Annotated in this window: 52 protein-coding genes and 1 tRNA gene (1 of these 53 running past the window's edge); 32 read left to right on the forward strand and 21 right to left on the reverse strand. The window is 60.7% G+C overall.

Annotated features, from left to right (window positions below):
- The coding region (locus CQ019_RS18650) for a hypothetical protein (protein ID WP_219844268.1) at positions 1–636 on the reverse strand (636 nt) is incomplete at its 3' end.
- Positions 637–642: 6 nt separating this feature from the next.
- On the opposite strand from CQ019_RS18650, the gene CQ019_RS18655 reads away from it, so the two are divergent.
- From CQ019_RS18655 to CQ019_RS15595, 10 genes are all read left to right on the forward strand, one after another.
- On the forward strand, positions 643–1461 hold the full coding sequence (locus CQ019_RS18655) for a hypothetical protein (RefSeq protein ID WP_105719018.1): 819 nt from the start codon (positions 643–645) through the stop codon (positions 1459–1461).
- A 13-nt stretch (positions 1462–1474) separates the two neighbouring features.
- Positions 1475–2482, forward strand: coding sequence for an HAD-IIA family hydrolase (locus CQ019_RS15560; RefSeq protein ID WP_105570081.1), 1008 nt, complete (start codon positions 1475–1477; stop codon positions 2480–2482).
- 5 nt (positions 2483–2487) lie between these two features.
- Positions 2488–2658, forward strand: a complete 171-nt coding sequence (locus CQ019_RS18595) for a hypothetical protein (RefSeq protein ID WP_181148552.1) — start codon at positions 2488–2490, stop codon at positions 2656–2658.
- Positions 2655–3449, forward strand: a complete 795-nt coding sequence (locus CQ019_RS15565; RefSeq protein WP_105570082.1) for a TlyA family RNA methyltransferase — start codon at positions 2655–2657, stop codon at positions 3447–3449. The genes CQ019_RS18595 and CQ019_RS15565 overlap by 4 nt, the downstream gene beginning before the upstream one ends.
- A gap of 71 nt (positions 3450–3520) precedes the next feature.
- Positions 3521–4546, forward strand: a complete 1026-nt coding sequence (locus CQ019_RS15570; protein ID WP_105554348.1) for an NAD kinase — start codon at positions 3521–3523, stop codon at positions 4544–4546.
- 103 nt (positions 4547–4649) lie between these two features.
- Positions 4650–6398: a DNA repair protein RecN gene (recN, locus tag CQ019_RS15575; protein WP_105570083.1), complete on the forward strand. Its 1749-nt coding sequence runs from the start codon at positions 4650–4652 to the stop codon at positions 6396–6398.
- A gap of 101 nt (positions 6399–6499) precedes the next feature.
- The gene (locus CQ019_RS15580; protein WP_105570084.1) at positions 6500–8182 is read left to right on the forward strand and encodes a CTP synthase; all 1683 of its coding nucleotides are present in this window, start codon (positions 6500–6502) and stop codon (positions 8180–8182) included.
- A gap of 68 nt (positions 8183–8250) precedes the next feature.
- Entirely contained in the window at positions 8251–8904 is a 654-nt protein-coding gene (locus CQ019_RS15585) for an NUDIX hydrolase (RefSeq protein ID WP_105570085.1), read from the forward strand.
- Between the two features lie 2 nt (positions 8905–8906).
- The gene (gene xerD, locus CQ019_RS15590) at positions 8907–9866 is read left to right on the forward strand and encodes a site-specific tyrosine recombinase XerD (protein ID WP_105570086.1); all 960 of its coding nucleotides are present in this window, start codon (positions 8907–8909) and stop codon (positions 9864–9866) included.
- Between the two features lie 4 nt (positions 9867–9870).
- The gene (locus tag CQ019_RS15595; RefSeq protein ID WP_258134047.1) at positions 9871–10377 is read left to right on the forward strand and encodes an 8-oxo-dGTP diphosphatase; all 507 of its coding nucleotides are present in this window, start codon (positions 9871–9873) and stop codon (positions 10375–10377) included.
- Here CQ019_RS15595 and CQ019_RS15600 read toward each other — a convergent pair.
- From CQ019_RS15600 to CQ019_RS15625, 6 genes are all read right to left on the reverse strand, one after another.
- Positions 10374–10652: a helix-turn-helix transcriptional regulator gene (locus tag CQ019_RS15600; RefSeq protein ID WP_258133720.1), complete on the reverse strand. Its 279-nt coding sequence runs from the start codon at positions 10650–10652 to the stop codon at positions 10374–10376. The two genes, CQ019_RS15595 and CQ019_RS15600, sit on opposite strands and share 4 nt — an antisense overlap.
- Positions 10652–11149: a DUF2975 domain-containing protein gene (locus CQ019_RS15605; RefSeq protein ID WP_105554342.1), complete on the reverse strand. Its 498-nt coding sequence runs from the start codon at positions 11147–11149 to the stop codon at positions 10652–10654. The genes CQ019_RS15600 and CQ019_RS15605 overlap by 1 nt, the downstream gene beginning before the upstream one ends.
- Positions 11150–11282: 133 nt before the next feature.
- Positions 11283–12422, reverse strand: a complete 1140-nt coding sequence (locus CQ019_RS15610) for a bifunctional 2-methylcitrate synthase/citrate synthase (protein WP_105554341.1) — start codon at positions 12420–12422, stop codon at positions 11283–11285.
- Positions 12423–12454: 32 nt separating this feature from the next.
- Positions 12455–13384, reverse strand: a complete 930-nt coding sequence (prpB, locus tag CQ019_RS15615; RefSeq protein ID WP_105554340.1) for a methylisocitrate lyase — start codon at positions 13382–13384, stop codon at positions 12455–12457.
- Between the two features lies 1 nt (position 13385).
- Positions 13386–14903, reverse strand: a complete 1518-nt coding sequence (locus CQ019_RS15620) for an MmgE/PrpD family protein (RefSeq protein WP_105570088.1) — start codon at positions 14901–14903, stop codon at positions 13386–13388.
- Complete coding sequence (locus tag CQ019_RS15625; RefSeq protein ID WP_105554338.1) at positions 14900–15550, reverse strand: GntR family transcriptional regulator; 651 nt, start codon at positions 15548–15550, stop codon at positions 14900–14902. The genes CQ019_RS15620 and CQ019_RS15625 overlap by 4 nt, the downstream gene beginning before the upstream one ends.
- 172 nt (positions 15551–15722) lie before the next feature.
- Here CQ019_RS15625 and CQ019_RS15630 point away from each other — a divergent pair, with 172 nt between their 5' ends.
- A complete protein-coding gene (locus tag CQ019_RS15630) occupies positions 15723–17627 on the forward strand; it encodes an AMP-binding protein (protein ID WP_105570089.1) in 1905 nt (634 codons plus the stop codon).
- Between the two features lie 220 nt (positions 17628–17847).
- Here the strand turns inward: CQ019_RS15630 and CQ019_RS15635 are convergent, their stop codons facing one another.
- Entirely contained in the window at positions 17848–18570 is a 723-nt protein-coding gene (locus CQ019_RS15635) for a response regulator (protein WP_105554336.1), read from the reverse strand.
- Entirely contained in the window at positions 18567–20258 is a 1692-nt protein-coding gene (locus CQ019_RS15640; protein WP_105570090.1) for an ATP-binding protein, read from the reverse strand. Before CQ019_RS15640 ends, CQ019_RS15635 begins: the two co-directional genes overlap by 4 nt.
- Positions 20259–20426: 168 nt before the next feature.
- On the opposite strand from CQ019_RS15640, the gene CQ019_RS15645 reads away from it, so the two are divergent.
- On the forward strand, positions 20427–21728 hold the full coding sequence (locus CQ019_RS15645) for a cation:dicarboxylate symporter family transporter (protein ID WP_105570091.1): 1302 nt from the start codon (positions 20427–20429) through the stop codon (positions 21726–21728).
- Positions 21729–21942: 214 nt separating this feature from the next.
- Here CQ019_RS15645 and CQ019_RS15650 read toward each other — a convergent pair whose 3' ends face one another.
- From CQ019_RS15650 to CQ019_RS15660, 3 genes are all read right to left on the reverse strand, one after another.
- Positions 21943–22398 carry a hypothetical protein gene (locus CQ019_RS15650; protein WP_105554333.1) on the reverse strand — a complete coding sequence of 152 codons (456 nt, stop codon included), beginning with the start codon at positions 22396–22398 and terminating at the stop codon, positions 21943–21945.
- Between the two features lie 152 nt (positions 22399–22550).
- On the reverse strand, positions 22551–22901 hold the full coding sequence (locus tag CQ019_RS15655; RefSeq protein WP_105570092.1) for a VOC family protein: 351 nt from the start codon (positions 22899–22901) through the stop codon (positions 22551–22553).
- 96 nt (positions 22902–22997) lie between these two features.
- A complete protein-coding gene (locus CQ019_RS15660) occupies positions 22998–23582 on the reverse strand; it encodes a TIGR03086 family metal-binding protein (protein WP_105570093.1) in 585 nt (194 codons plus the stop codon).
- A gap of 477 nt (positions 23583–24059) precedes the next feature.
- Between CQ019_RS15660 and CQ019_RS15665 the strand changes: the two genes are divergently transcribed.
- The 11 genes from CQ019_RS15665 to CQ019_RS15715 all read left to right on the forward strand — a co-directional run bounded on the left by CQ019_RS15665 (position 24060) and on the right by CQ019_RS15715 (position 36422).
- On the forward strand, positions 24060–24917 hold the full coding sequence (locus CQ019_RS15665) for a ParA family protein (RefSeq protein ID WP_176484102.1): 858 nt from the start codon (positions 24060–24062) through the stop codon (positions 24915–24917).
- Positions 24917–25792 (forward strand): ScpA family protein, encoded by an 876-nt coding sequence (locus tag CQ019_RS15670; RefSeq protein ID WP_105570094.1) that lies wholly within the window; start codon positions 24917–24919, stop codon positions 25790–25792. Before CQ019_RS15665 ends, CQ019_RS15670 begins: the two co-directional genes overlap by 1 nt.
- Positions 25785–26375 carry an SMC-Scp complex subunit ScpB gene (gene scpB / locus CQ019_RS15675; RefSeq protein WP_105570132.1) on the forward strand — a complete coding sequence of 197 codons (591 nt, stop codon included), beginning with the start codon at positions 25785–25787 and terminating at the stop codon, positions 26373–26375. Before CQ019_RS15670 ends, scpB begins: the two co-directional genes overlap by 8 nt.
- Before the next feature lie 99 nt (positions 26376–26474).
- Entirely contained in the window at positions 26475–27743 is a 1269-nt protein-coding gene (locus CQ019_RS15680; RefSeq protein ID WP_105554329.1) for a pseudouridine synthase, read from the forward strand.
- A gap of 3 nt (positions 27744–27746) precedes the next feature.
- Positions 27747–28850 carry a prephenate dehydrogenase gene (locus tag CQ019_RS15685; protein WP_105554328.1) on the forward strand — a complete coding sequence of 368 codons (1104 nt, stop codon included), beginning with the start codon at positions 27747–27749 and terminating at the stop codon, positions 28848–28850.
- A complete protein-coding gene (cmk, locus tag CQ019_RS15690) occupies positions 28832–29530 on the forward strand; it encodes a (d)CMP kinase (RefSeq protein ID WP_105554327.1) in 699 nt (232 codons plus the stop codon). Before CQ019_RS15685 ends, cmk begins: the two co-directional genes overlap by 19 nt.
- Before the next feature lie 103 nt (positions 29531–29633).
- Positions 29634–31166 (forward strand): ribosome biogenesis GTPase Der, encoded by a 1533-nt coding sequence (der, locus tag CQ019_RS15695; RefSeq protein ID WP_105554326.1) that lies wholly within the window; start codon positions 29634–29636, stop codon positions 31164–31166.
- A gap of 101 nt (positions 31167–31267) precedes the next feature.
- Positions 31268–31344, forward strand: a tRNA-Pro gene (locus CQ019_RS15700).
- 111 nt (positions 31345–31455) lie between these two features.
- Positions 31456–32307: a PhzF family phenazine biosynthesis protein gene (locus tag CQ019_RS15705; protein ID WP_105570095.1), complete on the forward strand. Its 852-nt coding sequence runs from the start codon at positions 31456–31458 to the stop codon at positions 32305–32307.
- A gap of 265 nt (positions 32308–32572) precedes the next feature.
- Complete coding sequence (locus tag CQ019_RS15710; RefSeq protein WP_105570096.1) at positions 32573–34285, forward strand: ABC-F family ATP-binding cassette domain-containing protein; 1713 nt, start codon at positions 32573–32575, stop codon at positions 34283–34285.
- Positions 34286–34532: 247 nt separating this feature from the next.
- A complete protein-coding gene (locus CQ019_RS15715; protein ID WP_105570097.1) occupies positions 34533–36422 on the forward strand; it encodes an FAD-binding monooxygenase in 1890 nt (629 codons plus the stop codon).
- A gap of 244 nt (positions 36423–36666) precedes the next feature.
- Here CQ019_RS15715 and CQ019_RS15720 read toward each other — a convergent pair whose 3' ends face one another.
- Positions 36667–37026, reverse strand: coding sequence for a DUF488 domain-containing protein (locus tag CQ019_RS15720; protein WP_105554357.1), 360 nt, complete (start codon positions 37024–37026; stop codon positions 36667–36669).
- Positions 37027–37037: 11 nt separating this feature from the next.
- Complete coding sequence (locus tag CQ019_RS18345; protein WP_146112498.1) at positions 37038–37340, reverse strand: hypothetical protein; 303 nt, start codon at positions 37338–37340, stop codon at positions 37038–37040.
- A gap of 460 nt (positions 37341–37800) precedes the next feature.
- Between CQ019_RS18345 and CQ019_RS15730 the strand changes: the two genes are divergently transcribed.
- The 4 genes from CQ019_RS15730 to CQ019_RS15745 all read left to right on the forward strand — a co-directional run bounded on the left by CQ019_RS15730 (position 37801) and on the right by CQ019_RS15745 (position 40398).
- Entirely contained in the window at positions 37801–38253 is a 453-nt protein-coding gene (locus CQ019_RS15730; protein WP_105554321.1) for an FHA domain-containing protein, read from the forward strand.
- A gap of 75 nt (positions 38254–38328) precedes the next feature.
- Positions 38329–39084 (forward strand): MerR family transcriptional regulator, encoded by a 756-nt coding sequence (locus CQ019_RS15735; RefSeq protein ID WP_105570098.1) that lies wholly within the window; start codon positions 38329–38331, stop codon positions 39082–39084.
- A 40-nt stretch (positions 39085–39124) separates the two neighbouring features.
- A complete protein-coding gene (locus tag CQ019_RS15740; RefSeq protein ID WP_105570099.1) occupies positions 39125–39607 on the forward strand; it encodes a bifunctional nuclease family protein in 483 nt (160 codons plus the stop codon).
- Positions 39608–39807: 200 nt separating this feature from the next.
- The gene (locus CQ019_RS15745) at positions 39808–40398 is read left to right on the forward strand and encodes a MerR family transcriptional regulator (RefSeq protein ID WP_096284180.1); all 591 of its coding nucleotides are present in this window, start codon (positions 39808–39810) and stop codon (positions 40396–40398) included.
- 82 nt (positions 40399–40480) lie between these two features.
- On the opposite strand, the gene CQ019_RS15750 is transcribed toward CQ019_RS15745, so the two are convergent.
- Positions 40481–41302, reverse strand: coding sequence for a ParA family protein (locus tag CQ019_RS15750; protein WP_105554356.1), 822 nt, complete (start codon positions 41300–41302; stop codon positions 40481–40483).
- Positions 41303–41651: 349 nt separating this feature from the next.
- On the opposite strand from CQ019_RS15750, the gene CQ019_RS15755 reads away from it, so the two are divergent.
- Together CQ019_RS15755 and CQ019_RS15760 are read left to right on the forward strand one after the other, a co-directional pair.
- Complete coding sequence (locus tag CQ019_RS15755; protein WP_105570100.1) at positions 41652–45104, forward strand: pyruvate carboxylase; 3453 nt, start codon at positions 41652–41654, stop codon at positions 45102–45104.
- Positions 45105–45318: 214 nt separating this feature from the next.
- On the forward strand, positions 45319–45864 hold the full coding sequence (locus tag CQ019_RS15760; RefSeq protein ID WP_105554317.1) for a hypothetical protein: 546 nt from the start codon (positions 45319–45321) through the stop codon (positions 45862–45864).
- Here the strand turns inward: CQ019_RS15760 and CQ019_RS15765 are convergent.
- The 3 genes from CQ019_RS15765 to CQ019_RS15775 form a co-directional block, all read right to left on the reverse strand.
- Positions 45837–47648 (reverse strand): long-chain fatty acid--CoA ligase, encoded by a 1812-nt coding sequence (locus CQ019_RS15765; RefSeq protein WP_105554316.1) that lies wholly within the window; start codon positions 47646–47648, stop codon positions 45837–45839. The genes CQ019_RS15760 and CQ019_RS15765 overlap by 28 nt on opposite strands.
- Before the next feature lie 107 nt (positions 47649–47755).
- Entirely contained in the window at positions 47756–48130 is a 375-nt protein-coding gene (locus CQ019_RS15770) for a hypothetical protein (protein ID WP_146113384.1), read from the reverse strand.
- A gap of 53 nt (positions 48131–48183) precedes the next feature.
- Complete coding sequence (locus CQ019_RS15775; protein WP_105554315.1) at positions 48184–48942, reverse strand: carboxylesterase; 759 nt, start codon at positions 48940–48942, stop codon at positions 48184–48186.
- 127 nt (positions 48943–49069) lie between these two features.
- On the opposite strand from CQ019_RS15775, the gene CQ019_RS15780 reads away from it, so the two are divergent.
- A complete protein-coding gene (locus tag CQ019_RS15780; RefSeq protein ID WP_105554314.1) occupies positions 49070–49741 on the forward strand; it encodes a 1-acyl-sn-glycerol-3-phosphate acyltransferase in 672 nt (223 codons plus the stop codon).
- 99 nt (positions 49742–49840) lie between these two features.
- Positions 49841–51232: a class II 3-deoxy-7-phosphoheptulonate synthase gene (locus CQ019_RS15785; RefSeq protein ID WP_374954806.1), complete on the forward strand. Its 1392-nt coding sequence runs from the start codon at positions 49841–49843 to the stop codon at positions 51230–51232.
- 78 nt (positions 51233–51310) lie between these two features.
- On the opposite strand, the gene CQ019_RS15790 is transcribed toward CQ019_RS15785, so the two are convergent.
- Together CQ019_RS15790 and CQ019_RS15795 are read right to left on the reverse strand one after the other, a co-directional pair.
- Complete coding sequence (locus CQ019_RS15790; RefSeq protein ID WP_258134046.1) at positions 51311–53563, reverse strand: Stk1 family PASTA domain-containing Ser/Thr kinase; 2253 nt, start codon at positions 53561–53563, stop codon at positions 51311–51313.
- 202 nt (positions 53564–53765) lie between these two features.
- Positions 53766–54014 (reverse strand): WhiB family transcriptional regulator, encoded by a 249-nt coding sequence (locus CQ019_RS15795; RefSeq protein ID WP_096256388.1) that lies wholly within the window; start codon positions 54012–54014, stop codon positions 53766–53768.
- 356 nt (positions 54015–54370) lie between these two features.
- On the opposite strand from CQ019_RS15795, the gene CQ019_RS15800 reads away from it, so the two are divergent.
- Positions 54371–54775 carry a hypothetical protein gene (locus CQ019_RS15800; RefSeq protein WP_146113385.1) on the forward strand — a complete coding sequence of 135 codons (405 nt, stop codon included), beginning with the start codon at positions 54371–54373 and terminating at the stop codon, positions 54773–54775.
- Here CQ019_RS15800 and CQ019_RS15805 read toward each other — a convergent pair.
- On the reverse strand, positions 54772–57671 hold the 3' portion of the coding sequence (locus CQ019_RS15805) for an FtsK/SpoIIIE domain-containing protein (RefSeq protein WP_105570103.1). It continues 763 nt past the right edge of the window; only the last 2900 of its 3663 coding nucleotides appear in the window; its start codon lies beyond the right edge, outside the window — the gene reads right to left on this strand; it ends in the stop codon at positions 54772–54774. The two genes, CQ019_RS15800 and CQ019_RS15805, sit on opposite strands and share 4 nt — an antisense overlap.

Below are 57671 nucleotides of genomic sequence, written 5' to 3' on the forward strand. Positions count from 1 at the left end.
CGTGACGACAACCGCGAAGGTGGATTCCGTGGCAGCCGTGACGACAGCCGTGGTGGTTTCAAGCGTGACGATAACCGTGGCGGCGGCTTCAAGCGTGACGACAACCGCGAAGGCGGATTCCGTGGCGCCCGTGACGATAACCGCGGTGGCTTCAAGCGTGACGATAACCGTGGCGGCGGCTTCAAGCGTGACGACAACCGCGAAGGCGGATTCCGTGGCGCCCGCGATGATAACCGCGGTGGCTTCAAGCGTGACGATAACCGTGGTGGTTTCAAGCGCGATGACAACCGCGAAGGCGGATTCCGTGGTGCCCGTGACGATAACCGCGGTGGCTTCAAGCGTGATGACAGCCGTGGTGGCACCCGTGACGATAACCGCGGTGGCTTCAAGCGTGATGACAACCGCGGTGACTTCCGAAGCAAGGGCGACCGCCCCGATCGCGGAAGCCGTTTTGACGACCGGGGACCAGAGGCACCTCGCGCTCACAACCCGGGCGACCTGCGCATCTCGAACCGTCCCGACCGTGAGCAGTCGCCAGAAATCGACGAGGACGTTACCGGTAAGGAGCTGGATCGCGTCGCACGCGCCCAGCTTCGCTATCTCGAAGAGCGTTCGGCAAGCTGGGTTGCTAAGCACCTTGTAATGGCAGGGCGTCTACTTGAAGAAGATCCAGAGCTGGCCTACGAGCACACACTGGCAGCTTCCCGTCGTGGTGGCCGTGTTGCGGTCGTCCGAGAAGCAGTTGGCATCGCTGCCTACCACGCAGGCAAATATGCTGATTCGTTGCGTGAACTGCGCACTCACCGCCGGATCTCCGGTTCGGACTACAACCTGCCGTTGATTGCCGACTCGTTGCGTGGCCTGGGCCGTGCCGAAAAGGCTATCGAACTGGCGCACTCCGAGGAATGCGCGAACCTGGAAACCGCAGTGAAGGTCGAAATGCATATGGTTGCGGCCGGCTGCTTCGGCGACTTGGGACAACTTGATAAGGCCCTGTCGGAACTGGAGTCCTTGGAGCAGCTAGACTTCAACCGTGCCTATTCGTTCAGCCCGCGTTTGTTCACCGCCTACGCTGATCTGCTTTCCGCAGCTGGACGTGGCGAAGAGTCAAAGCGCTGGTTTGCTCAGGTCGCTACTGCCGAGCGGGCCCTAGGCATCGAGGAAGAAACCGAATCCTTCATCGTGGATCTGGCTCCAGAGATGGACGAAGAGGATGAGCGTCCACGGGCCAAGGACGTGGTTGATGAAAACATCGTCGTCGTAGCTGATGAGCACGATGCTGTCGCAGAGGCCGACTCGGACGAAGCCGAGGAAGACGAAGTTGATACCAAACTAGACGGCATCGACGAAGACGACTCAGTTGCCGAGCAGACCGGCATCGATGAAGAAGACGCACTGGTCGAGGTTCAAGCCGAAGAGGCCGAGGCTGAGATCGAGACCGAAACCGACTCCCAGAAGTAGGAACTAGTACCGAATGCTGATCTCCGGATTTGATTCTGTGCTTTCCGACCTCGATGGCGTCGTCTATGCGGGTCCCAATGGGATCCCCGACGCCGTCGAGTCGTTGAATGCACTAGCCGAAGTAAACGTCGCTCTGGCGTTCATCACCAATAATGCGGGGCGATCGCCGATGTCGGTCGCGGCCCACCTGCGTCAGCTTGGTGTGAAAACCGGTGCTGAGCAGGTTTTCGGTTCTGCCGATGCCGGCGCCGAAATGCTGGCACGCGAATTGAATCCGGGCAGCAAGGTCCTAGTGGTCGGGTCCCCGTATCTGCGTGAATGCATCGCGGTGCGGGGACTGGAAGTCGTCGAATCGCACAAAGACGAGCCGGTGGCGGTGATCCAAGGCTTCGATCCTAACGTCGCATGGAACGATCTAGCCGAGGCAAGCTATGCCATCAACAACGGCGCCCAGTGGGTTGCCACAAACACGGATCTCACGATCCCACGCGCCGAGGGCATCGCCCCGGGCAACGGTTCGTTGGTCCACGCGGTAAAACTGGCCACCGGTGTGACCCCACGTGTGGCCGGCAAGCCTGAATCCTATCTTTTCTCCCGCGCCGCGGACCGACTCGATTCTCGGCGCCCATTGGTAGTCGGTGATCGTCTTGACACCGATATTCTCGGTGGCTATCGGGCGGGGTTCTCAACCGCGCTGGTGCTGACCGGTGTAGATTCCCCGCGCACTGCGCTAGGGGCCCCGGTTGCCGAACGTCCAAACTACTTGATTTCAAGTCTCGCGGACCTCTACCGGCCGTACCCGACGATCAAGGTCCTCGGATATGGGGTTCAAGTCGGCGAGTCTGTAGCGAAGGTGGAAGGTGACTCCATTGAGGTCAACGGGAACGAATCGGACCTGAATGCCTGGCGGGCCGCGTGTCACGCATGGTGGCTGGCTCATTCGCGTCAGCAAGAACATGTCAGCCCAGTAATCCGGTTCACCTCCCGCGGATTGGATACCCTGCGACGAGCACAGAGGTGAATGACGTGAACATGGAACCCCCTCGCCCCAAGCCAGTAGCCCCCATGGACGACCAGCGGGTAGACGCAACGTTGTCCTCGCTAGGGCAGCAGGATGTGATCGCGCACGCCGCAGTATATGAGCAGCTGCTCGATTCCCTCCAAGCCGAACTCAATTCCACGGAGCTCCACGGATGAACCGACTCGATCAGGAACTTGTTTCTCGATCTCTGGCCCGTTCGCGCACCGAGGCCGCCAAGCTCATCGAGGCTCACCGGGTGTTGCTCGATGGAGTGTGCGTCACCAAGGCCGCCAAAAAAATTCCGACCACGGCCAGGCTCGAAGTGCTGGCCAGTATCGGCGAAGAATACGTTTCCCGAGCCGGGCACAAGCTTGCCGGAGCACTAGATGTGTTTACGACCGTCGACCCAATGTCTATGCGCTGTCTCGATGCAGGAGCGTCGACCGGCGGATTCACCGATGTGCTATTGCGCCGCGGGGCTAAGCATGTAGTGGCAGCCGATGTTGGGCATGGACAGCTCGTCGATCAGATCCGCCAAGACCGACGGGTTTCGGTTTTTGAAGGGCTTAACGTTCGTTATCTGAAACCCGAAGATATTGGAGGAGAAGTCGACCTTGTAGTGGCCGACTTGTCCTTCATCTCCTTGCGCTTGGTGATCGATGCGCTCGCGGGAGCAACACGCCTAGGCGGTTCCTTGATGTTGATGGTCAAGCCGCAGTTTGAAGTTGGCCGCGACCACTTGAACCGCACCGGTGTGGTTTCATCTCCCGAGCTACGCCGCAGCTCCATTGAAGGCGTCGTGAAAGCCGCGCGGGAAGCCGGGCTGGAGCTTTGCGGAGTAGCCCGCAGCCCGCTGCCCGGACAAGACGGCAACGTTGAATTCTTCCTTTGGCTCGGAAAAGTTCCAACCGGTCATCAACAATCGGTCAGTGAAACCGAAATGTGGGACGCGGTTGACTACTCTTAGAAGTGACTTGCTTGTGCGGTGACATACTCAGCGCCAAGCACATACCTCGAACCAGAGAGGGGCAGCCTGCCTTGCGACGCATTCTAGTTTTCACCCACACCGGGCGCCAAGAAGCGATCGCCGCGGCCATCGAAACCTGTGGGTTGCTCGATGCGGCAGGTGTGATGCCGGTAATGCGTCAAAAGGATCACGAAGCAGTGCTGGAGGCCAGCCACGGGCTGCAGGTTCCCATGGAGATCTTGGACCAGGACTGCACCATCGATGAGGTGGATCTGGGCGTAGTCCTTGGCGGCGACGGGTCGGTGCTGCGCGCCGCGGAACTGGTCCGCCAAGCGCCGCTGCCATTGGTCGGCGTGAATCTAGGGCATGTCGGTTTCCTTGCGGAGGCCGAGCGCTCCGAGCTGGCGAGCACCGTACGGGATCTCGTCTCCGGTGCATATTCCGTCGAAGAGCGGATGACCATCGAGGTTAAGGTGTGGTTGGACAATGTCTGCCTGGCCGAAACTTGGGCTCTGAATGAAGCCGCCGTTGAAAAAGCCAACCGTGAACGCATGATCGAAGTGGTAATCGAGGTAGACGGTCGACCAATCTCCACATTCGGCTGCGATGGCGTCGTGATGGCTACCCCCACCGGATCTACCGCATATGCATTCTCGGCTGGAGGCCCGGTAGTTTGGCCAGAGGTTGCCGCGCTGATTATGGTTCCGATTAGTGCGCATGCGCTGTTTGCCAAACCGCTGGTGGTTTCCCCGGACTCGGTTATGGCTGTGGAGACGCTCACTCGCTCAGAGGCCGGTGCGGTGCTGTGGTGCGATGGGCGCCGTACCATCGACCTGCCTCCGGGTGCACGCATCGAGGTTACGCGCAGTGAAATACCGGTACGCATGGCTCGCTTGAACACCACTCCTTTCTCCGAACGTCTGGTGAAGAAGTTTGAATTGCCCATCCAGGGTTGGCGCGGACCTGCCGACGAGGACGATCGTCGTCCGGCGACCACCGCGCTGCAGGTGACCGGCCCGGGCTTTCAAAGCATTGAGCCGCACCACAAAGACGAACCAAGCATCCCCTTGGTAGCCCGTGACGAAACTAAGCAGTAGGAAACACGACCCGCAGTAACGATATTCGAACAAACTTACGATTGAGCAAGTACTATTAGGACGAGAACTGGAACGCATGAACTAGAACGACCGGGAGCGGGCTATGATTCAGGAAATTTCGATCTCCAACCTTGGCGTGATCACTAAGGCAACTCTGCCACTGGGGCCGGGGTTGACGGTAGTCACCGGTGAAACGGGCGCGGGTAAGACCATGGTCATCACCGCCTTGTCACTATTGCTTGGGCGGCGGGCCGATGCAGGTGCCGTGCGAAACGGCGCCAAGCATGCGCTGGCCGAAGCGGTCGTGCATCTGGAGCCCGACAATCACGTACTTGAATCCGCCACCCATGCCGGCGCGTTCGTGGACGAGGTGGGGGAGAAGAGCGAACTGATCCTCACCCGGTCGCTGTCCGCGCAGGGGCGCTCGAAGGCGACTGTCGGAGGACGAAGCGCTCCGGTAGGTTTGCTGGCCGAATTGGGCCAAGAGCTTGTCGCGGTGCATGGCCAGTCCGATCAGATCCGTCTGAAGGAAGCCAGCGCGCAGCGCGACGCGCTGGACCGTTTCGCTGGCTCGGCCCTTGCCCGCACGTTAAGCAGCTATCAGCGCACCTATCGGCAGTGGCGCACCGCCAGCAAGGAACTCTCGGCGCTGAAGCAAGACTCGCGAGATCGGGTGCGCGAAGCCGAAAATCTACGACTGGCTCTCGACGAGATCGATTCGCTGGAGCCAATGCCAGGCGAAGACGAACAACTGCGCGAAACCGCAATCAAGCTGGGCAATGTCGAATCGCTGCGCAACGCCAGCCAGCAGGCTCGCGCGATCGTCGACAGCGAAGATTTTGAGACCCCCGGGATCACCACCCTGGCCGAATCCGCTCGCGGTGTGCTCGCGCAGTCAAGCGGCGATGATCCAGCATTGGCGGCATTTGCCGAGCGCGCCGCAGAATTGGGCATTCTCGCCTCCGAACTTTCTAGTGATATGGCCAGCTATGTTTCGGACCTCGATGAAGAGGGGCCGGAGCGGCTGGCGCTGATCGAATCCCGCCGCGCGGAACTGAACAAGCTGCTGCGCAAGTACGCACCGAGCATCGATGAGGTGCTTGCCTGGGCTGATGAGTCCCGACAGCGGCTGGAGCAGCTTGGTTCCGATGACACCCGCATCGAGGAGCTCGAAAGCACGGTGGTCGAACTGGAGCAGAAGGCCGCGTCGCTGGCTACCGAACTATCCGAGTCTCGTCGTAAGGCGGCCGCAAAGCTCTCCAAGCGGGTCAGCGAGGAATTGACGGCGTTGGCCATGCCGGATGCGAAACTATTTGTCGAGATCAGTGAATTGCCTGAACCCGGTGCCTACGGCCAAGACCAGATCGAGATGCTGCTTGCTCCGCATGCCGGCGCCTCGCCGCGGCCGCTGGGCAAGGGGGCCAGTGGTGGTGAGCTCTCACGCGTGATGCTTGCCATCGAGGTGGTGCTCGCGGCGGTGGACCCGGTGCCAACCTTTATCTTCGACGAGGTCGACTCGGGCGTGGGCGGCAAGGCGGCGGTAAGCATTGGTGAGAGGTTAGCCATGCTCGCGCGCCATGTGCAGGTCATTGTGGTCACACACCTGCCCCAGGTTGCCGCTTACGCAGATCGTCATATCCGGGTGATCAAGACCTCAAATGGAAAATCCGCGGCCGGTGCAGGGTTTACCGCCAGCGATGTAATCACCTTGGACGAGGCCGAGCGCGTGCGCGAGTTGGCGCGCATGCTGGCAGGTCAGGAGGATTCCGACACCGCGCAGGCGCATGCCGAAGAGCTGCTCGCCGACGCGCGAAAGATGGTCGACGCTCTGGTGACGAAGAGCGCACGCTAGATTGCGGAATCGGACTTTGGCATCGCGGATGCGTGTCGTAGAGTTGCAAAGTGGATGGTCGGTATTCGCGCAAGCGAGCAATGGTGATAGGATGAAATCCCGTGGTGCAGCGTAATTTAACTCGTGATTCTCGGTCGTCTGAAACGACAAAGCATATCTTCGTCACCGGCGGTGTGGCCTCCTCCCTGGGTAAGGGATTGACGGCATCCAGCCTTGGACATCTACTTCGAGCTCGTGGTCTCTCAGTGACCATGCAGAAGCTCGATCCGTACCTGAACGTCGATCCAGGTACAATGAACCCCTTCCAGCACGGTGAAGTCTTCGTTACCGACGATGGCGCAGAAACCGACCTGGACATTGGACACTATGAGCGTTTCCTGGATGAAAATCTTCCAGGCAGCGCGAATGTGACCACCGGTCAGGTTTACTCAACCGTTCTGGAACGCGAACGTCGCGGCGAATACCTGGGCGACACCGTCCAGGTCATCCCGCATATCACCGATGAGATCAAGCGCCGTATGCGTTTGGCCGCCACCGATCCCGGTGCCGGCAAGTCCGCCCCGGACGTGATCATCACCGAAATCGGTGGCACCGTCGGCGATATCGAATCCCAGCCATTCCTCGAAGCGGCCCGCCAGGTCCGCCAGGATATCGGCCGGAAGAACGCCTTCTTCGTGCACGTCTCCCTCGTTCCATACATTGGTCCAAGCCATGAGCTGAAGACCAAGCCAACCCAGCATTCGGTGGCAGCCCTGCGCTCCATCGGCATTCAGCCAGACGCACTGGTAATCCGCTCGGACCGTGAAATTCCCGACGAGATGCGCGCCAAGCTCGGCCGTACCTGCGATGTGGAAACCGAAGCGGTCATTAGCTGCGCCGATGCGCCAAGCATCTACGAAGTTCCCAAGATCCTGCACTCCCAGGGCCTTGACGCCTACATCGTGCAGACCTTGGAACTGAAGTTCCGCGACGTGGACTGGGAGGGCTGGGACCGACTGCTGGACGTGGTGCACAACCCGAAGCATGAACTGACCATCGCTCTGGTGGGCAAGTACATCGATCTGCCAGATGCCTACCTGTCGGTTACCGAGGCGCTGAAGGCCGGTGGTTTCGCCAATGAATCCAAGGTCAAGATTCGCTGGGTGCCATCGGATGACTGCGCCACCGAAGACGGTGCACGCAAGTCGCTTGAGGGCGCCGAAGCGATCTGCGTCCCCGGCGGATTCGGCATTCGCGGCTTGGAAGGCAAGCTCGGAGCATTGCGCTTCGCTCGCGAAAACCAGATTCCAACCCTCGGCCTCTGCCTGGGGCTGCAGTCGATGGTGATCGAGTACGCCCGCAACATGGCCGGCCTGCCAGGGGCTTCCTCGACCGAATTCGATCCAGAATCTTCCACCCCGGTCATCGCGACCATGGAAGAGCAGCTGAGCATCGTTGACGGAAAGGGCGATCTTGGCGGCACCATGCGTCTGGGACTGTATGACGCGAGGCTCGCAGCAGGATCGGTCTTGGCTGAAACCTATGGCAAGACCGAGGTCGCAGAACGACACCGTCACCGCTATGAGGTCAACAACGCCTACCGTGCGCAGCTCGAAGAAGCAGGTCTGGTCTTCTCTGGTACCTCCCCGGACGGACAGCTTGTCGAGTTCGTGGAACTGCCTAAGGACGTACACCCGTACTACGTCTCCACGCAGGCCCACCCGGAACTCTCCAGCCGCCCAACCCGTCCGCACCCGCTGTTTGCAGGTCTGGTCGCCGCGGCGCTGGCCAAGCGCAACGCCTAAGCAAAACCCGGTTCTAAACCGTCTAAGGTAGTACCAGCAAGGTAATACCTATAGAAGGGCCCGTTCGCGTGGAACCACAACCGATAGCCGATGAACTTTCACCACGAGAGCTCATCGCCAGCGAAACCGTTTATGAAGGACGCATCTGGAATGTCGTCCACGATACGGTGCAACTTTCGGATGATGGAACCCGCATCGAGCGAGACTACATCGTGCACCCTGGTGCCGTGTCGATTCTCGCCCTCGATGGGCGTGAACGGGTCCTTCTCGTTAACCAATACCGTCACCCGGTAGGCATGCGGCTATGGGAGCTACCCGCTGGCCTGCTCGACGTGGCTGGCGAGCCGCCCTTGGACGGGGCGAAGCGCGAGCTCTGGGAAGAAGCCGATAGCACCGCCGAGACCTGGTCGGTGCTCACCGACGTGTTCCTCTCACCGGGCTCTTCCTCCGAGGCATTGCGCATCTTCTTGGCGCGCGATGTGCAGTTGGTGCCAGAGGACCAACGCCACGCACGGACCGAAGAAGAAGCTGAAATCATCACCCGCTGGGTGCCCTTGGACGAGGCTGTTGCCGCAGTGCTCGCCGGGGAGATCCACAACCCTTCGGCGGTCGTCGGCCTGCTGGCAGCGCACGCGGCCCGAGCCACCGGTTACGCCTCGCTACGCGAGGCCAACAGCGCCTTCGAAGCGCACCCTGGGCTGCGCAGCAAAGCCTCATCGTAGCGATGAGCCTTCCCGAGCACGCCGCGGTACCAAGCCCGAAGTCCTCGAAGTTCGCTTCCGCGCTACGCCGCTACTTGCAGCATCTGGCCATTGAACGCGGACTGGCGAAGAATACGCTGGAGTCCTACCGGCGGGATCTGACCCGGTACCAAGAAGCGTTGGAAGCGCGCGGCATCACCGACCCGGCACGCCTCACCGAGAATGAGGTCAGCGGCTACCTGCAACAGCTGGCCCGCGGGGATGCGGAGCACCAGGCGCTGGGGGCGCGTTCGGTCGCCCGGCATACGGTGGCCATCCGGCAGCTGCATAAGTATTGGGAGCTGGAGGAAATCTGCTCCCCGAATCCGGCCCGCGAGGTGCAGCCTCCGGCCGTCGGCCAGTCGCTGCCCAAGGCGATCAGCATTTCTGCCGTCACCCAGATCCTCGACTCGATCGCTCTCGATACTCCCGCGGGGTTGCGCGATCGGGCGATTCTCGAATTCTTGTACTCCACCGGGGCGCGCATTTCCGAGGTCGTCGCCCTGGACGTCGACGACCTGCACTTTGCCGCCGACGCGGTAGTGCGGCTGTTCGGCAAGGGCTCCAAGGAACGCGTTGTTCCGGTGGGCGGATATGCGCAACGCGCGGTGAGCGACTATTTGGTGCGGGCCCGTCCGGGGCTGGCCGCCAAAGGCAAGGGCACTCCGGCGTTGTTCTTGAATCAGCGCGGTGGGCGGCTTTCGCGCCAGTCGGTGTGGCTGATCCTGTCCAAGGCCGCCGAACGCGCCGGGATTCAGGGCGATGTTTCCCCGCACACGCTGCGCCACTCTTTCGCCACCCATCTGTTGGAGGGCGGTGCGGATGTTCGCGTGGTGCAGGAACTGCTCGGCCATGCCTCGGTCACCACCACGCAGATCTACACGAAGGTCACCGTCGATTCGCTGCGGGAGGCGTACCTCTTCGCGCACCCGCGCGTGAACTAGCGGAGTGGAGGCCACTACGATGGTGACCCAGCCGCAACCCGTCGCGCTCTTGGCGCTGCTGCGCGAAGGCACCCGGGGCACCGAGCTGCTATTGGGACGCAAGCTGCGCGGCTTTGGGCGGGGGAACATTGTGCTGCCGGGCGGAAAGATTGAGCCCGGGGAGTCTGCGCAGCAGGCTGCGATGCGGGAGTTCCGCGAAGAGACCGGGGTTTGTGTGCAATCGGCAGATCTGACGCTCGCCGCCCGGGTGGCCTTCACCTTTCCGGCGAATCCGCGCGCGGATATGGACTGCGCGGTCTTCACTGCGCGAATCGCCAGCGGAATGCCCGCGCCCAGCGAGGAACTTGAACCGTTATGGTTCCCTGTCGGCGAACTGCCGGTGAGGCAGATGTGGGAGGATTCCCCACTCTGGCTCCCGGCCTTGGCTGCAGGGACGCGGTTCACCGCGAAGATCATTCTGGCCGCGGATAATCTGGCGGTGCAATCGATCGATTTCGAGCCCTGGGACTAGGCTATTTTCGACGCGTCGGATGGAAGCGTGGCTTGGGACAGCGGAGCTTCGGATCCGCGCGGATCGTGGTTTTCGGCTTCGAATATCAAAAGGTCGCCCGGCTGGCAATCCAGGACCTGGCACAGCGCTTCCAGTGTGCTGAAGCGCACCGCCTTGGCACGTCCATTCTTCAGGACCGCAAGATTGGCCGGGGTAATGCCGATCCGCTCGGCTAATTCGCCGACCGCCATTTTGCGTCGGGCAAGCATCACATCGATATCCACTCGAATGGCCACTAAATCACCCCGCCCAACTCGGTGCGTAGCATGGCCGCTTGGGCTTCGGTGGTCGCCGCCTGCGACAGCAGATGACGCAGCACCAAGACGATCAGGGCGATGCCCGCTAGCAGGACACCGAATCCGCCGACCAGGAGCACTACGCCGGGAGCCACCGCCTCGCCCGGGGCCATGATCGCGCCAAGTACGAATGTCAGCACCGCTCCGGAGGCAATTGCGGTGATGATGATGTTGACGAATTTGAATGAGGCGTGGGTGAATACCGTTCCGCGCCGCACCCGGGCGACCAGCTTCCAGACGCAGACGCAGCAGATCTGAACGATCAGCAGGGCCAATACCGCGTAGCTGAACAACGAGATGCGCAGGTAGGCGAATTCTGCTGGACGGTCGGCCAGTTCCATGGCCGCCAGGGGGATCATGAAGCATTGGATGAAGAGTGAGCCGAGGACTACCAGTCCCAGCACGATTCGCAACGCCAAAGTGCTCGATTTACCCATGTGACACTCTCCAATTGTCGCTTAGCGATGCATACCTATCGAAAAACAATAGACCGAACCTGCCGGAAACGCAAGAGCGGGGTCGGACCCGTAGGTCCGACCCCGCCGAATGAGCCGTAGCTGCGCTAGGTGTTTACAGGGCGCGCTGCTCCGGGCCGTTGTATGCGGACAGCGGCCGGATCAGCGCGTTGGAGGCGCGCTGTTCGAAGATGTGGGCGGTCCAGCCGGTGATTCGCGCCGCGATGAAGATCGGCGTGAACATTTCGGTGTCGAAACCCATCAGGTGGTAGGTCGGGCCCGCCGGATAGTCGAGGTTCGGCTTGATCGCCTTGGCCTCGTCCATCGCGGATTCCAGCCCGTCGTACAGGCCGAGCATTTCGGAGCGATCGTAATGCTCGATCATCTTATCCAGCGCGGCCTTCATCGTCGGCACGCGCGAGTCCCCATGCTTGTAGACCCGGTGGCCGAAGCCCATGACCTTCTTCTTCGCGGCGAGGGCTTCTTCCATCCACGTTTTTGCGCGGGCCGCGGCATCCTTGCGCGACTCGTTCTTGTCGATTCCGATCTCGTCGAAGGTGTGCATCACCGCCTCGTTGGCGCCGCCGTGCAGCGGACCCTTCAAGGCGCCGATGGCACCGGTAACCGCCGAGTGCAGATCCGCGAGCGTCGAGGTGATCACTCGCGCGGTGAAGGTGGAGGCGTTGAAGGAGTGCTCCGCATAGAGCACCATCGACACGCGGAACGCGTCGACTACCGCCGGCGCGGCTTCTTCGCCGAAGGTCATCCACAAGAAGTTCGCCGAGTAGTCCAGGTCCTCGCGCGGAGGCACCACTTCCTGGCCGCGGCGGCGGCGCTGATCGTAGGCAACGACCGCCGGGAAGGCGGCGAACAGCTCCTTCGCCTTGCGCAGTTCCGCCTCGGGGGAGGAGTTCTCCGCCTCCAGGTGGTTCGCGCCGATCACCGAGACCGCGGTGCGCCCGACATCCATCGGGTGGCAATCTGTGGGCAGCAGATCGATGGCTGCCTTCACCCGCGGATCGAGCGCACGATTGGCCCGCTCGAAGGCGCAGAATTCGGTCAGCTCCGACTCGCTGGGCAGCTCGCCGGTCCAGAGCAGCAACGCGACCTCTTCAAAGGATTTGTTCGCCGCCAGATCCTGCACCGGGTAGCCGCGGTAGAGCAGCGAGTTGGTGTCCGGGTTGACCTTGGAGACGGCCGTGTAATCCACGACGACGCCTGCAAGGCCCTTCTTGATTTCCTCGGTGGTGGTCATGAGTTCATCCTCTTCGTTGATGGATTCCCGTGCTAGAGGTTCGAGTTGTTGGTATCGATGTCCAGGGTGGGGACTTGGAAGTTGAAGATCCCGGTGTCGAACCGGTTGTACGCCTCGTAGTCGACAAGCTCGTAGAGGCGTGACCTGGTTAACATGTTATCCACTTCACGCTCCTGAGTCCCATCCTCGCTGATTGCGTCGAGCACACGCTCGGCGGCGCCCATGGCGCTGCGCAGCAAGGTCACCGGGTAGATGATCAGCGCGACGCCCGCGTCGGCAAGCTCCTGGCGGTTGAACAGCTCGGATTTGCCGAACTCGGTCATATTCGCCAGCACCGGCACGTCGACCGCGTTGCAGACCGCTTCAAATTCCGAAACATTCTTCATCGCCTCGGGGAAGATCGCGTCGGCCCCGGCATCGACCATCGCCTTGGCCCGGTCGATGGCCGAGTCCAGCCCCTCCACCGCGCGGATGTCGGTGCGCGCCATGATCAGGAAGTTCTCATCGATGCGTGCGTCCGCGGCGGCGGCGATGCGCTTGAGCATGGTGTCGGTATCCACCACGTTCTTGCCGTCCAGGTGGCCGCAGCGCTTGGGGTTGAACTGGTCCTCGATGTGGCAGCCGGCCAGGCCGGCGTATTCAAGTTCCTGGATGCTGCGGGCCACGTTCATCGGCTCGCCGAATCCGGTGTCCGCGTCCACGATCGCCGGCAGGTCCGTCATCCTGGCGATCTGCCCGGCGCGGGTGGCGACCTCGGTCAGCGAGGTCAGCCCGATGTCCGGCAGGCCCAGGTCGTTGGCGAGCACCGCGCCGGAGATGTAGACCCCGTCGAAGTTCTTCTCGCCGATCAGCTTGGCCGAGAGCGGGTTGAACGCCCCGGGGAACTGGCGGGCGGCACCCGGGGTGAGCATTTCGCGCAGCGCGACCCGCTTCGCGGCGGGGGTGAGGGTTGAGTACAGCATGTTAGAACAGGCCCTTCGGTGCGTTCGACTGGTCGATCACGCCGGTGGCGGCGACGATGTTCAGCTGCTCCAGCTCGCCGGCGCCGAGGTTTTCCAGGTTTTCGGCGGCCGCGATGAAGCGGTCGATCTCCTGCTCGTCCACCAGGCCCGCGGCCAGGCTGCGGAACTTGTTGATGTACTGCTCGCGGGCGAAGGGGCGGGCGCCCAGCGGGTGCGCGTCTGCCACGGCGATCTCATCGGTGATCACGGTGCCGTCGTTCAGCGTGATTTCGACGCTGCCGCCGAAGGCCTTTTCCGCGATGTCCAGCGAGTGGTAGCGGCGGGTCCATTCGGCGTCTTCTTCGGTGGTGACCTTGTGCCACAGTTCGACGGTATCCGCGCGTCCGGCTCGCTCCGGGGCGTAGGAGTCCACGTGGTGCCAGGCACCGTCCTGCAGCGCGACGGTGAAGATGTAAGGGATCGAGTGGTCCAGGGTTTCGCGCGACGCGGTCGGATCGTACTTCTGCGGGTCGTTGGCGCCGGAACCGATCACGTAGTGGGTGTGGTGGGAAGTCTTGATCAGCACCGAGGCCACGTTCTTCGGATCGGTGGCTTCCGGGTGCTCGCCGTGCAGCTTGCGGGCCAGGTCGATCCAGGCTTGCGCCTGGTATTCGGCGGAGTGCTCCTTGGTGTAGGTGTCCAGGATCGCGCGCTTGGCCTCGCCGTCCTCGGGCAGCGGCACCTCGTAAGCGGCGTCCTTGCCATCGAGCATCCAGGCGATCACGCCGTCTTCGCCTTCGTAGATTGGGACCGGGGAGGTCTGCCCGCGCATCGCGCGGTCGGCGGCCTCGACGGCCATCTTGCCGGCGAAGGCCGGGGCATGGGCCTTCCAGGTGGAGATCTCGCCCTTGCGCGACTGGCGGGTCGCGGTGGTGGTGTGCAGGCCCTGGCCGACGGCCTGGAAGATCGTTTCCAGATCCAAGCCGAGCAGGGTGCCGATGCCTGCGGAGGCCGAGGGGCCCAGGTGCGCCACGTGATCGATCTTGTGCTTGTGCAGGCAGATCGCCTTGACCAGGTCGACCTGGATCTCGTAGCCGGTGGCGATGCCGCGGATCAGGTCCTTGCCCGAGGCCCCGGTGTGCTGGGCGACGGCGAGGATCGGCGGGATGTTGTCGCCCGGGTGGGAGTACTCGGCGGCCAGGAAGGTGTCGTGGTAGTCCAGCTCGCGCACGGCCACGCCGTTGGCCCAGGCCGCCCATTCGGGGGAGACCTTCTCGGTGATGCCGAAGACGTTGGCGCCCGTCCCGCCGGTGGACGGCGCGTGGGCCAGTGCCTGGGTGCGGGCGGCGATGATCGGGCCGCGGTTCAGCGAGGCGATGGCCACCGAGGCGTTGTCGATGATGCGGTTGATGATCATGTCGGTGACCTCGGCGGTGACCTCTACCGGGTCGACCGCGACGGAAGCGATCTTGTGGGCGAGCTGATCCTCGCGGGCCAGATTTTCCTCGGAGCGGTAAACGCGAACTGGATGATTGATCATGGTGTCCTTTCAGAGGCGACCGCGTGGGTCATGATGTGTTCAAACGATTGGTGCAGGTGCACGGTGGTGGCCGCCGCGGCGACCTCTGGTTTGCCCGAAGCGATGGCCCGGGCGATCGCCGCATGCTCGCCGGCGGACTGCTCGAGCCGATCGGGGTTGTCCTTGGCCAGCCGGCGCACCCGTTGCAGGTGGACGCGCAGCGTGCGCAGCGCGTGAGATAGGTAGGCATTATTGGCCGCGTCGTCGATCATTTCGTCGAGTTCGCCCACCAGCTCGTAGTAGCCCTCGGTGGGGGTGCTTGCACGCAGCTGCTTGGCGGCCGTTTCGAAGCGCCGTGCCAGCTTGGCGAAGGCCTCGCTCCGGCTTGAGCGGGCCGCGAGCCGCGCGCTTTCGCATTCCAGCGCCCGGCGCAAGACGAACAGGTCCTCGACGTGGGATTCGGAAACCTCGGAGACGATCGCACCGCGCCCGCGCTGCTGCACCGCCAGCCCGTCGGCGACCAAGCGGGCCAGTGCCTCACGCACCGGGGTGCGGGAGACTCCGAGCCTGGCCGACTGCTCCACCTCGGCGAGTACCGTGCCCGGTGACAAACGCCATTCGACGATGTCTCGGCGCAGGCTCTCGTAGACCTTGTCACTTGCTTTCATGGTTCGATTGTATACACGAATAGCGAAAAAGCGACAGAGAGCCCGAATATTTTTCGTCAAATAACGAGAAATGTATACATAACACTTGCGATCATGTGACTGCGCTCATACGCTTGGAATCGAAGTTACCGCACAGCCGCCGGGTGATGACGCCCGGCCCCAGGAGGGAAACATGGCACAGGAATACCGTCAGGCCTTTGACCAGGCCGCTGCCGATCCGGCCGCGTTCTGGCTCACCGCCGCCCAAGATGTGCACTGGGATAAGGAACCCACCCAAGCCATCGACGACTCGAAGGCGCCGTTGTACAACTGGTTCCCGGACGGCGAGCTCAACCTGTCGGCCAACGCGCTGGATCGGCATGTGGCCGCCGGGCGCGGAGACTCCACGGCCTTGGTCTACGACTCGGCAATGCTGGGGACGAAGACCGAGTACAGCTACAGCGAACTGCTTCGCGAGGTCGAAATCTTCGCCGGCGTGCTCAAATCCCGTGGGGTGGAAACCGGGGACCGCGTACTGATCTACCTGCCGATGATCCCGCAGGCGGTCATCTCCATGCTGGCCTGCGCGCGGCTCGGGGCGGTGCACTCGGTGGTCTTCGGCGGATTTGCGCCCAAGGAACTGGCCGCGCGCATCAACGACTGCGCGCCGGTCGCCATCGTCACCGCCTCCGGCGGCATCGAACCCTCGCGGCATATCGAATACCTGCCGGCCGTGGCCGAGGCGCTGGCGCTCGCCGATGCCTCGGTGCGCGATGTCATCGTCGCCCACCGCGAAGGCTTTGCACATACGCCCGGCGAATATCAGGGCGCGGCGGCGGTGAACTGGCTGGATTGGGACGAGCTGGCCAAACTCGCGCAGCCGGCCGGACCGGTATCGGTTCCCTCCACGCATCCGCTGTACGTGCTGTACACCTCCGGGACCACCGGGGCACCGAAGGGCGTGGTGCGCGATACCGGCGGCTACGCCACCGCGCTGCAGTATTCGATGAATGCGATCTACGACGTGCACCCGGATGATGTCATGTTCACCGCCTCGGATGTGGGCTGGGTGGTGGGGCACTCCTACATCGTGTATGCCCCGCTGATCGCCGGGGCCACCTCCGTGCTCTACGAGGGCAAGCCGATCGGCACCCCGGACGCGGGCGTGTTCGGGCGCATCATCGAGGACCACAAGGTCACCACGATGTTCACCGCGCCGACCGCCCTGCGCGCGGTGCGCAAGGCGGATCCCTCCGGTGCCATGATCGCCTCCCACGACCTGTCCACGCTGCGTGCGCTCTTTGTCGCCGGCGAGCGGCTGGACCCGGACACCTACCATTTCGCGGTGGACCTGCTGGGAATCCCGGTGGTGGATAACTGGTGGCAGACCGAAACCGGCTGGCCGATCGCCTCGAACCCGCTGGGGTTGGAGGAGCTGAGCGCCAAGGCCGGCAGTCCGACCACCCCGGTCCCCGGATTCAACGTGGAGATCCGCGACGCACTGGGTGAATTGGTGCCCGCCGGTGCCGAGGGGAACATCGTGATCAAGCTGCCGCTGCCGCCGGGCGCGCTGACCACCCTGTGGGGCAACGACCAGCGGTTCATCGACACCTACCTGAGCCAGATCGAGGGCTTCTACCTGACCGGCGACTCGGGATTCCTGGACGAAGACGGGTATCTGTTCGTGATGGGCCGCACCGATGACGTGATCAACGTGTCCGGGCACCGGTTGTCCACCGGGGCGATGGAACAGGTGCTGGCGAGCCATCCGGCGGTGGCCGAATGCGCGGTGATCGGCATCAGCGACGCGCTCAAGGGGCAGCGGGCCAGCGGCTACGTGGTGCTCAAATCCGGTGTCGACACCGATGCGGAGACGCTGAAGAAGGAGATCGTCGCGCTGGTGCGCCAGCATATCGGCCCGGTCGCCGACTTCCGCGAGGTCACCGTCGTCGCCGGACTGCCTAAAACCCGTTCGGGCAAGATCCTGCGCAAGACCATGCGGCAGATCGCGGACGGCAAGGACTACACGGTGCCCTCGACCATCGAAGACAGCACGGTGCTCGATGACCTGACCCGGTACCTGCGTCCACAGGCCTAGCCCGGAACCTCCGACGGTTAACGCTGCAAGGGCCTGGCCCCGCAGAAATTCTGCGAGGCCAGGCCCTTGCCTTGTGCGGTGGATAAAGTCCTAAGACGAGCACCATCGAGATCGCCAACCAGGCCGCGCAGTCGGTCACCATTTGCCCCTGGAATCACAGCGAATCATACCGAACGCCGCGAGAGAAGGTGGCGGAAACCTTATTCCGCCACGGACGGCGCTAGCTCGAATTGTGCCGGTATTCGAATTCCGGTCTCCCGCGCGTGCCATGCCGAGGCTGCTTCACCGCCGAATTAGCCATCGCCAGATGCTCCAGGTAGCGGCGCGCCGTCACGCGGGAAAGGCCCAGTTCTTCGCCGAGCTCGGTAGCCGAGAAGGCGCGGGCGGGGCTGGCTGCCAGATGGGTGCGCACCTGCTCCAGGGTCTGGCTGATCAGCCCCTTGGGCAGGGACAGCGAGGCGCTGGTGGTGCGCAGCGCGGAGAACGCGGTATCGATGGAGGCCTGCGAGGTGGAGGAGCCGGTGGAACGCATGGTGGCGATGAACGCCCGGTGGTTTTCGAGTTTTTCGGCAAACACCGCGAAGCTGAAGGGCTTGATCAGGTACTGGGTGATGCCGGTGGCTACGGCCGAACGCACTACCGCCAAGTCCCGAACCGCGGTGATCGCGATGATGTCCAGCGTGTAGCCGCGCCCCCGCATGCGCCGGGCCACGTCGATGCCGTGCAGATCCGGCAGGGTCATATCCAGCAGGACCAGATCATAGGGCGTGCCGGCGGCGTGCGCTTCGGCCAGCAACTGCAGGGCGCCGTGTCCATTGGCCGCGATGGCTCCGGTGCGAAAGCCAGGTACCCGGTCCACATAGGTGGCGTGGGCGCGTGCGGTTTCCGGTTCGTCGTCGACCACCAGCACGAGGAATTCGGCGGTCGGCTCGGTGTGGCTCACGCGTGCTCCTCCTTGGGCGGTACCGGCAGGGTGACGGTGAAGATCGCACCGGCGTCGTTGTCTATGGTCATTGTTCCATGAAGCCGCGCCACCGCCTGCTGGACGAGGGCCAGACCGAGCCCGCGCGGTGCGCTGCCCTGTTTGGTGCTCACCCCGAAGCGCAGCAGGTTCTCCAAGAATTCGGGTTCGATGCCCGGGCCGGAGTCGGCCACCGCGATGATGACCTCGTCGGCAAGGGCGGTGACCTCCACCCAGACGGTGGATTCCGCGGTGCCCACCGAGACGTCCAGCGCATTGTCGAGCAGGTTGCCCACGATGGTCACAATGTCCGTGGCGTGGAAGGTGTCCGGACGCACCACGCCTTCGGCGCTGATGCTCAGCGTCACCCCGCGCTCGTGCGCCTGGGCGGACTTGGCCACCAGCAAGCTGGAGAGGTACACATCGTCGATATTGCGCACGATCGCGTCGGTGAGCGCCTGCGAGTGCTGCCGGTCGTCGACCGCGAAGGCCAGCGCCTTGTCCGAGCTGCCGTTTTCGATGAGCGTGGCGATGGTGTGCAGGCGGTTTGCGTGTTCGTGGGTTTGCGCGCGCAGGGCGGTGGAGAAGGTCTTCAGCGACTGCACCTCGCCGGTCAGCTCCTGCACCTCGGTCAGATCCCGCAGGGTGAGCACCTGCCCGGTGGGCGGCTGCACGCGCAGCCAGCGCAAGGGCAGGCGGTAGCGGCCGGGCAGCTGGGTGCCGGTCAGCCGGGCGTTGCTCTGCGACACGGCGAGCACCGATCCGTGGCCCAGATGGATTTCATCGCGGGCCGCTCGGCCACCGGCCATCAGCTCGCGCAGGGTGTCGGGCAAGCCGGCGTCGGCCAATTCCAACCCGCCGCCGGGGGTCTGCGCCGGAAGCTGCAGCAGCCGGGCCGCCTCGGAGTTGTAGAGCACGATGCGGTGCTTGCGATCCAGCAGGATCAGCCCCTCGCGGACCGAATGCAGGGCGGAGAAGTAGAAGGCGTAGAGCCGGCGCAGCCCGTGCGGGCCGAAGCCGAGGGTGGCGCTCTGGATGTACCGGGAGAAGGACCAGGAGGTGAAACCGGCCAAGAGCAGGGCGAAGAGCGAAACCAGCAGGATCTGCGGGAGCTCCTCGCGGTAGAGCACCTGCAGGCTCTCCAGCGTGATGCCGGTGGCGACCATGCCGACCAAGGTGCCGTCCGCGGCGTAGACCGGGGCGATGGTGCGCACCGAGCGGCCGAGGGTTCCCACCGCTTGCTCCGAATAGACCTGCCCGCGCAGCGCTTGCGCGGTGGAGCCCGAATAGCGCTTGCCCAGCTGTGCCGGATTCGGGTGGGTCACGCGCAGCAGGTCCGGTGTCATGATCGTGATGAAATCTATCGTCGGCGCGTGGGACAAGATGTCCTGGGTGTAGGGCTGCAAGCCGGCGCTGGGATCCGGCTGCTGCAAGGAGTCAACCACAAACGGGTCGTTGGCCAAGGTGGTAGACACCGTGGCCACGGTCGATTGGCGTACATCGAGCACCACCCGGGCCTGCTGCTGGTAGGAAGCGATGCCCAGCCACACCACCACCACGATGACCAGCAGCATCTGCGCGGCGAAGATTCGTGCCGCGAAGGACCAGCCGTCGCGGGTCAACGGGACCGGCGCATTGGCAGCGGCAACCTCCTGCGGGTTGCTGACCATCTGGCTGACTCCTTCGTCGGGGAAGTTTAAGTTTCTGCTGTGTGAACAATATGAACGCAATAGAGAGGCGGATCACTTTGGCGCGCACGATGGGACAAGAACGATTTTACGCGCCAGCCCGATGATGACGTTGAGCTGGCCCCTCGGCATATTAAGGCTGGAATCTCCATGGCTGTCACAGAACAAGTTCCGCAGGACCCTGCGTCGCAGGCACCGGTCAAGAAAAAGGACCGCACCCACTGGCTCTACATCATGGTGATCGCCGCCGTGGTGCTCGGCGCAGCCATCGGGCTGATCGCACCGGACCTCGGCAAGGCACTGAAGCCACTGGGAACGGGCTTCGTTGCGCTGATCAAGATGATCATCGCACCGGTCATCTTCTGCACCATTGTCCTAGGCATCGGCTCGATCGCCAAAGCAGCCACCGTGGGCAAGGTCGGCGGCCTGGCGCTGCTGTACTTCATGACCATGTCGACCTTCGCGCTGGCCCTGGGCCTGCTGGTGGGCAACCTGATCCACCCCGGCGAAGGCCTGGAGCTCAAGCCCTACGAGGCCGGTGGCGGCGACGCCGAAAACCCGACCGTCGCCTTCCTGCTGGAACTGATCCCCGGTGATCTGCCGGTGCTGCCGACCCTGGTCCTGGCGCTCATCGTCGGCTTCGCGCTGCAGTCCATGGGAAAGTCGGGCGAGCCGGTGCTGAACGCCATCAAGAGCATTCAGCAGGTCGTCTTCCGCATCATGATGATGATCATGTGGGTTGCTCCACTGGGCGCCTTCGGCGCGATCGCCGCCGTGGTCGGCGCCACCGGCTGGGCCGCCATCGGCTCGATGGCCATCCTGATGGGCGCGTTCTACCTGACCTGTGCGGTGTTCATCGTGGTAATCCTTGGAACTATTCTGCGCCTGGTCACCGGCCTGAACATCTTCTCGCTGCTGAAGTACCTGGCCCGCGAATACCTGCTGATCTTCTCCACCTCGTCCTCCGAGTCGGCGCTGCCGCGCTTGATCGCCAAGATGGAGCACGTCGGTGTCTCGAAGCCGGTAGTGGGCATCACCGTGCCAACCGGCTACTCCTTCAACCTCGATGGCACCGCGATCTACCTGACCATGTCCGCGCTGTTCGTCTCCACCGCCATGGATATGCCGATGAACCTCGGCCAGCAGGTCGGCCTGTTGCTGTTCATGATTATCGCTTCCAAGGGCGCAGCCGGCGTGACCGGTGCGGGTCTGGCCACATTGGCCGCCGGACTGCAGGCGCACCGTCCGGAACTGCTTGGTGGCATGGGCGTGATCGTGGGTATCGACAAGTTCATGTCCGAGGCTCGCGCGCTGACGAACTTCACCGGTAACGCGGTGGCCACCTTGCTGATCGGCAAGTGGACCAAGGAACTGGACATGGGGCAGGCCCGCGCCGTGCTTGCCGGCGACCGTCCGTTCGATGAGCTCTCAATGAATCCAGACGCCCACTAGTCTCGATAGACGCATAACCCAAAAATTCCGCGGTTCCTCTAAATGGAACCGCGGAATTTTTAGTTTCTGGCATGAAACCACGTCGAACTACCGGGCATTGGAGCTGGCGCATCGGCACAGACCGCCCAAGGCAACCGCCAGCGTTGGGCCGCTGACGTCTATCTATGATCAGCCGGCACCCATCGCGAACCGAGCTTGGGCTCAGTGCCCTGAATTAGTCCTTGGCAAGGCGAACCGTAGTAGTGGTGCCCATCATGCCCGCTTCGTAACTGATCTGTTCGTCGCTGAAAGTGAATTCTTTAGTGTCCGAAGTCGAAGCCAACAATGCGCTATCGGTAGCTGCTTCATCCCGTTTCGAAGTCCAGACGTACGACTCCGCGGCTTTTGCAGGAGCTTCGAAGGTGCCGACCCAATACACGGACTTGGTATCGCCGTTATTGGTCACCCAATCGATGCTGATCATGTCATCGCTAACGGTGGCGCTTTGGAAGGCGTCATCACTTTGGGAGTTAACCTGTTTCCATTCCCCGGTCAGGTCAGCCGGTTTCGCTTCTTGTATGACTTGCGCCTCGGTTGTCTCGGCGGATTTATCGGTAGCTGCAGGGGCACTGGAGCATCCGACGAGCATTACGGTCAGCGCAAGTGCGATGGGTGCGAGTGATTTTCTCATTCCTTCAGTGTTACAAGCGCAGACATTACTTTGAAGTAGTTGAACCTTGAAATAAAACATCGTTCCACTGTGCGCTGATGTTCTCGCGATTCTCCCGACCTGTGCTGAGTTGGGCAGCGAGCCTGGGCCAATTGGCCGTTCTGCCGCGGCATTCAGGGCAGCGGAATGACCAGGGCCCCGGCGAGAACTACGCGATTTCCGTCGGGATCCTCCAACTGCAGGATATGCGCGCCCCCGCCCAATTGCGGACCCTGATGCGCGAGTCCGGTCTCAAGCAGGCGAGCGGCTTCCGCATCGAGGTCGGACTCATCGAGCACGATGGTCGAGTTGCCAGCATGGTCAGGTTCGGACCAAACCTGCACCCCGTAACCTACGCCAAGGTGCCATTCCAGCAAGCCAGGCATGGGCCGGTGATCCGGTTCGCGACCGAATAAGACGGTGTACCACTCTTCGGCACGTGCAAGATCGGTGACCGTGCAATTGGCAAGTATTCCTTTGATCATGGCTCTGTCCTTCGTTGCTGGGTTCTGCACCGTGGTGTTCCAGTCGAACACGGGAGCTGAACTGCTGCAAGCCTTTTGAGCCGGGCGGTTTTCAAACTACGGGGTTGGATTTTCTTCGACGCGACGGCCAAGGAATGCTACGAGCCTTTCGATCGCCGGCGCATCATCTGCGATGGCCTGCACCGGATCGAAGCGCCCGGTTCGGGGCTGATCTGCGAGCTGGCGCCGAACGAACTGCAAAGCTTGTTCGGCCAAGTCCTCTAGCGGCTCGAGTTGCTGGCCGGTGGCTTGGGCAAGGTCCCAGCCGTGCGCGAGCAGATCGTACATGCGTATCTGCAACCGCTCCTGTCCGGTGGCCGAACCCATGGGGCTCTGATAACTGCGTTCAAGGGCTCCGGGGCGATCGAAGGCGGCGAGTAGCCGGGTGGATGAATCGAGATAAGCGGCGAGCGGATCATCGCCCAGGACGTCGGTCGTGCGCTGCGGCGGTGACTGCTCGGTCATGAGGGCGGTAAAGACGAGGTTCATGCCGACCAGGTGCGCGATCAACTCGCGCACCGTCCAATCGGTACACGGGGTGGGCGCGGAGAGCTCTCCGGCATCAGTCCCTTTGATGAGTTCCGCGACCGAGGACAATGCGCGTTCAAGCTGTTTCACGGTTAGCTGCTGTGGTGTGCTCATGATTCCTCCAGATGATTCATATGGCCAGGTGGCGATGGGTGCGCAACATCCATAGATGAAGTTTCCCGAAGCAGTTTATCGATAACAACGCCAGACGGCGGATGTTCTGATGCGGAGTTCGGGGAGCCGATGGGTTGACGGGCAATTATTTCGTGAAAGAATCACGATGCAGCCATCGTCGAGCCTTGATTGCGAAGACCACCGGCTTGAACACTGAGCTCATCGCCCTGCCGGCCGGTGCATGGGTGGCGAAATGCCCGCGTCGTCGTCTTCAGCTGATACTCCGAGAGGCTTCCAGCTCCCTTACAACATTTGAGTTAAGGTTCAAGGTAAAGGCTCGCCGTATGAGAACCGCAAACCCGAGAATTTTTGAACCGAACCGTTAACCTTTAACCAAGTACATCGTCCGATCCGAACGGGAAGTGTGGTTCACCCATCGTGAGCGAACAGCAGGGAAGCAAACAGCGCGGCACGGGAATGCTCAAGGAGCCCCGCCCGCTCGGTCCCACCGGTAAACCGCTAACCGAATTCCCGACCCCGCAAGAACTTCCATCGCACGGCCCGGCGCGGGTGATCGCGATGGTCAACCAGAAGGGTGGCGTGGGTAAAACCACCTCCACCATCAACTTGGCCGCCGCGCTCGCCGAATACGGTCGCAAGGTGCTGCTGGTGGACTTCGATCCGCAGGGCGCGCTCTCCGCGGGCTTCGGGATGAACCCCCACGAGCTGGACATGACCGTCTACAACGTGCTGATGGACCGCAAAACCGATATCACCGATGCGATCCGCAGCACCGAGGTGGAGAATATCGATCTGCTGCCGGCCAATATCGATCTCTCCGCCGCCGAGGTGCAGCTGGTCAACGAGGTCGCTCGCGAGCAGGCGTTGGAACGTGCGCTGCGCAACGTGATCGACGACTACGACGTGGTGCTCATCGACTGCCAGCCCTCCCTGGGGCTGCTGACCGTCAACGCGTTGACCGCGGCGCACGGAGTGATCATCCCGTTGACCGCAGAATTCTTCGCGCTGCGCGCGGTAGCACTGCTGATGGAAACCATCGACAAGGTCAAGGACCGGCTGAATCAGGTGCTCGAGGTCGACGGCGTGGTGGCCACCATGTACGACGCCCGCACCCTGCACAGCCGCGAGGTCATGTCCCGCCTGGAGGAAGCCTTCGGGGACAAGCTCTTCGAGACGGTCATCAAGCGCACCATCAAATTCGCCGATGCCAATGTCGCCGCCGAACCGATTACCACCTATGCGGGCAATCACCCGGGCGCCGTGGCGTACCGGAATCTCGCGAAGGAACTGATCTACCGTGGTGGCGCCCCTTAATGAGCGCGCAGGCCACCGAAAAAACCGCCACCGACCCATCCACCACGGATGAGACGGCTGGCGGTTTTCGGCTTGCACTGGAAAATTTCAACGGCCCCTTCGACGTGCTGCTGCACCTGATCACGCAGCGCGAAATGGACATCACCGAGGTGGCGCTGGCCGAGGTCACCGACGAATTCATCGCCTATCTCAAGGAACTGCAGGGCGCCGGGGACGGGCTGAAGCTGCTCGATGAGACCACCGAATTCCTGGTGGTCGCCTCCACGCTGCTCGATCTCAAGGCGGCCCGGCTGCTGCCGCGCGGCGAAATGGCCGACGAGGAAGACTTCGAGCTGCTCGAAGCACGGGACCTGCTCTTCGCCCGGCTGCTGCAGTACAAGGCGTTTAAGCACGCCGCAGAATTCCTCGGGCAGCGCTACCACGAGGAATCGGCGCGCCGGCCGCGCGAGGTGTCGCTGGAGCCGCAATTCGCCGCCCTGCTGCCGGAGCTGATCTTCAACATCGGCCCGGAGAAATTCGCGCAGCTCGCCGCCGCGGCTCTGGTCCCGAAGCCAGAGCCGGTGACCGAGGTAGGGCTTTCGCACCTGCACGGGGCGAATGTCACCATCGGCGCCGAGGCGGAGGCGATCACCGCGATGCTCACCGAGCGCGGCACCTTGGATTTTGCGGCGCTGATCGCAGACACCAGCGAACAGTTGGTCGTGGTGGTGCGTTTTCTGGCATTGTTGGAGATGTTCAGGCAGAAGGTCATCGTATTCGCGCAACAGGATCCGCTGGGCCGGCTGGAGATTTCGTTGGCCGGCGAGCAGGACTTCGACGTCCAAGCGGTGCAGGATAGCTACGAGGGGAGTGCTGGTGAGCCAGATCATGAGTGAGATTGCACCCATCGACGAGCTCCCCGGAGGGCTCAAATCGGGGCTCGAAGCGGTGCTGATGGTCGCCGATTCGCCCGTATCAACGGCACGTTTGGCCGAAATCTTCGAGTTGCCGGTAGCCCGGATTGCCACCACCTTGGAAGAGCTGGCGACCGAGTATGATGGTAAAGATCGTCCGCGTGGATTTGAACTACGCCGTGTCGCCTCTGGCTGGCGCTTTTATACGCGGACCGATTACGCCGATTTCGTCTCCAGTTATGTGCTCGACGGGCAAACAGCACGCCTTTCGCAGGCCGCCCTAGAAACCCTGGCTGTCATCGCTTACCGACAGCCGGTCTCGCGTGGACGTATTTCGGCGATTCGAGGTGTTAACGTCGATTCGGTGGTGCGCACACTGCTGACTCGGGGATTGATCACGGAGTACCCGGAAATGGGCGACGGCGGAGCGACGCTGTACCAAACTACCGAGTACTTCTTGGAACGACTGGGACTGGGCACGCTGGAGGAACTTCCGGCGCTCTCCCCGTATCTTCCCGGAGTAGCCGACCTTGAATCGCTCGATTCGGCAACCTACGACGATTAGGCATCCGCGAATATAACGGATGCCGACCGGACACCAGATGCGTCCCGCTTGGCTGAGCGGTGCGCCCGCGATACGTAACAGACAAGGGAAGTACGAACCATGAACAAGGGTTCCTCGGCACCGCGCAATCCGCGTGGCCCCAAGAGCTTCGGCGGCAAGTCCGCCGGCAACAAGTCCTACGGCGAGAAGTCGTACGGCAACCGCTCCGATGACAACAAGTCCTATGGCAATCGTTCCGAGGGTGGTCGCTCGGAGGGCGGTCGTTCCTACGGCGAGAAGTCGTACGGCAACCGCTCCGAGGGCAACAAGTCCTATGGCAATCGTTCCGAGGGTGGTCGCTCTGAAGGCGGTCGTTCCTCCGGCGAGAAGTCGTACGGCAACCGCTCCGAGGGCAACAAGTCCTATGGTGCGAAGAACGCGTCCGGTGCAAAGCCTTACGGCTCCAAGCCGGGGACCAGGTCCGGCAAGCCGGGCGAAAGCCGCGATAAGTCGAGCTCGGCGGCCTTTGGGAAGAACTCCGAGCGCGCCTTCGGCAAGGAGCGCTTCGGCAACTCAGTGCAGTCCAGCTACGCTCGTCCTACCCAGCGCGCTCGCGCCCAGGCACGGGTCGAAAACCAGGCCAACCGCGTCGAAAACCAGGATGGGATCCGTCTGCAGAAGGCCATGGCCAACGCCGGGGTCGCTTCGCGCCGCGTCTGCGAACAGATGATCACCGAGGGCCGGGTCGAGGTCAACGGCTCGCTGGTCGTCGAACTCGGTGCCCGCGTGGACCCGAAAAAGGACTCGATCCACGTCGATGGCATGCGTCTGCAGCTGAACCAGTCGAACAAGTACTTCGTGTTCAACAAGCCCAAGCACGTGATGTGCACCATGGATGACCCAGAAGGCCGTCGCACCATCGCGGACTACTTCCGCCACGAGCACGAGTCGCTGCGCCTCTTCCACGTCGGGCGCTTGGACTACAAGACCGAAGGCCTGCTGATTCTGACCAACGACGGGGAACTGGCAAACCGCCTGCAGCACCCGAAGTACGAGGTCCCGAAGACCTACCTGGTGCAGATTCCCGGCCCGATTTCGCGCGCCGCGAGCAATGCCCTGCGCGAAGGCATCCGCTTGGAAGATGGCTGGATCAAGGTTGATGATCTTAAAGTGATTGACACCACACCGAAGTCCGTGATGGTGGAGGTGACCCTGCACTCGGGCCGCAACCGCATCGTGCGCCGCATGTTCGACGCGGTGGGCCACCCGGTAGAGCGCCTGGTGCGCGTGGGCATCGGACCGGTCCAGCTGGGCGACCAGAAGCAGGGAACCATCCGGCCACTGGGCAACCAGGAAATCGGACACCTGATGGCCATGGTGGGGATGTAGCCCATGCCCACCTCTCACCTTGCCGGCCCGGTGCTGGTGATCGGCACCGGACTGCTGGGCACATCGGTGGGCCTAGGACTGCGCGCCAAGGGCGTGGCGGTCTACCTGCAGGACATCTCGCCGACCGCGGCGGGCGTGGCCCAGGACATCGGCGCCGGCCAGCCGCTGGATGCGCAGACGCGCATCGCCCCGGAGCTGGTGGTCATCGGCGCTCCGCCGGATGTCACCGCCGCGCTGGTGGCCGATGCATTGCTGGCCTACCCGAACGCGACGGTGGTGGACATCGCCAGCGTGAAGGGCTCGATCCTCGACGCCGTATGCGCCGACCAGCGGCTGGGTGAGGCCGAACTCGCCCGCTATGTGGGAACCCACCCGATGGCAGGACGGGAGAAATCCGGTCCGGCCGCCGCGCGCGGGGCGCTGTTCACCTCGATGCCGTGGGTCATCTGCGCGCATGCGCAGGCAACCGCGGCCAGCGTGAAGACCGCCGAGGCGCTGGCCATCGATCTGGGGGCGACCCTGCATCGCATGGATGTCCGGACCCACGACGAGTCGGTCGCGCTGACCAGCCACTTCCCGCAGGCAGCCAGCTCGATGATCGCCTCGCGGCTGCTCAACGCCGAGGCCCACCAGCTGGGCCTGGCAGGCAACGGACTGCGCGACATGACCCGCATCGCGGCCAGCGATGAGAAGTTGTGGATCCAGATTTTCGCGCATAACGCCACCGCGCTGATCCCGATCCTCTCGGGGATGAAGGAAGACCTGGACCGGCTGATCAACACGCTGCACAACCCGCAGGGCCCTGGGGCGCTGCTGGATCTGTCGCAGCTGATGAGCGAGGGCAACGCCGGGCAGGCGCGGATTCCGGGCAAGCACGGTGCGCCGCCGCAGGCCTTCGCGCTTGTCACCGTCGTGGTGGATGACAAGCCGGGGCAGATCGCCGCGCTGATGGCAGACATCGGGGCAGCGGGGATCAACCTGGAGGACCTGCGCATGGAGCACTCCGCCGGACACCAGGTTGGCCTGGTGGACGTGTCGGTGCTCCCTGGCCGGCGCGATGAACTGATAAACGTATTGACGAACAACGGATGGAAAGTAGCCCAGTGACGCACGCAGCTAACCCGACGAACCTTGTCGTTGCCATCGACGGACCCAGCGGTTCGGGCAAGTCCTCGGTCTCCAAGGCCGTGGCCCGCGCACTGGGCGCGGCCTATCTCGATACCGGTGCAATGTACCGGGCGATCACCTATTCGGTGCTCGAAGCGGGAACCGATCTGAGCGACGCGGACGCGATCGCCCAGGCGGTGCGCGCGGCGACGCTGGAGATTTCGGTGGATCCGGACCGCGAGCAGGTGGTCATCGGGGATACCGTGGTGACCGACGCGATTCGTGAACCGCGCATCTCGGAGCAGGTTTCGGCGGTGGCCACCAATCTGGAGGCCCGCGCCGAGCTGGTGCGCCGGCAGCGCGAAATCATCGCCGCCAACACGCGCATCGTCGCCGAGGGACGCGATATCACCACCGTCGTCGCCCCGGACGCGGAAGCCCGCATCCTGCTGACCGCTTCCGAGGAAGCGCGCCTGCGCCGCCGCGGAATCCAGCTCGGCGGAACCCAAGACGCGAACCAGCTCCAAGCCCAGGTGCTGGAACGGGACAAAAAAGATTCGACGGTAGTGAACTTCACCCAGGCCGCCGACGGAGTCATCACCGTGGACTCTTCGGACCTGGATTTTGAGCAGACCGTCGCAGCCGTGCTTGACGCAATCGCCACGGCTGCGAAAAAGTAGTACCAACTAAGCCATAATCGGCGCCCATCCTCGGCGAGAGCCGATGAAGATTCACGTCCCGCCCGAAACAACGGGTCGGACCTATCGCCTTGAAGGGAAAATCATGAGCGAGCACAACACCTCCCACGACGGGGAGTACACCCCGGTCGTAGACGACGATATCGCCGAGCGCCTAGCCGAACTGAGCGAGGAAGACGCGGAAATCCGTACCCGCGCCCTGCTCTCCGGCCTCGAAGACTATGACCTGGACGCGGAGGACTCCGCCCTGCTTTCGGGCCTGGACGATGACTCCGAAGACGATTCAGACGTTGTCATCCCACCGGTCCTGGCCATCATCGGACGCCCCAACGTAGGCAAGTCGACCTTGGTCAACCGCATCCTCGGCCGCCGCGAAGCGGTCGTGGAAGACGTACCGGGGGTCACCCGTGACCGTGTTTCCTACTCGGCCGAGTGGCTGGGCCGCCCGTTCAGCGTGGTTGACACCGGTGGTTGGGAGCACGATGCCAAGGGCATCCACGCCTCCGTTGCCGACCAGGCCGAAATCGCCGCCGATGTGGCCGACGCGATCCTCTTCGTTGTCGACTCCCATGTGGGTGCCACCGCGACCGACGAGGCAGTGGTGAAGATGCTGCGCAAGAAGCGCAAGCCGGTCTTCCTGGTCGCCAACAAGGTCGACGATTTCAACCAGGAAGCCGAAGCCGCCACGCTGTGGGGCCTCGGCTTCGGCCAGCCATGGCCGGTCTCCGCTCTGCACGGCCGCGGCACCGCGGACCTGCTGGACGCGGTCATGGAGAAGCTGCCCAAGCACTCCGCCCACGGTGGAGTGATCCCTTCGGGCGGTCCGCGCCGTATCGCGCTGATCGGCCGCCCCAACGTGGGCAAGAGCTCGCTGCTGAACAAGCTCGCAGGCTCCGAGCGTGTCGTCGTCGACGATTACGCCGGCACCACCCGCGACCCGGTTGATGAGCTCATCGAACTCGGCGGCGAAGTCTGGCGCTTCGTGGATACCGCAGGTATCCGCCGCCGCCAGCATATGGCGCAAGGCTCGGACTACTACGCCTCGCTGCGCACCCAGACTGCCCTGGAAAAGGCGGAAGTTGCGGTGGTGCTATTGGCCGCGAACGAAACCGTTTCCGAGCAGGACGTGCGCATCATCCAGTTGGCCGTCGACGCCGGCCGCGCGCTGGTGCTTGTGTTCAACAAGTGGGATGAGGTGGACGAGGATCGCCGCTACTACCTGGAGCAGGAGATCGAGCGCGACCTGGCCCACATCGAGTGGGCGCCGCGCATGAACATGTCCGCGCTGACCGGCTGGCACAAGGACAAGATGGTTCCGGCGTTGCATACCGCGCTGGAATCCTGGGATAAGCGTGTTCCGACCGGCAAGCTCAACGCGTTCCTCGGCGAGCTGGTTGCGGCGCACCCGCACCCGGTGCGCGGTGGCAAGCAGCCGCGGATCCTCTTCGGCACCCAGGCCTCGGCCCGTCCGCCGAAGTTCGTGCTGTTCACCTCCGGATTCCTGGATCCGGGATACCGCCGCTTCATCGCCCGTCGCCTGCGCGAGACCTTCGGTTTCGAAGGCACTCCGCTCGAAGTTTCGATGCGTATCCGAGAGCGTCGCAGCCGCACCCGGTAACGGTTCGAAAATTACCCCGCACATGAGGTAGGGTGATTGAGGAGCTTTTCGTAGACGGCACCCCGAGCCGAAAGGCGCGGGGATAACGGCTGCGAGAGCATCGGGCTATGGCGCAGCTTGGTAGCGCGCCTGACTGGGGGTCAGGAGGTCGCAGGTTCAAATCCTGTTAGCCCGACCAGCTGAAAAACCCCGGCGAAAATACGTTTTCGCCGGGGTTTTGGCATGTCGAAACGCAAGTGAGCGCGGCTTTCGCTAGTATTTTTTATACTCGGGTGAAAGGTCCCAACTCATGCTGCGTAGTTTCCGACAGGTCGATGTCTTTGGCGTACAACACTATAAGGGCAACCCGGTAGGCGTCGTGCTGGACGCGGTGGGACTGAGCGACGATGACCTGCGCGATTATTCGGTGTGGTCGAATTTGTCGGAGTGCACCTTTGTCTACCCGCCATCCTCGCGGCAGGCCGACTACCGGTTCCGAATTTTTAGCCTGAGCACGGAGCTTCCCTTTGCCGGCCACCCCACCTTGGGTACCGCCCGGGCATGGTTGGATCAGGGAGGAGTACCGCGCCAGGCGGGAATGATTATTGCCGAATGCGAGGCGGGTCTCGTGCCGATTCGCATCGAGGATGACCTGCTCAGTTTCGTTTCTCCTCCCGCCACTCGCACCGGGGAGGTCGAGCCAGGCTATCTGGCACAGGTCATCGAGATCTTGGGTGTCGCCGCCGAAAGCGTGCTCGCTGCCCAATGGGTGGACAACGGCCCGGGGTGGGTAGGCCTGCAGCTTTCCGATGCGGCAACGGTTCTGGGCCTGAACCCCAACGCCGCTGGCCACCCAGGTGATTGGAACATCGGAGTCATCGGTGCCCTAGCGCCGGGTGAGAGCCCGACAGGGGAAGACTTTGAGGTGCGCACCTTCTTCACCGAAGACGGTTTCGATATGCGCGAAGATCCGGTGACGGGAAGTTTCAACGCGGCCGTCGCAGCGTGGATGCTGGATACCGATCGTGCCCAGGCGCCGTACGCGGTGCGCCAGGGAACTGCGATGAATCGACGCGGTCACCTTGAAATTTCGGTCTCCGACGGCCAGCTTTGGGTCGGCGGCGCAACGCACGTAGCCATCTCGGGACAGATCGATCTCTGACGTGTCGGCCAAGGTCGCTACCGATGTTTAATCGGTAGCGGCCTTGGCAGCCGTGAAGTCCACGCGTACTGTGGAATGCATGGGAACGTTGTTTTTATAGACCGGAACACCGCGTTGAGTCACACTCCGCGGTGTATCCTTCGCACGAATACCGGGACATTCCCGGGATTATTTCGTGAGCCCGGTCCATTTTGGCTCTTAGCCGACGACTATCCGTGTAGCCGATAGCCCCCTTTGGCTTCGGTCCGCGAGGGAGGATATCCCCATGTCCCGCGAACCCGAACATCCAGAAAATCCGCCGCGTCCCATCGACGGCTTCGAAAGCTTCCAATGTTCGCTCGAACAGGTCAGCCACAGCTTCGGCGATCGCGATGTGCTGCAGGAGATTGAGCTGCATGTGGCCGCACACCAAAGACTTGCCATACTTGGCGACAACGGGGCCGGCAAATCAACGTTGCTGCGGCTGCTTTCCGGTACATTGGCGCCGACATCCGGGCGAAGACGCGTTCACGTGCCCGGCGGTATCGCCATGGCTAGCCAACATCCACAGTTCGTATCCGGTGCCACCGTCCAGCAGGCCATCGACGGCTATCACCGCACCTTCCGCGACCTTGAACGTCTCCTCGCCGCCATTGGCCGACGTTTGGAACGTTCACCTGAGGACGAGGCCGCACGACTTCTAGTTCAGCTGTCGCAAGTGACAGAGCTCTATGAAGCACGCCAAGGCTACTCGCTGGATCAGCGGCTAAACCGTGCATTGGAACAGCTTGGCCTCGGCGAAGTTGATCGCAACGCTCCAGTGGCGACCCTTTCTGGCGGCCAACGGTCTCGGTTGACCTTGGCCGCGGTGCTGTGCGCAGAGGCGCAGCTGTTGCTCCTGGACGAACCGACCAATGATTTGGATGATACCGCCTTGGAATGGCTGGAGCAGAGCTTGCATGCCCATCGCGGTGCGCTGGTGGTCGTCAGCCATGACCGGGTGTTTTTACGCAGGTTCGCCCACGAAATCGTGCAGGTGCATCAGGGAAAGCTACAGCACTACGGTGATGGCTACCTAGGATATTTAAGTGAGAAAAAACGAGAACGCGAGCGGCTGATTGCCGAACATGAGCAGTGGAGCCAGGAACTTGAACGGGCTCGCAAGCTGGTGCTCAAAAATGCGTCTCGGGTGTCAGCTGTACCGCGAAAGCGCGAAAAGGCAGGATTTGGGCACGGTTCCTTTCGACAGCGCAGCCGTACTCATGGTTCGACGAGCAAAACACGCCAGGCCAAGTCGCGTATCAACGAGCTAACTGCAGCACCTGCCGTGGAACCGGCCAAGGAGCTGCACTTCGCCTTGCCCGAGGCAGCCGAGCAAAACGGTGGGACCCGCGAAGAGCTGATCCTAGTTGATGGTGCGTCACGCAGTAAGGCGCCGGCGGTAAACGCAGAAAAGTTCATCATCAGGACGGGGGAGCGGTGGCTGGTCTCAGGGCCCAACGCGGCGGGTAAATCAGCACTATTGCGAGTGCTAGCCGGTGAACTTCCAATAGACCATGGACTCGTGGCGCGCGCATCGCATTTGAGCGTGCAATGGTTGCGGCAGGAGTTATGCGCTCTGCCCGGGCAAAGCGTCGTTGAAGCTTTTGCCTTGGCAATTGACGAGTATGTACCGCAAGCATGGGTAAAGCTGGCGCACTTGGGGCTTTTCGAGCCGCAGGATTTCTCACGCCATCCGCAAAGCCTTTCGGTGGGTCAACAGCGCCGGTTGGAATTGGCGGTCGCCCTGTCTAGCGGGGCTGAGCTGCTATTGCTCGATGAACCGACGAACCATCTGTCTCCAGAACTCGTGGAAAGCGTGGAAGAAGCCCTTGCCGACTATGCCGGAACCGTCATCACGGTGACACACGATCGGCGTTGGCAGCAAAAACTCTTCGAGTCCTGCCAAGTGCGGCGCCTGCTTGTTGCACCGGGCGGGATCGTTACCGAAGTCCGCTGAGGGCGGCGAAGGCACTTCACGGACGGTGGTACACCAGGGCGAGGGTCGGAAAGGGTGTATCCAGAAATGCTTTATCGGCGTAGATTTTGAGCCAGTGACTTAGGCAAAGGTGAGATGTGCGTAATCTCGGCTTGTGTCGACGTTCACAGTTCACTTATAGTTAGTGTGCGATATGCGAATCTAATGTTCGATTATAGAACACCTAAGTTTTGAGCCAAAGCGTTCACAGAGAAGTGAGGATGAAGCTGTGCAGTTTCACCACAATGGATATGTATCGGGCGACCCACGCATCGAGCCGGCCGCCGGAACCGGTCTCAACCGACCGGCCGACCTTCCGGACGCGATGGACGTATTGATCGTCGGTGCTGGTCCCGCAGGTATCATTACTGCTGCGCAGCTTTCGCAGTTCCCCGAGGTGCACACGCGGATTATCGACCGGCGCCCGCACCGCTTGGAAATCGGCCAGGCCGACGGCATCCAAGCGCGCAGCGTCGAAACTTTCCAGGCTTTTGGCTTTGCTGAGCACATCACCGCCGAGGCGTACCAGATCAAGGAAACCATCTTCTGGGAGCCGGATCCGAAGAACCCGGAGAACATCATCCGTGGCGCCCGTACGCCTGATGACGCTCACGGCATTAGCGAATTTCCACACCTGATCGTGAACCAGGCTCGCGTTATTGACTACTTTGCCGACTACGCAAACAACTCGCCAGCACGAATCACCCCAGACTACGGCTGGGAATTCAAGACACTCGAAGTCCATGACGGTGAGGAATACCCTGTCAAGGCCACCTTGATTTCCACCGATGGCGAGACCAAGGGCCAAGAACGCGTTGTGCGTGCCAAGTACGTCGTTGGCTCGGACGGAGCCCGCAGCGGCGTGCGTCGTTCCATCGGCGCGCAACTCGCCGGCGGCGCAGCAAACCATGCGTGGGGCGTTATGGACACTCTCGCGCTCACCGACTTCCCTGACATTCGCACCAAGTGCGCCATCCACTCCCAGGCTGGCTCGATCTTGCTGATCCCTCGCGAGGGTGGAAACCTGTTCCGGCTTTATGTGGACCTAGGCGAGGTTCCAGAAGACAACAAAGGCAAGGTCCGTGAAACCACCTTGGACCAGGTCATCGAACATGCCAAGGCGATCCTGCACCCGTACACGCTTGAGGTGAAAGACGTTGCGTGGAACAGCGTTTACGAGGTTGGCCACCGCCTGACCGACCGCTTCGACGATGTCCAGGTCGAAGAAATTGGTACTCGGGAGCCACGCGTCTTCATCACCGGCGACGCTTGCCACACCCACTCGGCCAAGGCCGGCCAGGGCATGAACGTGTCCATGCAAGACGGTTTCAACCTCGCTTGGAAGCTCGGCTACGTGCTCTCCGGCCGGGCGCCCGAAGAGCTGCTGCGTACCTATTCGGGCGAGCGCCAGGTCATCGCAAAGAACCTGATCGACTTCGATAAGGAATGGTCCTCGTTGATGGCGGCCAGGCCTGAAGAATTTGAAGGCAAGGAAGGTATCGCTGAATTCTATGTGCGTACCGCCGAGTTCCCTGCAGGCTTCATGACCGAATACCAGCCCTCGATTCTCACCGGCGAAAAAGATCATCAGGACTTGGCCAAGGGTTTCCCGATCGGCAAGCGTTTCAAATCATCTGAGGTCATGCGCCTAGGCGACAACAATCCTGTGCACTTGGGCCACCACCACCGCGCAGACGGTCGATACCGTATCTACGTGTTCGCCGACCAAGCTGTGGCCGGTGCCGATTCGAAGGTGACCAACCTGTCGAAGTGGCTGCTCGAATCGCCAGAATCACCAATCGTCAAGTTCACCCCGGCTGATGCCGATATTGATTCACTTTTCGACGTGAAGGTCGTCTTCCAGCAGGATTACACCACCTTCAACCTCAATGACGCGCCGAAGGTCTTCCGTCCTAACAGCGGCAAGTTCGGACTGATGGACTACGAGAAGGTCTACGCGGTGCTCGATGGCTCAGATATCTACGCGAAGCGTGACATCTCGGCTAACGGTGCCATTGTGATCGTCCGCCCTGATCAGTATGTTGCTAATATCCTGCCGCTGGATGCGACGGCCGAGCTGGCGACCTTCTTCGACGGTGTTCTGGTTCCGAAGAACTAGGCTGCTCACGAAGCCGAATCAGGCTACCCAAGGTCAATGATTGCCCCGTCACGAATCACGTGGCGGGGCAATCGTCATTGCTGCCGGAATATTCAGTTCTTGTTTGCTGTTCTCTATGCTAAGAACCGCAACTGTTTTGGGAGCACAATGGAATTCAAATTTGATCTGCAGCAAGTCTCGGAGTCCGATATGGCGTGTGTCGAAGGTGTATGTTTTGTTCCGCCAGCCTCGACCCGAGATGAGGTCACTGTTTCAGCTGTGCAAGCAGAAAGTCACGAAGCACCACCGCGTGATTAATTTCCTCGTCTTTTGCCGCAAAGATGAACGTAACGACGGGGTGTTCGGCGACCAGCTCCAAGAATTCGTCAATAGCCGGGTTCTGGTTTAGCTCTTCACGGTAGTGCTCCGCGAACTCATCAAATCGCGCCGGATCGTGGTGCCAAGACTTGCGTAGTTCATTTGACGGTGCGATGCCTTTGGCCCACCGCTCCACACAGAGTTTCTCTTTGGTCTGCCCGCGTGGCCACAAACGATCGACCAAGACCCGGTATCCGTCGGATGCTTCAGCGTCGATGTATGCGCGTTTGAGCCGAATGTCAGTCATGTTGTTTTCGATCATTGTGCTTCATCGTGTGAGCTTGTGCGGCGCTGTGCTTCATGCTGCGCTTCAAGATCTTTGACGCGCGATCCCCGTCGACGCAAGATCATCCAGGTAATGAAGATGACCAAGAAGATGGCTGCGGCGCTGATGGCTCCAACTAGTGTGGCGCCACCAAACCAGGTAGCGCCGGTATTCAAAATTGCCTGAGCCTTCTGCGCGGCATCCGAGCCGTTCCAGAAGATTCCAAGCGTCAGCCAATTGGGCAGTGCGAGAATGATTGCCAGGACCGCAATAACTCCACGCCATCGCCAGCTCAACTTGCGGAACCGAATCTGCCAAAGTACGAGAAGCGGGATCAATGTAAAGACGAACCCGAGAGAGAACCCCGAAATCCAGCCTCCGGTGGCTGATCCAATATTTTGGCTGGAAATTCGAGTTGCCCACCATACCGGCATAAATATCGTAGCGATCGCGTAAATTGCCAGGATAGTGAGAATTGCAAGCGAACCTAGTACGAGCCGTAGTTTCCAATTTGAGTGCTTATTGGTAGGCGCGGATTCTCCGCGTGTTGCCGGTGCAATGGCATTAGAATTCTCTTCCATGCAGGAATCATTGCACGTTTGAGCATGCCAAGCATTGAAAATGTGTAATTTCGTGTTATCTCTTGAGCGTTGAGTAGGCTAATCTGGAGATAGTCTGGTGCAAACCACCAAACACCCGTTTAACTGAAGGTCGTCAAGCGCGAGCTTGAGAGCAAATTTTCTTGGAGGACCCCAAATGTCTGAACATGGGCCGGTTGACCCGCACAACGAGTCTGCCTCCGAAACGACCAATATCTCCTTGCCGGCAGCTCACAAGACTGCAGAGCCCTCGGTAATTTATCCCCTGTCCGAGGACGAACGCGCAGCGGTCTCAGCACTTCCTGAGGGATCTGCGCTACTGATTGCCCATACCGGACCTAATAAGGGAGCCCGCTTCCTGCTGGATACCAATTCCAGCATTGCCGGTCGCCACCCGGATGCGGACATTTTCTTGGACGATGTTACGGTTTCTCGGCGGCACGCAAAGTTTGAGCGCGTTGGCGACATCTTCAAGCTCACCGACATTGGTTCATTGAATGGAACCTACATCAACGGCGACCGTATCGACTCGGTGACTTTGGCTAACGCGGTACAGGTGCAGATCGGTAAGTTCCGTCTGAATTTCTACCAGAGCGTACCTAACGTTTAAACTAGTGAAGAACTAGTTTTCTGGCAGCCTCGCAAGCGGCTGTCAATCCGCTTAACTACTTGAGGAGATTCTCCTTTGCCAATCTTTGATGCAGCCCGTAGCTCACGACTCGAGGCAATACGCCACGAGAACGTGAGGGCGGCAGCACTGAATATCGGCGAGGTGCTCTCTGAACTGAAAGACGAATTCCCACGGGTAACCGCCTCCAAGATTCGATTCTTGGAGGACAAGGGATTAATTATCCCGCAGCGCACCTCGGCCGGATATCGAAAATATTCCGCCTCCGATGTGAGTCGACTTCGTTTCATTCTCTCAGTACAGCGCGATCAGTACTTGCCGCTAAAGGTCATCAAGGACCATCTCGATGCCATCGACCGTGGTGAAGCTCCCGCAGCATTGCCCGGTGGAGCGCCCACAGCACCGCAGGCAGTCAATAGCGATATGGTTGAGGCAGTCGACCGTCATTCGCGTCCTGTCTCCCTAGCGGAGCTGCAGGGGCTGACCGGAGCAAGCGAAGAGCTCGTCCATGAGCTAGTTAACTTTGGCCTGGTCGAGCCTGAATCGGGCAAATTCGATGCCCACTGCGTGCGGGTCACCAAATCCGCCGTCGATCTCTCCAATCACGGTATTGAGCCTCGCCACCTTCGCCAGTTCCGTACCGCTGCAGAACGCGAGTTCTCCTTGATCGAGTCCATCATTGGTGCGGACTTGAAAAAGCCTGAAGTTTCCGCGCGCGCGAGGGCAACCGAAGAAGCTCAAGAAATCTCGCGACAGTGCCTAGAGCTTCATGAAGCGCTCGTGCAGCGTGCGATTTCGCAGCTTGATCGCTAGGCTGATAGTAGGAACGAGTTCGCAACGCTAGGGGGAGTGCATGCTTGAACTAGAATTTGCCGGTATTCGGATTCAGCTTCCATCGAATCAGCCGCTGCTGCTACTTAAGCGTCATGAGCAGAATTTGTATCTCCCTCTCTGGATTGGCGCACCCGAAGCGTCCGCTATCGCGATGTCGGAACAGGGGCTCACCCCGCCAAGACCGATGACTCACGATCTGATAGTTAACATGCTCGAAGCTCTTGAAGTGAGACTTGTGCAAATCGAGATCGTCTCGGTGCAGAATGCAATTTTCACCGCGGAGCTGGTGCTCTCCAACGGCAAGCGCGTCGACTCGCGGTCTTCTGACGCAGTTGCGCTGGCGGTACGTACGCAATGCCCGATCCTGTGCACCGAGGAAGTCATGGAATCAGCGGGGGTTGCCATCGAAATCGAGTCCGAAGACGAAGAGCTTCCCGAGGAGCAAATGCGTGAATTCAGAGAATTCCTTGACAATATTGACCCCGAAGATTTCTCCGCCTAGCTCGTCTCCCACTCGTCATTGGCGACACGCCTTAAAGTTAAGCTTGAAGGTCTTTGACCAACGCCCCTTATAGCCGTACCGTCGAAGCATAGAGAAAATTTCTGTTGACCGATACCAGGTTCGTCATCACTCGCACCGGTCAGTCGCATGAAAGTCTCTGGCCTCTCAAATGAATGTGCATATACGCTAGGAGTATTTGGATGGAGTCTAGCCAGACCGGTCCTCGCCATGGGACCACCGGTGGCGTTCAGCGATCCAATACCCAAGGTTTGCTCTTCACTGATGATCTGCCCGAGCTGGATGAACATGCCGGCTACCGGGGACCAGTTGTATGCAAGGCTGCCGGGATTACCTACCGACAGCTGGACTACTGGGCTCGTACTGGTCTGGTTGAACCGGCAGTTCGTGAAGCCAAGGGATCCGGTACTCAGCGGTTGTATTCGTTCCGCGATATCCTGGTACTGAAAGTGGTTAAGCGCCTATTGGACACCGGTGTCTCGCTGCAGCAGATCCGCACAGCGGTGAGCCACCTCCGCGAACGTGGTGTGGAAGATCTGGCTCAGATTACCTTGATGAGCGATGGCGCTTCGGTTTACGAGTGCACCAGTGCCGACGAAGTCATAGACTTGGTTCAGGCCGGTCAAGGCGTCTTCGGTATCGCCGTAGGCCGAGTGTGGCGCGAAGTTGAAGGAACGTTGGCCATGCTGCCATCGGAAAGCACGGGGGACCAGTTGGTCACCGATGAGCTCGCTTCACGACGCGCTGCTAAGGCCGCCCGTAACGTTAGCTGATGAGTACTTAGAATTGCAAAAGCTTCGGCTCGAACAAACTTCCATAAGTTTGTTCGAGCCGAAGCTTTCTTGTTTCTAAACCCTAGGACTGTGCGTTCTGTGTCGGCGCCGTGGACATGAGGTCCTTGAGTAGCGCATCGAACTGAGAAAGCATGGGGGCAGTGGCCTTGCTTGGCCACTGATGTACCGAATATGCTGCGCCCTGAATCTGCTGCCATTCTGGGTGCTCGGGGATCTCCGGCTTCACCATGGAATCGCCGAACATCTGGCGCATCTCGTTCACTCGGAACGTATGCTCGGCAGAATCCTTGCGCACACGGTTGGCTACCACGCTAACCGGGCCCAGGGACGGAGCGAATTCGCGGCGGAAGAGTTCAAGTGCTCGCTGTGTGCGTTCGGTTCCAGCTACTGAGAACAAGCTAGGCTCAGCGACGAGCAATAACTGATCTGAAGCGCTCCACGCCATGCGGGTTAGACCGTTAAGCGATGGTGGGCAATCGATAAGTACTAGCTGGTATCCGCTGGTGCGGCTCAATAGCTGCGAGAGGCGACGCAAATCTCGTGTACGAAGATCTGGTCGATCATAAATTCCGGTGAACGCGTCGCCCACGGCGACATCGAGTACCGGAATTCGGGTGCGCGATTTCTTCTCGGCAGCTTTTGACTGCCATGCGCTGGCTGCGACATTATCTTGAAGTCGCGCACGGCGAACATTCTTGAGCATTTGCCCAATTGGCTGTTTGCCGTTGGCTCGGGCGCCTAAGCCGGTGCTCGCGTCTGCATGCGGATCTAAATCGATCACGAGCGTCGGAATTCCGGCTGCGAGTGCTGCTGAGGCCAATCCGAGTGTTACGGAGGTTTTTCCTACGCCACCCTTGAGGCTGCTGATGCTCACTACATGCACGGACCAGACCACGCCTTTCACTGCTTGCTGATTAAACGTCCCACCGAATATTTAGTCTCTCTTTATCATAGTGTGCCACGCGGTATTTCCCCGACTCCGCAACGTGGGATTTTTAGCACGAATGTAACTATGTCATAAAAACAGCATGCGGACGCTAGAAAGTCGTGTGGTCAGACCACTGGGCGAAATGTTTGGTAATTGTGCACCCCGTCACGGTAGGGTATCCACAGCAGCGGTTAAAAATATCCGTTATGCGAGGCCCTACACCCGGGAAAACGGGAACAAAGCGTCCCCCGAAGGACGTTCCCCCGTCTTCCAAATGGGTGTGCTGAATCGATGTAGGGAAACTATGTTTGAGAAAATCTTGGTCGCCAACCGCGGTGAGATTGCAATTCGTGCTTTCCGCGCTGGTTACGAACTAGGCGCAAAAACAATTGCCGTCTACCCATATGAAGATCGTAACTCGATCCACCGCCAGAAAGCCGGAGAGGCCTATCAGATTGGCGAAGAGGGCCACCCGGTTCGCGCCTACCTGGACATTGACGAAATCGTCCGCGTCGCCAAGGAAGCCGGCGCAGACGCGATTTACCCAGGTTACGGATTCCTTTCGGAGAACCCAGACCTGGCCCGCAAGGCTGCAGAAAACGGTATTAAGTTCATCGGTCCAAAGGCGGACGTGCTTGAGCTGGCCGGAAACAAGGTCGCTGCGCTGAAGGCAGCGCGCAAGGCCGGCATCCCGGTATTGGAATCCTCCGAACCGAGCGACGATGTTGACTTCCTCCTAGCCGAGGCCGACCGCATTGGCTTCCCGATCTTCGTCAAGGCAGTTGCTGGCGGTGGCGGCCGCGGCATGCGCCGTGTCGACAAGCGCGAAGACCTGCCCGAGCTAATGGGTGCGGCAATGCGCGAAGCCGGTACCGCCTTTGGCGATCCGACCGTCTTCCTTGAGCAGGCAGTCCTTCGCCCGCGTCACATCGAGGTGCAGATCCTCGCCGATGAGCAGGGTAACGTGGTGCACCTGCACGAGCGTGACTGCTCCTTGCAGCGCCGTCATCAAAAGGTCGTCGAGATCGCTCCGGCACCGAACCTGGATGAGTCCATCCGTCAGGCGCTGTTCCGTGACGCCGTGAAGTTTGCGCAGACCCTGGGTTACCAGAACGCTGGTACCGTCGAATTCCTGGTTGATACCGTCGGTGAGCGGGCAGGACAGCACGTGTTCATCGAAATGAACCCACGTATCCAGGTGGAGCACACGGTGACCGAAGAAGTCACTGATATTGACCTCGTACAGGCTCAGATGCGTATCGCCTCCGGTGAATCGCTGAGCGATCTTGACATCAGCCAGGACAACATCGAGGTTCGTGGTTGGGCGCTGCAGTCGCGCATCACCACTGAGGACCCGGCAAATGGCTTCCGACCAGATGTGGGAACCATTACCGTTTACCGTTCTGCTGGTGGTTCCGGCGTGCGTCTTGATGGCGGCACCATCTACGCAGGCGCAGAAGTTTCCCCGCACTTTGACTCCATGCTGGTTAAGCTCACCTGTCGTGGCCGCGACTACAAGACCGCCGTAGCGCGGGCACGACGTGCGCTGGCCGAATTCCGCGTCCGTGGTGTGGCCACCAACATTCCGTTCATCCAGAATGTTCTCAACGATCCACAGTTCATCGCCGGAGACGTCGCGACCGACTTCATTGACTCGCGCCCGGATCTGCTGACCGGCAACGAATCTCAGGACCGCGGCACCAAGGCGCTGAACTACCTGGCTCACGTGACCGTCAACAAGCCGAACGGCGAACGAATCGATGGCATCGATCCACGCAAGAAGCTTCCGAGCTTCCCGGGGGACAAATCCTCGGAGCCGGAGCGTTCGCCATTCGACGGCCCTTCGAAATCGGTAGCACCTCCAGCTGGCTGGCGTCAGAAGCTGCTGGATCTGGGGCCCGAAGGTTTTGCCAAGGCGCTGCGCGACGCGAAGGCCGTGGGCGTTACCGACACCACCTTCCGCGACGCACACCAGTCATTGCTGGCCACTCGCGTGCGTACCCGCGATCTGCTCGCCGCTGCGCCTGCCTACGCGCATACCGTGCCGCAGTTGTTCTCCATGGAAGTCTGGGGAGGCGCGACCTACGATGTCTCGCTTCGATTCCTGGGCGAAGATCCATGGAAGCGTCTAGAACTGCTGCGTGCCGAACTGCCGAATATCCCGCTGCAGATGCTGCTGCGTGGCCGCAATACCGTAGGTTACACCCCGTACCCCACCGAGGTTACCGACGCGTTCGTAAAGCAGGCCGCGAAGAGTGGCATCGACATCTTCCGCATCTTCGATGCGTTGAATGACGTCTCGCAGATGGCTCCGGCCATCAAGGCTGTGCGCGAAACCGGAACCGCCGTCGCCGAGGTGGCCCTGTGCTACACCGGCAACCTGCTCGATTCCAACGAGAAGCTGTACACCCTTGACTACTACCTGAATCTGGCTCAGCAGATCATCGATGCCGGTGCACACATTATCGCGATCAAGGATATGGCAGGACTGCTGCGTCCGGCCGCCGCAAAGAAGCTGGTCACCGCTTTGCGCGAACGCTTCGACGTGCCGGTTCACCTGCATACCCATGACACCTCTGGTGGACAGCTTGCTACCCTGATGGCAGCGATCGATGCAGGCGTGGATGCAGTTGATGTGGCTTCGGCTGCGATGGCCGGCACTACCAGCCAGCCTTCTGCCTCTGCCCTCGTGGCAGCGCTTGAGCATACCGAACGCGATTCAGGGCTTTCCTTGGACGCGGTAGCCTCGCTGGAACCGTACTGGGAGGCGGTGCGCGCGATGTACAAGCCGTTCGAATCCGGGCTGCCTGCACCAACCGGGCGCGTATACCAGCATGAAATTCCCGGTGGACAGCTCTCGAACCTTCGTCAGCAGGCCATCGCACTGGGGCTGGGCGAGCGTTTTGAGGCCATCGAATCCATGTATGCCTCGGTCAACGCCATGCTCGGAAACGTGGTCAAGGTGACCCCGTCTTCCAAGGTTGTCGGCGATCTGGCATTGCAGCTGGTCGGCTCCGGCGTTCCGGCGGCAGATTTCGAAGCCAATCCGCAGAACTTCGACATCCCGGATTCGGTCATCCAGTTCCTCTCGGGTGAGCTGGGCAATCCTCCGGGTGGCTGGCCAGAGCCATTCCGCACGAAGGCATTGCAGGGCCGCAGCGTGCGCCCACGCGTTGAAGAGCTCTCGGACGAAGACTCGGCGGCGCTCAATGCCGACGACGAGACGATCCGCGCGACCTTGAACCGCTTGCTCTTTGCCGGTCCGACGCGCGACTTCGAGAAGTCCCTGGAGAACTACGGCGACCTGTCCGTGCTGCACACCCGCGACTACCTATTCGGCCTGACCCCAGAGGTTGAGCGCGTGGTGTCCCTTGGTACCGGTGTGCGCCTGCTGGTGAAGCTGATCTCGGTATCCGAAGCTGATGAGAAGGGCTTGCGCACCGTGGTGTTCTCGCTCAATGGCCAGTCGCGCCAGATCAAGGTGCGTGACGAATCGGTCGAGTCGACGGTGAAGAGTGCGGCAAAGGCCGATCCGACCAATTCGGGCCACGTGGCGGCACCGTTCGCCGGCGCCGTGACGGTCAACGTCAAGGTCGGCGACTTGATCGAAGCAGGGCAATCGGTAGCAACCATCGAAGCGATGAAGATGGAAGCTGGCATCACGGCCAACGCTTCGGGTGTCGTTTCGCAGGTAACGTTGGACGGAACCAGCCAGGTGCAGGGCGGCGATCTGCTGCTCGTCATCGAACCAAAGTAAGTCAACGAAGGCGCAGCATTCGCTGAGCAATAGGTGTGGCCCCGGGGACTTTGAACTGGTCCTTGGGGCCACACCTTTGCACATTGGCATCAATGCGCTTGTGCGCGGTCCACCGGAGTAGTACCCCAACGGGCAGATGTGGCACGATGCTCTCTGACGGCTTCGATTTTCACCAAGAAGTCCGGAGAGCTCAAATTCTTGTTCAAGGAGAGACATGAGGATAGCGCGTAAGTCAGGTCCGACGCTGAAGCCAGCCACGTTGCGAGCGAAAGCCATCGCGGCGGGCAAGGTGCGGGAGAACTTGAAAATTACCGTCTTCGCGCTTAGTGCGGCACTGCCGGCCGCAGAACTTGCCGAGTTCCTTGAAGGCCAGTTGGCGCAGCTAGCGCTGAACTCGCAGGTCCACGTCGCGGGCCCCGAACGAGTCAAGGCGGCACTTGCTGGACGCTTCAACGAGGCCGACGTGCTGGTCGTGGTGGGCGATGGCTCCGCAACTGCAGAGCCTGCACTGATGGAGCTAGTGCAGTGGCTACTGCTCAACGGCCGAACGGCACTGGCCGAGAACCTGGTGTACGTGCAGCTCGGTGCGAGAACCTCTGCCACCCCGGCGCCGGTCTTCGAACGGGTTGTGCTCCCAATGAATTTTGCCGAGCAGACGCAGCAAAGCGGCCGCAGGTTGCCCTGGGCCGCTGCATCCCACGAATCGTGGGAACTTGCCGATGCTGTATTGAACTATGCGACGGGCTTATCTGCCGAATAGATTTCGTCGATGACCGCTTCGTAATCCTTGAAGACCACGGCGCGCTTGATCTTCATAGAAGGGGTCAGATGTCCGGAAGATTCGGTGAAGTCCGTCGGTACAATCCGGAAGGCCTTGATCGATTCTGCCCGGCTAACAGAGTTATTGGCTTTGTCGATGAGGGACTGCACGTGGGTCTTTACCTGATCTAGGTCGCTAACCTCTTCCACGGTCAGCGCGGTATCGAGCTGGTGGCGCTCCAACCAACCATGCAATGCCTCTGGGTCCAAGGTGACCAGAGCCGAAATGAACGGCCGGCCATCGCCCAAGACGACACACTGGGAAACAAGCGAATCGGCGCGAATTTGGTCTTCAAGCAGTGCTGGAATTACATTCTTGCCACTGGCAGTAACAATGATTTCCTTCTTGCGCCCGGTGATTCTCAAGAAGCCGTCGGCATCCAGCTCGCCAACATCACCGGTGCGGAACCAGCCATCGACGAAGGTTTCGCCTTCCAGCTCGGGGCGGTTGTGGTAACCGCGCATGACACAGATGCCCTTGGCTAGAATCTCGCCATCCTCAGCGATGCGTACAGCGTTGCCCGGTAGCGGTGGACCCACCGTGCCGATCTTAATGCGATCGATGGTGTTCACGGTGATCGGAGCCGTAGTCTCGGTCAGCCCGTAGCCTTCGAGGACAGTCAGCCCGATCCCGTGGAAGAAATGACCGAGGCGTTCTCCTAGCGGGGCACCGCCGGAAACTGCATGGCGAATGTTTCCGCCCATCGCGGCGCGCAACTTGCTGTACAACAGGGCATCGAACAGCTTGTGCTTTAGCTTGAGGACCAGCGGAACCTTGCCGGCGCCTTGAGCTTTGGAATATGCGACAGCAACATCCACGCCGGCATGGAAGATTTTGCCCTTGCCGGCGTCTTCTGCCTTGAGCATCGAAGAGTTGTAGACCTTTTCGAAGACTCGCGGCACCGCGAGAATGAAGTTTGGCTTGAAGGACTGTAAATCAGGCAAGAGATTTTTGACATCCGGGGTGTGTCCCACGCGGCAACCGGCGGAAACTGCCAGCACCGAGATGTAGCGGGCGAACACATGCGCCAGCGGCAAGAACATGATCGTCGCGGCTCCCGGATACACGCACTGCGGAAGTTCAGCTGCAGCGTTTTCGGATAGTTCAACGAAGTTTCCATGGGTCAGCTCGCAACCCTTGGGGCGTCCGGTGGTGCCAGAGGTGTATATCAGGGTGGCCACGTCGTTCAGCGTTGCCGAGGCGCGTCGTTCTTCCAACTCTTCGTCGCTAACATTTTCGCCGGCCTTGCGTAGCTCATCGAGGCCACCTTCGAATTGCCAGATGTTGTCCAAGGATTCGAGGGTTTCTTGATGGGCCGCCTGACGGACGACGTTTTCGTGGTTGGGTGATTCAACGACCATGGCGCAGGCTTCGGAATCGGCGACGATCCAGGCGACCTGGCTGGGGGAGGAGGTTTCGTAGATGGGCACGGTGACGCATCCCGCGTACCAGATAGCGAAATCAACGAGTGTCCACTCATAGCGGGTACGGGCCATGAGTCCGATGCGTGACCCCTGCTCAATGCCGGAAGCGATGAAACCACGCGCGATGGCCGAGGCATCGGCTGCGAACTGCGATGCGGTGATGTCCTGCCAAGCCCCACTGGCGGTCGGCACGGAGAATAAGGCAGGGTTGGCTGCCGAATTTGCATGTCGTAGGAGCAGATCGGTGATGTTCGAATTTTCCGGCGAGTGGATGCGAAGTGGCGAGCTAAATTCGCGCATCTGGTACTCAACTCCTGTGGTAAGTGTCCTAGGTTATAACGCCTCGTAAGCTGCGTCACATTTATATTACTCGATAGTAACGTAGCAGTTGCAGTGTTCCAAGTCGATTAGACCTTTGCCCCATCATCTCCCGGATCGCGCTGAGTCGGTAGTCTTCGCAGCAGGTAAAAAATGCCAAGAATCGCAGCTGCGGCCAAGCCGAGATAAATAAACCCCGGTGCACTGCGGAAAAAGATCACGCAAAACAGCAATCCAAAGGGTCCGCCGGCCGCGCCGACCCACGCCAAATTCAACATCGGATCGCCACTGCCCAGAGCGGCGGGCTCTTCGGGAACGAATTCGTCGGGAGTATCTACTGGTTCATAATCGCGTGGTCCGCGAGCGAGCGGCCCGGTGTTAAACAACTTGTCCAATTGGGTGGCACGTTCGGCAGCGCTTGGCTCGCGAGGAGCCTGCGCGTCGAGACTTTTGAAATTCTCCACCAGTTGATCCCAGCGCGGGTCCTCGGCTTTTGAAGGCTCGTTCTCTGCAGGGCTCATTGGGCCTCTTCCCGTGCCGCGACGTCAGTAATGAAGCGCAGCGATTCCTTGAAAATTTTAGGCGCATCATAATCCAATGTCGCCACATGCCTACTACGTGACAACGCAATTCGCTCGCGCAGAATTCCCGGCCCGAGCCCGTTGAGCAAGGCGTGAACGGATGCATCCGAGACCACGTTGTCCACTGCGGAACGGAGTAACTGTACTGGTGCCGCCACCAATGGCAAACGAGCCCGCGTCTGCGCGAAAAGCTTGTACACCTCATGTACTGCCGCAACCGGCGTACGTTCGTAGGCATTCTCGTCGGCCCCGGGATAGGCAATGTCATTGCTTATCGGCGCGACTGTCCGAACCACCCGGCGCAGATAGCCCGCGTAGGGGGCAACCGGCGAATCGATGACCAAGCCAGGGTTCACCAGGGACACTCCGCTGACATTACGGCGTGATGCGAGGTGCAGTGCCAACGCCCCGCCCATCGAGAGCCCGGCGACAAAAACATGTTGATGCGCGGACGCCAGTTCATCGAAGGCATCCTCCGTCGCCTGGATCCACTGTCCGTAGGGTCGGCCGATCAGATCCTGCCAGCGTGTCTCATGTCCGGGAAGTATAGGTACGCTCGTGTGTACACCATGGCTCTGCAGCGAGTCAGCCCATGGGCGCATAGCCGTCGTGGAGCCGGTGAAACCGTGGATCAGCAATACAGCCACGTCCGAAGCGGACCCGGTTTCCGGGACCAAGGAAGTATCTTTCATCATGTGCACCCCTAAAATTCAACGGTTCACTGTCGAGCGTAGTGCACAATTGTATGGTGTGGGCTAAGGCGCCGTCCGGTTGTCTCCTGCGCAAAGTTGTTCGAAGACGAGAATAAGGAAATGCCACCCCGTGCTCTACGACTTTCTTAAACGGTTCGCGGTCCGGCCATTGTTGCGTATCTTCTTCAAGATCGATCTCCAAGGCATCGAAAATATCCCCGAACATGGTGCCGCGATCCTCGCCTCGAACCACCTGTCGGTCAGCGATTCGGTCTTTCTGCCCGCGAGTCTTGAGCGCCCGGTTATTTTTCTTGCAAAGGACGACTACTTCAACGGCAAGGGGCCCAAGGGACGCTTCGTCGCCTGGTTCTTTCGAAACATTAATCAGCTGCCGATGGACCGTTCCGGCGGCAAAGGCTCCGCGGCCTCGCTGGACAGCGCCAACCGGGCACTGCGAGAAGGCAAATTGCTTGGGATCTACCCGGAAGGGACGCGTTCGCCTGATGGCAGGCTCTACCGAGCCAAGCTGGGAGTAGCGAAACTCGCCATGGAATCCGGAGCTCCAGTCATTCCGGTCGCCATGATCGGCACGGATAGGGTTCAACCTATCGGGCAAGGAGTCCCGCGTCCGGGCCGTATCGGGATCCACGTCGGCGAACCCCTGGACTTCAGCAAGTATGCCGAACAGGTCGATGACCCGCAGGCGCTGCGTCACGTGGCAGATGAAATCCGCAAGGCCATCAACGAGCTTTCCGGACAGAACTATGTTGACGTTTACGCCCCGAAAAAAATCAAAAAATAGTTGGTCTCGCAACACGCCGGACTTCCAGAATCGGTGTGTTACGTCGAGTTGTTACATTCATCGCGGTGCTTTGATGCTCTCGGACGTAGAATTGTTAAGGTGAGCGAAGAAAACCGAACCCCATTGCCTGGCTCTTCTGTAGCCGGCCCCGCCACCGACCCTCAACTTGATGCGTGGCGTGATTTGCCTATTGCCCAACAGCCCACCTGGCGTGAGCACCCGGACTATAGTGCCTCAATATCCGAACTGGGTTCACGTCCGCCACTGGTATTTGCCGGTGAAGTGGATGTCCTCCGCGAACGCCTGGCCGCCGCGGCGCAGGGTAAAGCCTTCCTGCTGCAGGGTGGCGATTGTGCCGAGACCTTCGACGCGGCGACCGCGGATAAGATCTCAGCGCGCGTGAAGACCATTTTGCAGATGGCCGTCGTACTTACCTATGGTGCTTCGATGCCAGTTATCAAGATGGGACGCATGGCGGGCCAGTTCGCCAAGCCACGTTCTTCAAATGACGAGACTCGCGATGGCGTGACCTTGCCGGCCTTCCGCGGCGACATCGTCAACGGCTATGACTTCACCCCCGAGTCCCGTGCGCATGATCCGAAGCGTCTGGTGCAGGCATACAACACCTCATCGGCAACGCTGAACCTGATCCGCGCCTTCACCCAGGGTGGATTCGCAGACTTGCGCAGCGTGCATTCGTGGAATGCCGGCTTCATGGCTAACCCTGCGCACTCTGCTTACGAACAGCTTGCCGGAGAGATCGACTCCGCCATCCGCTTCATGGATGCCTGCGGAGCCGACTTCGAAGCACTGAAGCGCACCGAATTCTTCGCTTCCCACGAGGCGTTGCTGCTGGACTACGAGCGTGCCTTGACCCGTACCGATTCGCGTACCGGCCAGCCGTACGACACTTCGGGACACTTCTTGTGGATCGGCGAACGCACCCGCCAGTTGGATCACGCACATGTGGACTTCCTGTCACGAGTGCGCAACCCGATCGGCGTAAAGCTTGGCCCGAACACCTCGCCAGACGATGCGCTGGAACTGATCGAGAAGCTGGATCCAAACCGGGAACCAGGGCGATTGACCTTCATTACCCGAATGGGTGCGCAGAACATTCGCGAAAAGCTTCCAAATTTGGTCGAGAAGGTCACCGCCTCCGGCGCCCAGGTGCTGTGGGTAACCGACCCGATGCACGGAAACACCGTCACCAGCGAGAACGGCTACAAGACCCGCAAATTCGACGATGTCATGGACGAAGTCCGTGGATTCTTTGAGGTCCATGATTCGCTGGGCACCTTCCCAGGTGGCCTGCACGTGGAAATGACCGGTGACGACGTGGCCGAGTGCCTCGGCGGTGCCGACCCGATCCGCCAGGAACAGTTCGACGACCTCTACGAGTCGGTCTGTGACCCACGCCTGAACCACAAACAGTCCCTGGAAATGGCCTTCTTGGTTTCCAGTGCGCTGCAGAGCCGTGGTCGTCGCTAAACGCCCGCGGCACTAATTAACTTTGGCTTCCCGCGACTGCGGGAAGCCAAAGTTATTTAAAATAGCGAAGCCTTTGGCTTAGAACGCGTACAGGCTGACTTCACTGCCGCGTACGGCGCGCTGGTTCAGTGGGGTCTGCATGCGTACCGTGTCCGAGAAGCCGCCAAGCACCGATCGCGTCGAGACGGTGAATCCGGCTTCCTCAAGCGTTGCACTCGCCTCGGCCAGGCTTTGACCGATCACCGAAGGCACCTGAAGGTATTCAGGCCCCTTGGAAACATGAACGGTGACCGTGCTGCCAAACTCAACGGTTTGCTGCCGTGGGCTCTGATCCGCGACCAACCCTTGGCCAACTTTTGGCGAGTACTGCTGCTCGCCGAGCTTCAGCTTCAAGCCGACCTCGCTCAGCGCCTGCTCGGCGTGCTCCGGTGACATCCCAGCGAGGTTAGGTATCTGCACCGGTGCCGGACCCCGCGAGATCACCAACGCCACGGTGTTTTTCCGCCCCGCCAGTTCGCCGGCAGCCGGTGAACTGGAAATGACCTGTCCCTTGGCGACGGAGGAGGAATACTCAAGGCTCGTCTTCACTTTGGCCAAGCCCAGATCGGAAAGTTGCTCGGCGGCTTCCTCCTCGGTCACTCCTTCGAGCGCCGGAATTTCGAAGAGTTCCGGGCCGCGAGAAATCAGTAAATCGACGCCCTGAAACTTCATCATGCTTTCACCGGTGCGCGGCTGGGTTTGCACTACGCGGCCGACAGCGATCTCATCGTCATAGACGGAGTTCACTCGTACCGGTACGCCTTGCTCATCAAATTGGGCGACAACCTGGTTTTGCAACATTCCGGTCAGCGATGGGATGCGAATAATGGTTCCCGGGCCGCGGCCGAAGAACCATGCACCAGCAGCGACTAACGCGATGATAAAAATGAGTACCACCAGGATCACCGAACGCTTTCCGGCAGATTTTGGCTTCACCAGTTGATGGGTGGGTATTTGCGCGGTCTTGCGCCATTGTTTCGCCGCGCGTTTTTGCTCCTGCTTCTGCGCGCGAGCTGAACCATGGGTAATAGCTGGTGCCACGGGTTTTTCGGCCACCAGAGCTGAATCGTCGAACCCAACTAAATCTTCGCGAGAATAAGCCGCAGTGGCGTCCGTTACCGGTATCGCTTGGACTGGATCGCCGGGGGACAGCTGAGGTGTCACAGTGGTGGGCTGGGCCTCGCGAAGATCCAATACTTCGGTTGCTTGGGAGGTGCTGATGACCGCGGTGGCTTCTTCGAAGGGAACTGCAGAGTAGTCTTCGGTCGTCGAAGCGGATGTCTCCCCGAGCGTGTTTTCGTCCAACCACCACGGTTGGCGTTGTTCCTCACGATAACGCTGCCACTCGTCTAGTCGTTGCTGCACGGTGGTAGGCATTGCCTCGGCAGCCAATGGGGCCAAGTCCGAAATCTGACCTAGAGAATCGGCATCAAGGTCGAGCTCCTCATCGGTGAGCGTGGAACGGATCTGGATGACATCATCGAGTAAGAAGCCTGCATTCTGCGGACGGAGATCCGGATCTTTTTCTGTGCAGTAGCGCACCAGTTCATCGAGATCTTCGCTGAGCCCTGGAACCATTGTGGAAGGCAACGGCATTGGCGAATCGAGATGTTGCTTCATCATCGCTGCGGGGTTGGATACCGGGAATGGCAACTGACCGGTGAGCATTTGATAGATCATGATTCCAACGGCGTAAATGTCGCTACGCGAATCGGAGGGCGCCCCTGAAACTAGCTCGGGGGAAACATGGGAGAGCGTGGCGACAAGCGTCCCGGACTGAGTATGCGCGCTGGCCGCACGAGCCAGGCCAAAGTCGGTGATTTTGATTTCGCCATTATCTGAAAGTAGAACGTTCGCCGGTTTCATATCCCGGTGCACAATGCCTTCGAGGTGCGCGGCACGTAGGCCGCTGCAGATTCGCTCGAGAACGCTTAGCATCTGCCGTGGAGTAAACCGTCCACGTTCCTCGATAACTTGGGAAAGATTACGTCCGCGAACGTACTCCATCACCAGATACACGTGACTTCCGGAAACGGCATGGTCGCGGATGGACACTACATTCGGGTGGGAGATATTCGCTGCGATAATGGCTTCGGACTCGAACCGTTCGCGGACCATCGGTTCGCTAGCGTAGTTCTCGTCCAGTACCTTGACGGCCACAGACCGGTGCAAATTCTGATCCATCGCCCGGTATACCCGTGACATCCCACCGAGCGCGATCAGCGTATCTAACCGATAGCGGTGACCAATTACTTGTCCGACGAGCGAGTCTGGTCGATCCGGGCTAATCAAAGAAAACTCCTGCCACAGGGGAGCGCTGATGGCGAGTCTGGGACATGACCTTGCTCCTTTCGAACACAGATACTAAGTGTAGGTTACTCAGCTGGCCTGAGAATTTCACGGGTTAAAGTCGAAATCCGCCAGTAGAGTTGCCACTGACGGATTTCGGACAGCAACCCGGGTTGCGAGAACTACCTCGGGTGCAGCTATTACTCTAAGAAGCGCGACGGGCCCGTGCAGCACGACGCTTCAGGGCGCGACGCTCGTCTTCACTCATGCCGCCCCAGACGCCGGCATCCTGCCCGGACTCGATGGCCCACTGCAGGCAGGTTTCCGTGACGTCGCATCGACGGCATACGCTTTTGGCCTCTTCGATCTGTAATAGGGCCGGACCGGTGTTACCCACCGGGAAGAAAAGTTCCGGGTCCTTTTCCAGACACGCCGCGCGGCTACGCCAATCCATGCTTATTGATGCTCCTTGAAATATTTAGGGGAACGAAGACCTCCCAGAAATCGTCACAAACAGAAAACAACTGCGAATAGGAATTGCAGGTGCGTTACGTTGTGTGTACCGGAAAGGTCATCGATGAGTTGGAGAGGTACGAGCAGGGGTGTTCGTTTAACCAACCACATTAGGTTTTCATGTTACGAGAAAGTAAACAAGAGTCACGGAAGTGAAATGTGGTTGAATGCCTGAGTGCTTTCTCACATGGATTTCCGTGGCTCGCTGCGCTAACTGAAGGGGCTGTGGTCGGTGCCATATTCGCCTTCGATGTTGCGCGTTTGAGTTCCTGAGTTGCTTGCACGAAAATTGTTGTCGTGAGCAACAACGAATCTTCCGTATCCCGTCCTCCCAGCGTTTTGGCCGTCTCAGCCCTGACAATGCTCGAAGCGGTGGCGGTCCTGGTTTACGCGGTCAACTACCTAATGCATCTCGCTGACGCGGGGGACTTGAACATGGGCGGCCGAATCTTCATGCTCGTCCTGTGCTTCGCAGCCGGCGCCTGGCAGATCAGCGTTTCCTTCAACTTCTTCAAGGGGAAGGCCTTCACACGCGCACCGATTATCGTGTGGCAACTGTTCCAATTGATCCTCTCGTTTTCCTTCTTGCAAGGCCCGTTTAGCGGTATCGCGATTGCGGCCATCGTGATCGCCGGAATCATCGTCGTGATGTTGTTTGCACCCAAGACAACCATATTTCTAGGAGACCGCCCGCAATCCTAGAAGTCATCCATGTCGATATAGATGGCGCGTGGTTGCCCACGGTAACTGGTGACCGCGCGCCATTTGTTTACCCGCTGTCTCGATTCTTGAGAACTCAATGGTTCCCACGACATGGGTTGCATATCGTGCGGATGGTGGGCTTCGACTAATGCAACACAACGGTCATCGAGTGCCATGCCCGGCGCCCCGATCTCGTAGGCAAGTCGGCTGGAAGGCGGTACGAATAGCACCGGAATCACCGCACGGCTTAGCGCGGAATTTAGCAACCCGGCAAGTCGTGGGTCGTTCGTATGTTCGAGCACCAGCGCGATATTCCCCGGTGCCATTTGGTCAAGCCGTGATTCGAATTCGTCGATTCCGTGCAAGCGTTCTAGCGACCACCGGTGACACAGGCATTTGCTTAGCTCTTCTCTGATCAAAGGGTTTCCACAGATCAGGAGCGTCATCGCCGAGGCAGACAGACTTATCGTGGCATCTACAAATGAACGCTTGCCAAGCGGGAAAGCCCCTGGCTCGGCTAAGTAGGAAGAGTCATCGATATTCGCATTCCACACGCCTTGTTCCAAGGCCGCGGGCTGGGGCGAACCTAACTGGATGGTGCGTGCAGAGTCGGTACCGCACACTATTATTCCTCGTCCGACCACGCTTGCAGTTTCGGGCAGGCGAGGCCAGGCCATTTTCAAGGATTCGGTGGCCTGAAAAGGAAAGTACCATTGCTCGGTGCACAGCCCTGCGGCTTTGAGCAGCGCCTGATCCCGATCCACCGCGAGGAGGATGGTGGTGCCACCGGCTGCACCGCGACGCAAGAGACCCCCGAGAACTTCGTCGAAGCGTTGAAAATGCTGTGGGTGCAGCAAGGATTGCAGCTGCGCGACACCATGAACTAGAACGAGTAGGCGCGTGTCTTCGCACCGTTCCTCGAGGTAGTCCAGCGCATCTAGAAAGTCGTAAACGTCCTCCCCGGTAATTTGTCGCAGGTGCGGGCTGCTGCGTTCATCTGCGTTCAGCGCGGGCCCGAAACTCAGTATTTTGCGCGGCAGCCGACACAGGCCGGTCAATAGCTGACGAGGGCCAGCCTCCGGAAGGCCGCACACCAACAGGCTGCGCCTCGCCTCGCCACCAAGCTCTAGTGGCTCGAGGGCGCCGTGCTCTAGCTGGTCAATCAACCCGCACCAAATAGTGTCTGGCCGCATGGGTGACCAGTCCGAACCGGGTGGTTCAGGTTGCGCGGGTAGTGCGGGGGCAAACGGTGAGCGCGGTAATCGAAGCGTCGCCCAGCGCTGAGCCACAGTTTCCATCTGGTCGTGCAGTGCCTCCATAGCTTCGTAGGCAGTTGGGGGCGCCCCAAAGGTGCAGAGCTGCCGTGCGCGGAGGTTCATTGGCCCTCGTTCGGCCAGTTCACCATAGGGCGGTGGGTCGAAGGCGAGCGCAAATTGGAATTTTCGGGTCTGCCGCGTGGCGCAATGGATGATTGCTTGCCCGGGGTCCAACAGCGAGGCAGCGTCCCGGATACCGACCAGTTCAATGGATTCACCCGGGTCATTAACGCGCAGTGCGATCACGGTATTGAGGTTTGCCCGGGTTTGCCCGGTCAGGGTTCCTGCTGGCCGCTGGGTGCTAAGCAACAGGTGAATGCCCAGAGCCCGGCCCACGGCCGCGAGCCGGTCGATTCGTGGGCTGGCTTCCGGGATGGATTCGCTAAACACCCGAAATTCGTCGATCACCACCAACAGCCTTGGCAAGGCTGGCGCCGGATCGCTCAGTTGTTGGTATTCGAGCAGGTCGCTGCAGCGATAGTTGGCCAGCAGTCGTTCGCGGCGAGTGACCTCGACTTCTAATTGAGCCAGGGTGCGTTGCGCGGCCGCCGCGTCGAGGTCGCTGGCGAAGAGTTGGACATGAGGCAATGCGGCGAAGACCGAAAGCCCGGCTCCGCCCTTGAAATCGACGAGGACGAAGGCTAATTCTTCGGGGGAGTAACCGGCAGCTAGTTCTTTGACAATGCGGCGTAGCGCCTCGGATTTTCCTGATCCGGTGGTGCCGCAGATCAGCATGTGCGGCCCGTCGGAGTCAAAGTCCAGAACCACCGGATCAAGCTGCGTGGTGGTGCCAATGTGGGCGGTCAGCCCGGGTCGTACAGGCTGTCCCTCGCCCGTCGGCGGCGCAGGACTGCTGAGGGGACCGTGGGTTTCGGCGAGGTCCAGACATCGATCGATCAGCCGGGCGAAACGCGGTGCGCTCAGCCGCTGCACGTTCTGCAAGGCCAGCTGCGGATCTTCGAGCGAGGCTAGCGGCAACAGGGGATTCACCCACCAGGTGCCCTGCGGCACCGGGGCGCGGCTCAGCCCGAGCACTATCGACTCCTCGCAGGGCTGTGCTGCGGTGGCCACCACGTACAGGGAACGCACTTCGCCGGTCGCCGGTGCTGCCAGCAGGCTTGCGCGTGGAGCCGGTGGCAGCCCGGTACTCACCCCGGGTAACAGGATCAGACTGGCCGGAAGGCATTCGAGTTGTGGGTCAAGTATCAGTTCCAGCCGTCCGGCAAGGACCGCGGGCAGGTAGCGGGCGAGCAGGGCCAACAGCAGTTCGCAGCTCGCCTTGTCCTGATCGCCGACGATCTGCCAGGCGCCGGGAACGCTGGCGGTGAACACCGGCGAGGGGCAGGGGGCATCCAAAGCGCTGCGCGGTTTCCTGCGCCGCTTCTTCTTCGGCGTCATCTCTTCCGCCGCCGGGGACCACAGTCCTCGGCCGAACACCAGCGGAGGCAATCCGGAATTCGGCATCCCCAACTCGGTACGATCCAACCCGGCGAGCAGGGCGATCCCCAACGGCGGCGCATAGGCCTCACGAGCTTGCGCCACCTGGGCGCGGTGCACCACGGCCTTGGCTTTCCACCGGC

This window comes from Arthrobacter sp. MYb229 (assembly GCF_002975405.1).
Lineage (GTDB): Bacteria > Actinomycetota > Actinomycetes > Actinomycetales > Micrococcaceae > Glutamicibacter.

Coding starts and splice junctions, on each gene's coding strand:
- CQ019_RS18655 (WP_105719018.1), top strand. CDS start 643: ATGGCAGGGCGTCTACTTGAAGAAGATCCAGAGCTGGCCTACGAGCAC.
- CQ019_RS15560 (WP_105570081.1), top strand. CDS start 1,475: ATGCTGATCTCCGGATTTGATTCTGTGCTTTCCGACCTCGATGGCGTC.
- CQ019_RS15565 (WP_105570082.1), top strand. CDS start 2,655: ATGAACCGACTCGATCAGGAACTTGTTTCTCGATCTCTGGCCCGTTCG.
- recN (WP_105570083.1), top strand. CDS start 4,650: ATGATTCAGGAAATTTCGATCTCCAACCTTGGCGTGATCACTAAGGCA.
- xerD (WP_105570086.1), top strand. CDS start 8,907: ATGAGCCTTCCCGAGCACGCCGCGGTACCAAGCCCGAAGTCCTCGAAG.
- CQ019_RS15605 (WP_105554342.1), bottom strand. CDS start 11,149: ATGGGTAAATCGAGCACTTTGGCGTTGCGAATCGTGCTGGGACTGGTA.
- CQ019_RS15610 (WP_105554341.1), bottom strand. CDS start 12,422: ATGACCACCACCGAGGAAATCAAGAAGGGCCTTGCAGGCGTCGTCGTG.
- prpB (WP_105554340.1), bottom strand. CDS start 13,384: ATGCTGTACTCAACCCTCACCCCCGCCGCGAAGCGGGTCGCGCTGCGC.
- CQ019_RS15620 (WP_105570088.1), bottom strand. CDS start 14,903: ATGATCAATCATCCAGTTCGCGTTTACCGCTCCGAGGAAAATCTGGCC.
- CQ019_RS15625 (WP_105554338.1), bottom strand. CDS start 15,550: ATGAAAGCAAGTGACAAGGTCTACGAGAGCCTGCGCCGAGACATCGTC.
- CQ019_RS15630 (WP_105570089.1), top strand. CDS start 15,723: ATGGCACAGGAATACCGTCAGGCCTTTGACCAGGCCGCTGCCGATCCG.
- CQ019_RS15640 (WP_105570090.1), bottom strand. CDS start 20,258: ATGGTCAGCAACCCGCAGGAGGTTGCCGCTGCCAATGCGCCGGTCCCG.
- CQ019_RS15645 (WP_105570091.1), top strand. CDS start 20,427: ATGGCTGTCACAGAACAAGTTCCGCAGGACCCTGCGTCGCAGGCACCG.
- CQ019_RS15650 (WP_105554333.1), bottom strand. CDS start 22,398: ATGAGAAAATCACTCGCACCCATCGCACTTGCGCTGACCGTAATGCTC.
- CQ019_RS15655 (WP_105570092.1), bottom strand. CDS start 22,901: ATGATCAAAGGAATACTTGCCAATTGCACGGTCACCGATCTTGCACGT.
- CQ019_RS15660 (WP_105570093.1), bottom strand. CDS start 23,582: ATGAGCACACCACAGCAGCTAACCGTGAAACAGCTTGAACGCGCATTG.
- CQ019_RS15665 (WP_176484102.1), top strand. CDS start 24,060: ATGCTCAAGGAGCCCCGCCCGCTCGGTCCCACCGGTAAACCGCTAACC.
- CQ019_RS15670 (WP_105570094.1), top strand. CDS start 24,917: ATGAGCGCGCAGGCCACCGAAAAAACCGCCACCGACCCATCCACCACG.
- scpB (WP_105570132.1), top strand. CDS start 25,785: ATGAGTGAGATTGCACCCATCGACGAGCTCCCCGGAGGGCTCAAATCG.
- CQ019_RS15680 (WP_105554329.1), top strand. CDS start 26,475: ATGAACAAGGGTTCCTCGGCACCGCGCAATCCGCGTGGCCCCAAGAGC.
- CQ019_RS15685 (WP_105554328.1), top strand. CDS start 27,747: ATGCCCACCTCTCACCTTGCCGGCCCGGTGCTGGTGATCGGCACCGGA.
- cmk (WP_105554327.1), top strand. CDS start 28,832: ATGGAAAGTAGCCCAGTGACGCACGCAGCTAACCCGACGAACCTTGTC.
- der (WP_105554326.1), top strand. CDS start 29,634: ATGAGCGAGCACAACACCTCCCACGACGGGGAGTACACCCCGGTCGTA.
- CQ019_RS15705 (WP_105570095.1), top strand. CDS start 31,456: ATGCTGCGTAGTTTCCGACAGGTCGATGTCTTTGGCGTACAACACTAT.
- CQ019_RS15710 (WP_105570096.1), top strand. CDS start 32,573: ATGTCCCGCGAACCCGAACATCCAGAAAATCCGCCGCGTCCCATCGAC.
- CQ019_RS15720 (WP_105554357.1), bottom strand. CDS start 37,026: ATGACTGACATTCGGCTCAAACGCGCATACATCGACGCTGAAGCATCC.
- CQ019_RS15730 (WP_105554321.1), top strand. CDS start 37,801: ATGTCTGAACATGGGCCGGTTGACCCGCACAACGAGTCTGCCTCCGAA.
- CQ019_RS15740 (WP_105570099.1), top strand. CDS start 39,125: ATGCTTGAACTAGAATTTGCCGGTATTCGGATTCAGCTTCCATCGAAT.
- CQ019_RS15745 (WP_096284180.1), top strand. CDS start 39,808: ATGGAGTCTAGCCAGACCGGTCCTCGCCATGGGACCACCGGTGGCGTT.
- CQ019_RS15755 (WP_105570100.1), top strand. CDS start 41,652: ATGTTTGAGAAAATCTTGGTCGCCAACCGCGGTGAGATTGCAATTCGT.
- CQ019_RS15760 (WP_105554317.1), top strand. CDS start 45,319: ATGAGGATAGCGCGTAAGTCAGGTCCGACGCTGAAGCCAGCCACGTTG.
- CQ019_RS15765 (WP_105554316.1), bottom strand. CDS start 47,648: ATGCGCGAATTTAGCTCGCCACTTCGCATCCACTCGCCGGAAAATTCG.
- CQ019_RS15775 (WP_105554315.1), bottom strand. CDS start 48,942: ATGATGAAAGATACTTCCTTGGTCCCGGAAACCGGGTCCGCTTCGGAC.
- CQ019_RS15795 (WP_096256388.1), bottom strand. CDS start 54,014: ATGGATTGGCGTAGCCGCGCGGCGTGTCTGGAAAAGGACCCGGAACTT.